Here is a 56,072-nt window from a genome sequence, read left to right as displayed (position 1 = left end):
CGATTAAGAGCGGCTGCCGATCGAGGCGGTGGCGATCGGGGCGTTGCGATCCGAAGCGCCGACCAGCAATGCCGCGGCCTGCCGCAGGGTGAAGCTGTTCGAGCTGACGAAGATCCGGTAGTCAGCCCCACCACCGGCGTCGTACGTGAGATAGATCAACGGCTCGTCACTCGCCGGATGGGCTGCGATGCCGACCAGACGGGTCTCCGGCGTCAGCGCGCAGGCGCCGGAGTCAGTGTTGCCGGCGTCGTCCGTGACGGCGAAATCAGCGGCGTCGGGACTGTCGACAATCTGGACCCGGATCGTGGCCCGCGCCGGATCCTCGGTAAAACCGACACGGAGGTGCGCCAGCCAGGATGCGGGTGCGATCTGCACCGCGTGGTCGCCCACGGCGATGCAGGGTTGCGGGCCCGCGATCAATTCGCTGCGCGCGAACAACCCCATGGCCAACAGCGGAAGGGTCGAGGCCAGAACTCGAAAACGCAACATTACGTCTACCCGCTACGCCAACCCCGATACGCAGGGCTATGGTTGGCAGAGGGTAAATAAAAGTCGTTACCAGAAGGTTGATGACGGCAACATCCTACTCCCCGCTACGCGGCGCGTTTGATGTCCTCGCCGAGCGCGCGATAGGACAGCGCTTCCGCGAGATGCAGCCGGCCGATGATCTCGGCACCGTCGAGATCGGCGAGGGTGCGCGCGACGCGGAGGACGCGGTGATAGCCGCGCGCCGACAGCCGCATGGTTTCGGCAGCGTCGCGCAGCAATTTGAGCCCGGCGGAGTCCGGCTGCGCGGTGGCCTCCAGCGCTGAAGCCGGCGCCTCCGCATTGGTGCGGATCTGCGGCAGGCCGATCGCGGCGTAGCGCTCGCGCTGGAGATCGCGCGCGGCGGCGACGCGGGCCGCGACCTCGGCTGACCCTTCCGCCGCCGGCGGCAGGATCAGGTCGGCGGCGGTCACCGCGGGCACCTCGATTCGCAAATCGATCCGGTCCATCAGCGGCCCCGAAATCCGCGATTGATAGTCCGCGCTGCAGCGATCGACTTGGCCGCGTTTGCAGGCGTAGCCCGGCTCGTAAGCCCGGCCGCAGCGGCACGGATTCATCGCCGCGACCAGCATCACGCGGGCCGGATAGGTGACGCGGTGATTGGCGCGCGACACCGCCACCTCGCCGATCTCGAGCGGCTGGCGCAGCGAATCCAGCACGCGCGGATCGAACTCCGGCAGCTCGTCGAGAAACAGCACGCCTTGATGCGCGAGCGAAATCTCGCCCGGTCGCGCCTTGACGCCGCCGCCGGTCAGCGCCGCCATACTGGCGGAGTGATGCGGCGCGCGGAACGGCCGCCGCGCGGTCAGCGCGCCGTCGCGGATCTCCCCCGCGACAGAGGCGATCATCGACACTTCCAGCAGTTCGCCCGGCGACAAGGGCGGCAGGATCGACGGCAGCCGCGCCGCCAGCATCGACTTGCCGGCGCCGGGCGAGCCGACCATCAACAGATGATGGCCGCCCGCGGCGGCGATTTCCAATGCGCGCTTGGCGCTCTCCTGGCCCTTGATGTCGCGCAGGTCGAGCGTCGAACTCTCGGTCTCATGGACCCGCGGCTGCGGCCGACTCAGAAGTTGCGTCCCTTTGAAATGATTGGCGATCTGGATCAGCGAGCGCGCCGCGATGATCTGGATGTCGGGACTGGCCCAGGCCGCCTCCGAGCCGCAGGCCGCCGGGCAGATCAGGCCCTCGTCGCGGGCGTTGGCTGCGATCGCGGCCGGCAGCACGCCGGCCACCGGCGCGATCGATCCGTCGAGGCCGAGTTCGCCGAGCACGGTGAAGCCGGCCAGCGCATCGGCGGGGATCGCCCCGATTGCCGCCATCAGCCCGAGCGCGATCGGCAGATCGTAGTGGCTGCCTTCCTTGGGCAGATCGGCCGGCGCGAGGTTGACGGTGATGCGCCGCGCCGGCAGCGCCAATCCCGAGGCGATCAGCGCCGAACGGACCCGCTCGCGTGCTTCCGACACCGCCTTGTCCGCGAGGCCGACGACCGCAAAGGCCGGCAGGCCCGGCGACACCTGGACCTGGACATCGACAGCGCGCGCCTCGATGCCTTCGAAAGCCACGGTGGACACGTGCTGAACCATGACGCCCCCTCTGCGAGCCCGACGCTATCGCGGCCCCGGGAACCGCGCAAGAACATTAAGAGAACATAACTCCGTCCCTCCCGCCACCGTTTGCGGCACGAGGCGTGGCTGGCTTAAGCGACGATGGCTGGCTCAAGCGGACTTCTTCAATTTGGTTTCAAGGGCGATCTCGGTCAGGTCGACTTCCAGCCGCGCCATCATCAGCAATTGTGCCGCCGACGGGATGCCGAGCTCCTCGGCCTGCTCGATGGCGCGGTTGATCGTCGTCGCCAGCGTCTCGATCGACACCGATTTCGCACGACCGCTGGTCCCGGGCGGAACGGTTTGGCCGAGGCTCGTATTTTCTTGAGTGGTCATGCCAGCTCCATGGGGTTGGGAAGTGGATTCCGATTGACGCTTTCGAGGCCCAGCCAATGCAGTGCAGGTCCGGGGACTGATCGACGGGCGCAGATTTCGAGCCAAGCCTCGTCGTCGACGTCGACCAGCACCGCGGTGGTCGACATGCCGTCGATGTCTTGGGGCAGTCCAAGCGGCCGCGCCCGCCAGCCCTGATCGAGCAGCCGCGGCAGCCACCACGTCTCCAGCACGATGGTGAAAGCGGACAGGCCGATCGACAGGCCGTATTCCATGGCGGCGGCCTGAATGACCGCTTCGGCGCGCGGACCGGCGTGCTCGCCGCGCTTGTTCGGAACGACATAGATCCGGGACAGCTCGTAGACGTCGGGCCGCCGGACCGGACGGTCCAGCGACAGCTGAGGAAAGATGTCGCTCAGCAGCGTCGGCGAGCTGGTCGGCACCATCCGCATGCCGGCGACGATCTCACCGTTCTGCATGCCGATCAGGTACACCGTCTCGTCGGTGTCGAACTGATCGATCTCCCTGCCGTCCGCTCGGTCGAGCTCGGTCCATTTCCGCTCGACGACATAGATCTGGTGTCTGATGCGAAACTGACGTTCGATCAGATCCGCGTAGGCTTCGCGGTTCTCGCGGCGCACGACATGAACTTCCATCGACCTCTCCCCGCTTAGGAATGCAGCGGGAAGACTGAAGGCTCGGTCGGTTGCGGCCTACTGTCCGATCGGACAGGTCAGAGCTTGATCAGGCCGAGCGCGAGCGCCTTGGCGACAGCCGCGGTACGGTTCACCGCGTTGAGCTTCTTGGAAGCCTCGATCAGATGAAATTTGACGGTGCGCTCGGCGATGTGGAGGATGATCGAGATCTCCCATGCCGTCTTGCCGTGCGCGGCCCACAGTAGAATTTCGCATTCGCGCGAGGTCAGAAGCCGCCGTTGCGGCTTCGGCCGGTGCAATGAGCGAATCCGGTTATGCGCATAGACGCCGATCAGCTGCATTGCGCCCTTGGCGACCGGATCGAGGTCCGGCTGGTCGCCGGCCATGCTGATCACTGCGCCGCCCTCATCGTAATGCAGCGGAATGCAGTAACCGCGAACCAGGCCGAATTCGGTGGCGTGGGTCATCACCTTGTGGGCGGCGCGATTCTGCTTGCGATCGTAGGGCGCTTCCGACCATTCGAACGGCTGCACCGTCGTTGCGCCGTGGCGCGGCACCGGATCGACGGCGATGTAGTTCTCGCGGACGTAGAGTTCGAACCAACCGCGGGGCCAGCCATTGGCGAGGGTCAGGTCGGCGAGCCCGGCTCCGGGCGAAGGCAGGCCGGCCATGATGTAGGCGCTGAAGCCGCCGCTGGCGATATGGGTTTCGAACTGGCGAATCAGCGAGGGACCGTCGAGCCGATCCGCGGCGTCGACGAATTCCAGCGCCCGCCGTCCCCATTGATTGCCTTCGTCGGCCGACATCGCTCGATGCTCCGCTCGCACCCGGTTACTTCTGGGACGGTCTCAGCAAACTGGCAAGAGGATGTTGGATAACGGTATTTAAATGCCGTTATCCAACGCTGACTTATGATCTTTTTTGCTCGATGACGTCCCAGACCCGCGCCGCGATATCCGGACCACCGAGCCGCGCCACGGCGCGGATACCTGTCGGCGAGGTGACGTTGATTTCAGTCAAGTAACCGTCGATCACGTCGATCCCGACCAGTAACAGCCCGCGCTCCCGCAGTTTCGGGGCGAGCGTCGCGCAGATCGTGCGCTCGCGCTCGGACAGATCGGTCGCCGCCGCGGCGCCGCCGCGCACCATGTTGGAGCGCAGATCGTCGGCCGCCGGAACGCGGTTGACGGCGCCAGCGAATTCGCCGTCGACCAGGATGATGCGTTTGTCGCCGTGCTTCACTTCGGGGAGGAACCGCTGAATCACCCAGGGCTCGCGGAACGTCACCGCGAACATGTCGTAGAGCGAGCCGAAATTGATGTCCTGCGGCAGCACGCGGAACACCGCGGCGCCGCCGTGGCCGTGCAACGGCTTCATCACCACCGCGCCATGTTCGGCGCGAAACGAATTGATCTCGTCGAGGTCGCGGCTGATCAGCGTCGGCGGCATCAGCTCGGCGAAGTCCATCACGAACAACTTCTCCGGCGCGTTGCGGACGCTGGTCGGATCGTTCACCACCAGCGTGTGCGGATGAATCCGCTCCAAGAGGTGCGTGCTCGTGATGTAAGCGAGGTCGAACGGCGGGTCCTGGCGCAGCAGCACCACGTCGAAGCTGCGCATGTCGACTCGCGTCGGCTCGCCGAGCGTGAAGTGATCGCCTTCCTGATCGCGCACGCTCAGGCGTTGCACCGAGGCCACGACGTCGGTGCCGCGCAGCGAGAGCTTGTCAGGGGTGTAGTACGAGATCGCGTGACCGCGCTTCTGCGCCTCGAGCAACATGGCGAATGTCGAATCGCCGCGAATATTGATCCGCGCGATCGGATCCATCTGGACGGCGACCTTCAATGTCATGCGTAGCTTCCAAGGTTGCAAACAACAGGGCTATCGGCCGATCGGGTGCGACGGTCAAGGACTTGACCGTCAAGGGCTGGCCGTCAAGGGCTCGCGTCGAACGCGGCGGGCAGGTGCTGCGGCAGCCGCTTCGGCGCCACCAGCATCGCGTCGAAGCGCAGCTCGTATGTGGCGTGGTTGGGATTTGCCACCAGCCAGGCTTCGGCGGCGGCGATGATGCGTTGCTGCTGCCGTGGCGTCAGCGCATAGGCCGCGTCGTCGAGCCGGGCCCGCGCCTTGACCTCGACGAAGGCGATCAGCTTGCGCCGCTGCGCCACGATGTCGATCTCGCCAAAGGGCGTCTTGAACCGCCGCGCCAGGATCCGGTAGCCCTTCGCCATCAGAAAAGCCGCCGCGCGCGTCTCGGCGGAGATCCCGGTCTGAAACGCCGCGACGCGTTCCGGCGCGGGCGGCGTCGAGGGGCTCCTAGTCTTGGCCATCGTCGGCCTCGCGCTGCCGCGCCAGTTCGAGCGCGCGGGCGTAGATTTCGCGGCGTGGACGCCCGGAGATGTCGACCGCCTGCGCCACCGCGTCCTTGACGCTGTCGCGCTGCAGCGCGTCGCGCAGCCAGGTATCGAGCGCATCCTGCGTCATCATCCGCGCGCCGGGATCGGGCGGACCGATCACCACAACGAACTCGCCGCGGGTTTCGAGCGTTTCGGCGGTCTCCGCCAACGTCGTCAGCGGGGCGCGGCGCACCTCCTGATGCAGCTTGGTGAGTTCGCGGCAGATCGCGGCTTCGCGCTCGCCGAGAACCTCGGCGAGATCGCGCAGGCTGTTATGAATCCGGCTTCCCGCCTCGAACAACACCAGCGTCGCGTCGATCGCGGCGAGTTCGCTCAACCGGCTACGGCGTGCCCCCTGTTTGGCCGGCAGAAAGCCGTCGAAGAAAAAGCGGTCGGTCGGCAGTGCGGCCAGCGCCAGCGCGGCCAGCACAGCGGAAGCGCCGGGCAGCGCGACGACATCGTGTCCGGCGTCGTAGGCTTCGCGCACCAGCTTGTAGCCGGGGTCGGAAATCAGCGGCGTGCCCGCGTCCGAGACAAGCGCGACCGAGCCGCCTTGCGCGAGCTTCTCGAGGATCTTCGGCCGCGCCTGCGCGGCGTTGTGTTCGTGATAGGGTTTGAGCTGCGCCGAAATGCCGTATCGTTCGGTCAGCCGATGGGTGATTCGTGTGTCTTCGCAGGCGATCACATCGACGCCGGCCAGTGTTTCCAGCGCACGCAAGGTGATGTCGCCGAGATTGCCGATCGGCGTCGCCACCAGATGCAGCCCGGGAGCGGCGCGCGGCGCGATCAGCTTCTGACCGGCGACCAGAAAGGCCCGCGCTTCAGGCTCCGATTCGGCCGTTGACGGTATGGTGGGAGCAGCTTTGGCGCGCATGGTCACAATCTTGGAAAGCCACAATTGAGGAGAAAAGGCGGAGTATCGGACAGCACATTCGTACGACGCCGGCGGCCAGCATAAACCTTTTGTTTTGGTTAATCATTCGCCGACATTATGATGAAGTGCGTCGCCGACATCGGCGCATCGGACGAGAGAATTTGGGCTGGCGTCGCTGGCCCTCTGCAAGAGATGACATGGCGGGACTGCGCGATCCAAACACGAAGTCGTTGCGAACGACACGCCGAACGGCGATCGGCCTGATCCTCGGCACGCCGTTGCTCGGCGCCTGCTCGGGTGTGCAGCAGACCCTCAACAACCAGTTCGGCCAGCCGCCGCCGCCGGATGCGGCGCAGCAGCAGTCGCAATCGGTTGGCACCGGTCGGGTCAAGGTCGGCCTGGTGCTGCCGCTGTCGGCGGCGGGCAATGCCGGCGTCGCCGCGCAATCGATGAAGAGCGCCGCCGAGATGGCGCTTGCCGAATTCAACAATCCCGACGTTCAGTTGCTGGTGAAGGACGACGCCGGCAATCCGCAGGGCGCGCAGTCGGCGACACAGCAGGCGCTCGACGAAGGCGCCGAGATCATTCTCGGCCCGCTGTTCGCGCAATCGGTGCCCGCCGCAGCCCAGCTGACCCGCGCCCGCGGCATCTCGATGATCGCGTTTTCGACCGATTCGAGCGTCGCCGGCCGCGGCGTGTATCTGCTGAGCTTCCTGCCGGAGTCGGACGTCAATCGGATCATCGGCTATGCGGCGAGCGTCGGCAAACGCTCCTATGCGGCGCTGCTGCCCGACAACGCCTATGGCGGCGTGGTCGAAGCCGCCTTCAAACAGGTGGTCGGCACCAAGGGCGGCCGGATCGCCGCGTTCGAGAAATACGGCTCCGATCGCGCGGCCGCAGCGCGGACGATCGCGCAGGCGCTGGCGGGCGCCGATTCGCTGCTGCTGGCCGATGACGGCGATGCGTTGGCCGGGGTCAGCGACGCCCTGACGGCGGCGGGGGTCGATCTGCGCCGCCTGCAACTGCTCGGCACCGGATTGTGGGACAATCCGCGGGTCTTCGCGACGCCGGCGCTACAGGGCGGGCTCTATGCCGCGCCCGATCCGTCCGGCTTCCGCAGTTTCTCCGGCCGCTATCGCGCCCGCTTCGGCCAGGACCCGGTCCGCACCGCGACGCTCGCTTACGACGCGGTGGCGCTGGTCGCCGCGCTGGCGCGCACGCAAGCGACGCGACGGTTTTCCTCCGACGTGCTGACCAACCCGTCGGGCTTCGCCGGTATCGACGGCCTGTTCCGCTTCCGCGCCGACGGCAGCAATGAACGCGGCCTCGCCGTGATGCGCGTCGCCACCGGCGGCGCGCAGGCGGTGGCCGGCTCACCGAAGAGCTTCGGGGCTTAACCCGGCCGGTGATTCCGGGGCGCCGCGCAATGGCGAACCCGGAATCCCGATAGGCTGGAAAAAAGAGATTCCGGGTTCGCGCCTTCCGGCGCGCCCCGGAATGACAAACTCAAGCCGCCAGATCCGCCACCACGGCGTCGAGCACCGGGAAGCCGGCTTGGGTCACGCGCAGACGACCATCAGCGTCGACCGCGATGGCGCCTTCCGCGCACAATAGCGCGATCCGCGACGGGTCGAGCGAGCGGCCCGCCAGCGCCTGATAGCGCCGCGGGTCGATGCCCTCGGCGAGCCGCAGCCCCATCAGCAGGAATTCGTCCGCGCGCTCTTCGCTGTTCAGGCGGTCGTCGGTAATCACGCCGGTGCCGGTGGCTTCGACCCGCATCATCCAGCTCTCCGGCCGTTTTTCGGTGGCGATCGCGTAGCGCGTGCCGCCGATGTCGAGCCGGCCATGCGCGCCGGGTCCGATCCCGGCATATTCCTGGCCGCGCCAGTAGACGAGGTTGTGCTTGCACTCGGCACCCGGGCGGGCGTGATTGGAAATCTCGTAGGCAGGGAGTCCGAGCTCTGCGCAGACCGATTGCGTGACGTCGTAGAGCGCGCGCGACGCGGATTCGTCCGGTGTCTGCAGTTTGCCCGCCCGATGCAGCGCAAAGAACGGCGTCTCGGCTTCGATGGTGAGCTGATAGAGCGACAGATGTTCGGCCGCCTCGCCGATCGCCCGGCGCAGCTCGGCCTCCCACATCGCCGGCGTTTGTCCAGGACGTGCATAGATCAGGTCGAACGAATAACGATCGAAAGCCGAGCGCGCGATCGCCACCGCGTCCATCGCCTCCTGCGCGGTGTGCAGCCGGCCGAGCGTCTTCAGCGAGGCGTCGTCGAGCGCCTGCACGCCGAGCGAGACGCGGTTGACGCCGGCGGCGCGATAGCCGCGAAACCGCGTCGCCTCGACGCTGGTCGGATTGGCTTCGAGTGATACTTCGGCATCGGGCGTGACGCGCCAATGTTTGCCGATCGCGTCGAGGATCGCGCCGACGGTCGAGGGCTGCATCAGCGACGGCGTGCCGCCGCCGAGAAAGATCGAGCTGACATCACGCGGACCGATCCGCGCCGCAGTGGCTGCAATCTCGCGGGCGAAGGCGCGGGCGAATCGCGCCTCGTCGATCGCGGCGTGGCGGACGTGGCTGTTGAAGTCGCAATACGGGCACTTCGACAGGCAGAACGGCCAGTGCACGTAGACGCCGAACGCCTTGTCGGGATCAGCGCCCAAGGCAGATCTCCGCCAGTTTGACGAAGGCGCGGGCGCGATGCGACAGGCCGAGCCCGAGTGGCGGCAGGCCGTGCTTCTCGATACTGGTCATCTCGCCGAATGTGCGGTCATGGCCATCGGGCAGAAACATCGGGTCATACCCGAAGCCGGCGTCGCCGCGCGGGGGCCAGACCAGCGTGCCGTCCGCCCGCGCCTCGACTTCCTCGATATGGCCGTCGGGCCAGGCGACGCACAAGGCCGAGACGAAGTGCGCGCCGCGCTGCGCCGGCGCGGTGGCGCCGCGCTCCCGCAGCAGCCGCTCGATCTGGGCCATCGCGGCGTTGAAGTCCTTGCCCTCGCCGGCCCAGCGTGCCGAAAAAATCCCCGGCGCGCCGTCGAGCGCATCCACGGACAGGCCTGAATCGTCGGCAAAAGCCGGCAGCTTTGCCGCCTGCGCCGCGGCTTCGGCCTTGATCCGCGCATTGGCGCGAAAGCTGTCGCCGGTCTCGTCAGGCTCGCCGAGGCCCAGCTCGCCGGCCGACACCGCCTCGATCCCGTAAGGGGCCAGCAGTTCCCGCATCTCGGCAAGCTTGCCGGGATTATGGGTCGCGATCACAAGCTTGCCGCTGATTCGACGATGCATGGCGGTGCTCAGCGTAGCTCAGGAGCGGCCGCAAATGCGTGGCAAGAATGACTCACGCCACCGCCATTTTCTGCAGATCGACCAGCCGCGTCACGCCCTTCTGCGCGAGCGCCATCAGCGCCAGGAACTCGTCCTGCGAGAACGGCGTCTTTTCGGCAGTGCCTTGCACTTCGATGATCCGGCCGTCGCCGGTCATCACGAAATTGGCGTCGGTCTCGGCTTCGGAATCCTCGGCATAGTCGAGGTCGAGTACCGGGATACCGTTGTAGATGCCGCAGGAGATCGCGGCCACGTTATCGCGCAGCACGGTGCCCTTGATCATGTTGCGGGTCTTCATCCAGCCAAGGCAGTCGGCCAGCGCCACCCAGGCGCCGGTAATCGAGGCGGTCCTTGTGCCGCCATCGGCCTGCAGCACGTCGCAATCGACCGTGATCTGGCGCTCGCCGAGCGCCTGCAGATCGACGATGGCGCGCAGCGAGCGCCCGATCAGGCGCTGGATCTCGACGGTGCGGCCGTTCTGCTTGCCTGCGGCGGCCTCGCGGCGGGTGCGTTCCAGCGTGGCGCGGGGCAACATGCCGTATTCGGCGGTGACCCAGCCGCGTCCCTGGCCCTTCAGCCATGGCGGAAGCCGCTCTTCCAGGGTTGCCGTCACCAGCACATGGGTGTCGCCGAATTTAACCAGGCAGGAGCCCTCAGCATACTTCACGACGCCTCGCTCCAGCGAAACAGCGCGCAATTCGTCGGGCGCACGGCGGCTTGGCCGCATGGGAAATCCTCCGTCAAATTCGGGAAATGGCGATCCGGGCTGCTTTTAGGGGCGGAGCGCCGCAGCGGCAAGGGCGGTGGCCGGTTAGATCACCTGCCCGCTTGTAACCGGACGTCGGCAACGACAGATTAGAGGGGTCACGGAGGACAAGTTGGCTCATCATGATCCGATCGGCTTGATCGCGCCCAATACCGGACTGGCCCAGCTCAACGAGCGCTCGCGGGATATCTTTCGCCAGATCGTCGAAAGCTACCTGGCGACCGGGGAGCCGGTCGGCTCGCGCAACATCTCGCGGCTGATCTCGATGCCGTTGTCGCCGGCCTCGGTGCGCAATGTGATGGCCGATCTCGAACATCTCGGCCTGATCTACGCGCCGCACACCTCGGCCGGCCGGCTGCCGACCGAACTCGGCCTGCGTTTCTTCGTCGATGCGCTGATGCAGGTCGGCGACCTCACCGAGCCGGAACGGCAGTCGATCCAGGCGCAGCTGTCGTCAGTGGGGCAGGCGCAGACGGTCGAGGCGGCGCTCGGCGAAGCGTTGACCCGGTTGTCGGGCCTGACCCGGGCCGCCGCGGTGGTGTTGACGGCGAAATCCAATGTGCGGCTCAAGCATCTCGAATTCGTACGCCTCGAGCCGGAGCGCGCGCTGGTGATCCTGGTGGCCGAGGACGGCCAGGTCGAGAACCGGGTGCTGGCGCTACCCCCCGGTGTGCCGTCGTCGGCGCTGGTCGAGGCGTCGAACTTCCTCAACGCGCGGATTCGCAACCGAACGCTGGCCGAAGCGCGGCTCGAACTCGAAACCCTGCTGTCGCAGGACCGCACCGAACTCGATCAACTCACCCAGAAAGTCATTTCGGCGGGGATCGCGAGCTGGTCCGGCGGCGACGGCGAGGACCGTCAGCTGATCGTGCGCGGCCACGCCAATCTGCTCGAGGATCTGCACGCGCTCGAGGACCTCGAGCGGGTGCGGCTGCTGTTCGACGAACTCGAGACAAAGCGAGGCGTGGTCGATCTGCTCGGCCGCGCCGAGCGCGCCGAGGGCGTGCGGATCTTCATCGGCTCGGAGAACAAGCTGTTCTCGCTGTCGGGCTCGTCCACCATCATCGCGCCCTACAGCGACGGCGCCGGTCACATCGTCGGCGTGCTCGGCGTGATCGGCCCGACGCGGCTGAACTACGCGCGGGTGATCCCGATGGTGGACTATACGGCGCGCATCGTCAGCCAGATGCTCGGCGGCTGACGCCGCCAGCCAAGCTTGATTTTCGCAGCATAAACCACGATATCCCGGGCAGCCCAACTCCCGACCGATCCAGACGTTTTTATCAAAGAAGGTAGCGTGATGACCGATTCCAACGGACAAAAGGACAACAACCAGGATCAGGCGCAGCCAGCCGATCCGGTGGTTTCCAAGCCGTACATCATGCCGGACGACCCGGAAGAAGGCGCGAACGAGGCGCTGGTGCGGGAAGCCGCTGAAGCGCGCGACAAGATGCTGCGCACGCTGGCGGAAATGGAAAACCTGCGCCGCCGGACCGCCAAGGAGGTCGCCGATGCGCGGACTTACGGCGTCAGCGCCTTCGCGCGTGACGTGCTCGAGATCGCCGACAATCTGCAGCGCGCGCTCGACGCCGTTCCGGCCGAAGCCCGCGCCAATGCCGACGCCGGTCTCAAGGGCTTGATCGAGGGCGTCGAGCTCACCGAGCGTTCGCTGATCAACGCGCTGGAGAAGAACGGCGTCAAGAAGTTCGATCCGCAGGGCGAGAAGTTCGACCCCAATTTCCAGCAGGCGATGTACGAAGTGCCGGATCCGTCGGTCCCCGCGGGCACCGTGGTTCAGGTGGTTCAGGCCGGCTTCATGATCGGCGAGCGCGTGCTGCGCCCGGCGCTGGTCGGCGTGTCCAAGGGCGGCGCCAAGCCGGCGCCTGCGGCTGCCAACGGCAATGAAGGCGGCGTCTCTTGAAGCAGTTTCGGTTCTGACGGAGTCAGAACCGAGCGGCTCTCCGGCGTCGAGGCGTTGTCTTCACGCGAACCGGCATCCACTTCGCTCGAAAACGCTTTAGCCCGCAAACGCCCTGATCAGCGTCCCTTCAGTCCGTCGCGGACCTTGCGGAAGCGCGGAAACGCTTCCGACCACTGATCGCGCGGCGAGCTGCCGATCACCCGCATCGCCACGCTGGCGCTGCCGAAACGCAGCCACTGCACGACGGTGACGGGGGTGACGGGGGTGTTGTCCTTGCCGCTGACGGCCTCGATCCGGGTCTCGAAGCCCGCCGAGCCGTCGATCCGCATCGGCTCGGACGTGGTGATCCTCGCCTCGCGCAGTCCGGGAATCGTTGCGGCCGCCTGCTGGGCGAAGCGGGCGCGGGCGTCGGTCTGGTCCGGCACCGAGCCGATCAGGCCAAGCACCATGAACGGCGCGCCTTCGACGCCGGTTTCCTCGTTGCCGTCGGCGAACAGCAGGGCCGCGCCCGGCGCCAGCGTTCGCACCGTCTTGAAACCGGCGGTTTCGCGGATGCTGAACGGCATCTGCGCGATCTGCTCCTCGATCGGCACCTGCTGGCGCACCGAGACCGAGGTCAGCATCTTCTTCACGGCCTCGTCCGAATAGGTCTGTGCCTCGCTGTCGGCGACCTGCACTGCGATGTAGCCGGAGAACATCTTGCTGCCCGGCACGATCAGCGAGTAGCGTCGGACCTTGTCGGTTCCGACCACGGCGTCTTCGGCGGTGTAGTAGGCCTTGCCGGCGGCGGTCTCGATGCTCTCCGGCTTCACCTTGCCCATCGCGCCTTCCGGCACAGCCTTGAAGGCGGCTTCGACTTCGCCGAACGCCGGGCCCGGCAATTCCGCCAGCAGAACCTTGACGCCGTGACCGGCGGATTCGAAGCCGAGGAATGCCTGCGATTCGGTCAGCCCCGGCATCGGCGTGACGCCGACGCGGATGCCGCGCGGATAGACGGTGTCGGCGGCGACTGCCGGGGTCGCGGCGGCAAACACCAGGGCAATCGCAAAGAGGCGCGCTATCTGTCTCATGGAGGGCTCTACTGAAGACGCATTGAGGCCGTTCGATGGTCGCGCCCCGCGGCCCGCCGGGCGATCGCAGCGCCACCGACGCTTCGTTCGAGCGCCAAACAGATCACGTCCTGCTGCCCCGTCAAGGCGCAACAGCGCGCTGGGACGATGGGGCGCAAGCCGGCGCCTTCCGTGCTGCAAAACGGCGGCGGCCGGCCGGTCGTCGACGCCGATAAGGATTCATCAAAGCCCGGGTTTTCGTGAGCCAAGCCGCATGCCAGTCCTTGCGGCCACCACCCCCCCTCCTATATGAGGCTCACCGCCGCACAATCGCGAGCATTTGATATTTGGGGGTTTGGATTGGTGCGCCGTCAGGGCCCGCCCAACTCGCCGCAAAAAGAAGGATATGAGCACTATGGGAAAGGTCATCGGGATCGATCTCGGCACCACCAATTCGTGCGTCGCCGTGATGGACGGCAAGAATTCGAAGGTCATTGAAAACGCCGAGGGCGTGCGTACGACCCCCTCGATCGTCGCCATCAGCGACGACGGAGAGCGGCTGGTCGGTCAGCCGGCGAAGCGCCAGGCGGTGACCAATCCCGAGCGCACCTTCTTTGCGGTCAAGCGCCTGGTCGGCCGCCGCTACGACGACCCGATGGTCGAGAAGGACAAGAAGCTCGTCCCCTACAAGATCGTCAAAGCCTCCAACGGCGACGCCTGGGTCGAGGCCGACGGTCAGACCTATTCGCCCTCGCAGGTCTCGGCCTTCATCCTGCAGAAGATGAAGGAGACCGCGGAAGCGCATCTCGGCCAGAAGGTCGATCAGGCGGTGATCACCGTTCCCGCTTACTTCAACGACGCCCAGCGTCAGGCCACCAAGGACGCCGGCAAGATCGCCGGCCTCGAAGTGCTTCGCATCATCAACGAGCCGACCGCGGCCGCTCTGGCTTACGGTCTCGACAAGACGAAGACCGGCACCATCGCGGTGTACGACCTCGGCGGCGGCACCTTCGACGTCTCGATCCTGGAGATCGGCGACGGCGTGTTCGAGGTGAAGTCCACCAATGGCGACACCTTCCTCGGCGGTGAAGACTTCGACATGCGTCTGGTCAACTACCTCGCCGACGAATTCCAGAAGGAGCAGGGCATCAACCTGCGCAACGACAAGCTGGCGCTGCAGCGGCTGAAGGAAGCCGCCGAGAAGGCGAAGATCGAGCTGTCGTCGACCACCCAGACCGAGATCAACCTGCCGTTCATCACCGCGGACCAGTCGGGTCCGAAGCATCTGACCATGAAGCTGACCCGCGCCAAGTTCGAAGCGCTGGTCGACGATCTGGTGCAGAAGACCATCGAGCCGTGCCGCAAGGCGCTGAAGGATGCCGGCCTCACCGCCGGCGAGATCGGCGAAGTGGTGCTGGTCGGAGGCATGACCCGTATGCCGAAGGTCCAGGAAGTGGTGAAGCAGCTGTTCGGCAAGGAGCCGCACAAGGGCGTCAACCCGGACGAAGTCGTCGCGATCGGTGCGGCGATCCAGGCCGGCGTGCTGCAGGGCGACGTCAAGGACGTGCTGCTGCTCGACGTGACGCCGCTGTCGCTGGGCATCGAGACGCTGGGCGGCGTGTTCACCCGGATCATCGAGCGCAACACCACGATCCCGACCAAGAAGAGCCAGGTGTTCTCGACCGCGGAAGACAATCAGAACGCGGTCACCATCCGGGTCTTCCAGGGCGAGCGCGAAATGGCCGCCGACAACAAGATCCTCGGTCAGTTCGACCTGATGGGGATTCCGCCGTCGCCGCGCGGCATGCCGCAGATCGAGGTCACGTTCGACATCGACGCCAACGGCATCGTCAACGTTTCGGCCAAGGACAAGGCGACCAGCAAGGAGCAGCAGATCCGCATCCAGGCTTCGGGCGGTCTGTCTGACGCCGACATCGACAAGATGGTCAAGGACGCCGAGGCCAACGCCTCCGAAGACAAGCGCCGCCGCGAAGCGGTGGACGCCAAGAACCATGCCGACGCGCTGGTGCATTCCACCGAGAAGGCGCTGGCCGAGCACGGCTCGAAGGTCGAGGACAGCGAGCGCCGCGCCATCGAGGACGCGCTGAGCGATCTGCGCGAATCGCTCAAGAGCGACGACGCCGAGGCGATCAAGACCAAGACCAACACGCTGGCGCAGGCTTCGATGAAGCTCGGCGAGGCGATGTACAAGCAGCAGGCCGAAAGCGATGCGGCCAAGCACGCCGCCAAGGACGATATCGTCGATGCCGACTTCACCGAAGTCGACGACGACAAGAACAACAAGAAGTCGGCCTGATCGGCGGTCGTCTTGTGATGCGTCCTGATCGCAGCGATATCGTCACCCCCGGGCTTGACCCGGGGGTCCATCGTTCGAACATGATGGATGGCCGGGTCGATCCCGGCCATGACAATTGAGAGCGTCGCCATGTCCACGACCAAGCGCTGTTACTACGAAACCCTTGAAGTCGAGCGCAGCGCAGACGAATCGACGCTCAAGAGCGCGTTTCGCAAGCTTGCGATGAAATGGCACCCGGACCGAAATCCGGGCGACGCCTCGAGCGAAGTCAAATTCAAGGAAATCAACGAAGCCTATGAGGTCCTGAAGGACGGCGACAAGCGCGCCGCCTACGACCGCTACGGCCACGCCGCGTTCGAGCAGGGCATGGGCGGCGGCGCCGGCTTCGGCGCCGGTTTTGCGTCGTCGTTCTCCGACATTTTCGAGGACCTGTTCGGCATGGCCGGGCAGCGTGGTGGCCGCGGCACCGGCCGCGAGCGCGGCGCCGACCTGCGCTACAACATGGAAATCTCGCTCGAGGACGCCTTCAAGGGCAAGACCGCGCAGATCGAAATCCCGGTCTCGGTCACCTGCGAATCCTGCTCCGGGATCGGCGCCAAGGCCGGCACCAAGCCGAAGACCTGCTCGACCTGCGGCGGCGCGGGCCGCGTCCGCCAGGCCCAGGGGTTCTTCACGCTGGAGCGCACCTGCCCGAGCTGCCAGGGTCGCGGCCAGATCATCGAGGACCCGTGCCCGTCCTGCACCGGCTCCGGCCGGGTGACCCGCGAGCGCACGCTGTCGGTCAACATTCCGCAGGGCGTCGAGGACGGCACCCGCATCCGCCTCGCCGGCGAGGGCGAGGCCGGAGTCCGCGGCGGACCGCCCGGCGACCTCTATATTTTCTTGTCGCTTGCCTCGCACGCCATCTTCCAGCGCGATGGCGCGGACTTGCACTGCCGCGTGCCGATCTCGATGGTCACCGCGGCGTTGGGCGGCGAATTCGAGGTGCCGACCATCGAGCGCGGCAAGACCAAGGTGAAAGTCCCGTCCGGCACCCAGACCGGGCGACGATTCCGCATCACGGGAAAAGGCATGCCGGTGCTGCGATCCCGTCAGGTCGGCGACATGTATGTTCAGGTTGCCGTCGAAACGCCGCAGAATTTGACCAAGAAGCAGCAAGAGCTGCTCGCGGAGTTCGAAAAATTGTCGTCGGGTGCAACTCAACCCGAGGCGGCGGGTTTCTTCACCAAGGTCAAGGACTTCTTTGGCTCGCGCGCAAACACTCCCTAACGGTCTAACTTGACCCGCAAGGGAGCGCCCTATACTTGTCCTGTAACAATAATTTGACACTGGGCCAAAATTACCTCCCGGTTTGGTAGCGGAATGGCTTTGCAGTCCACGGTTCGCGCGTTGAAGAAGCAGCCCCGTCTTGATGACGAGGTTCGCTTCCTTCGTTCCTGGATCGAAAAGCCGCTGCACATGGGCGCAGTGATGCCGTCGGGCAAGTTGCTGGCCCGCACCATGGCGCAATATGTCGACATCGATTCGACCGGGCCGGTCATCGAACTTGGCCCCGGGACCGGCGCGATCACCAGCGCGCTGGTCGAGCACGGCGTCGAGCAAAAACGACTAGTTCTTGTCGAATACAATCCGAGCTTCTGCGCGCTGCTTCGCGAGCGCTATCCGCAGGCCACCGTGGTGCAGGGCGACGCCTACCGGCTGCGTGACTCGTTGTGGGATGTGCTGCCGGAGCCCGCGACCGCAGTGGTGTCGGGGCTTCCGCTGGTGACGAAGCCGATGTTGACCCGGATGAAGCTGATCCGCGATTCCTTCAATCTGCTCGAACCCGGCGCGCCATTCGTCCAGTTCACCTATTCGGTGGCGCCGCCGATCCCGAAATCGCTCCCGGGCGTTTCGACCGAGGCTTCGGAGCGGATCTGGATGAACATCCCTCCGGCCCGGGTCTGGGTCTATCGCAAGGGTTGAGCATCGCGCTGCTGCTGGCGATCGCTCCGCTCTCATTTGTTACCCCAGCCGTAGTCGACCGGAAAAATTCCGGTGTTCCTTCGCCGTCCAACTTCGCTAAACAGGGCGCGGCCATGGTCGCGCGTGTCGGCGGCAGGAGATCGGCGTCATGTCAGTGGTGAAAATCCTCGTCATTCCCGGATCGCTGCGCACCGGCTCGCATAATGTGCGGCTGGCGGCCGCCGCGGCGCATGAATTCGCCTGCGCCGACGTCGACGTCACCCGGCTGTCGCTCGCCGATTATCCTCTCCCGATCTATGACGGTGACTTCGGGGCGAAGTCCGGCGTGCCGATCAATGCCATCAACCTGAAGCGGATGATCGGCGCGCATCACGGCGTGCTGATCGTCAGCCCGGAATACAATTCCGCGCCGCCGGCGCTGTTGAAGAATGCGATCGACTGGGTGTCGCGCGTCGAGGATTCGCACGAGACACAGGGCCAGGTGTTTCGCGAGCGGGCCTTCGCGCTCGCCGCGGCCTCCGAAGGCAAGCTCGGCGGTGCCCGCTGCCTCGCGGCGCTTCGACTGATCCTGTCCGGCTGCCGCGCACCGGTGATTCCCAATCAGCTCGCGCTGTCCTTCGCGCATCAGGCCTATGACGAGACCGACCGCCTGAAGCTTCCCGCCGACATCGCCGCCCTGCAGGCGATGGTGCGGCAACTGATCGATTTTGCCCAACACTTGATGAGGTAACTGGTCATGGCGCAAGCCGACCCTGCCGATCGCGACCGGCTGATCGTCGCGCTGGACGTCCCCAGCGTCGCCGCCGCGAATGCGATGATCGAAAAGCTCGGCGACAGCGTCGGCTTCTACAAGATCGGCTATCAGCTCGCTTATGCGGGCGGCCTGCCGCTGGTCGAAAAGCTCGCCCGCGCCGGCAAGAAGGTGTTCGTCGACCTCAAGCTGCACGACATCGGCAACACCGTGGCGCGCGGCGTCGAGAGTCTGAATTCGCTCGGCGCGACCTTCCTCACCGTGCACGCCTACCCGCAGACCATGAAGGCCGCGGTCGCGGCGCGTGGTGATTCGGGGCTGAAGATTCTCGCTGTGACCGTGCTGACGTCCTACGACGACAGCGATCTCGCCGACGCCGGCTATCGGTTCGGGGTGCGTGACCTCGTCGAGGCGCGGGCGCGGCAGGCGCTGGCGATCGGCGTCGATGGCCTGGTGTGCTCGCCCGAAGAGGCGGCCAATCTGCGCGGCATCGTCGGCCCGGACATGGCGTTGGTGACGCCGGGAATTCGGCCCGCCGGGGCGGCCGCCGGCGATCAGAAGCGGATCATGACCCCGGCGCGCGCGATCACGGCTGGCGCCAGTCATCTGGTGGTCGGTCGCCCGGTGATGGAAGCGGCGGATCCGAAGCAGGCGGCCGAGGCGATCGTCGCCGAGATCGCGCAGGCGAAGTAGTCGACAAAGGAGGAGAGCGATGGCCAAGGGCTACTGGGTTGCACGGATGGATGTGCACGATCTCGACGGCTACAAGCGCGATTATGTTGCCCACAACGGCACCGTGTTCGCGAAATACGGCGCCCGGTTCCTGACCCGCGGCGGAACCTACGAGGCGCATGAAGGGCCGGCGCGGTCACGCAATGTCGTCATCGAGTTCAAGGACTACGCGACAGCGCTCGCCTGCTACCACTCACCGGAGTACCAGGCGCTGATCAAGGCCAGGTCGCCTTTTGCGCAGGGCGAGATCGTCATCGTCGAGGGCTATGACGGCCCGCAGCCGCAGGGCTGAGGCGTATTGCGTAATCCAAGCCTGCCTTTCGATCAGTTGCCGGGCCCGGTTCGCCCGGCTATACCGCGAGCCTGCAAAAGGATCTCAAGCCGATGTCCGATATGCGCCTGATTGTTGCCGGAGCTGGCGGCCGGATGGGCCGTGCGCTGACGCGCGCCATTTCCGAGACCAAGGGCGTTGTGCTCACCGGTGCGCTGGAAGCGCCGGGGTCGGAGCTGCTCGGCCAGGACGCCGGCGTGCTCGCCGGCCTGCCCGCCAACGGCGTCAAGCTGTCGGCCGATCTGTGGACGCTGTCGGCCGGCGCCGACGGCATTCTGGATTTCACCGTTCCGGCCGCGACCATCGCCAATGTGGCGATCGCGGCGCAGCGCGGCATCGTCCATGTGATCGGAACCACCGGGCTGTCGTCCTCCGACAACGCGGTGATCAAGAGCGTCACCGACCAGGCCATCGTGGTGAAGTCCGGCAATATGAGCCTCGGCGTCAATCTGCTGGCGGCGCTGACCAGGCGGGTGGCGCAGTCGCTCGACGCCGGCTTCGATATCGAGATCGTCGAGATGCACCACCGCGCCAAGATCGACGCGCCGTCCGGCACCGCGCTGCTGCTCGGCGAGGCCGCCGCCGCCGGCCGCAAGGTCGATCTCGATGATCATTCGGCGCGTGGCCGCGACGGCGTCACCGGCGCGCGCAAGACCGGCGACATCGGCTTCGCGAGCTTGCGCGGCGGCACCGTCACCGGCGATCACAGCGTGATCTTCGCCGGGCCCTACGAGCGGATCGAGCTCGCCCACAAGGCCGAGGACCGGATGATCTTCGCCCATGGCGCGCTGAAGGCCGCGCAATGGGCGCATGGTAAGTCGCCCGGCCTGTATTCGATGATGGATGTGCTCGGGCTCGCCGAGTTCTAGAATCGCGTATGGCCGCGCGGCGATGTCGCCGCGCGTGCTGCTAACCGATCAGCGATTGGCCCGTCATCTCCGCCGGCTGCGGCAGATCCATAAGCTTCAGCAGCGTCGGCGCGAGGTCGGACAGCTGGCCGTCGGCCAGCGGACCCTCATGGCCCACCAGCAGAACCGGCACCGGATTGGTGGTGTGCGCGGTGTGCGGGCCGCCGGTGACTGGGTCGCGCAACATCTCGCAATTGCCGTGATCGGCGGTGACCAGCAGTGCGCCGCCTGCCTGGCGGATCGCGGCGACGATGCGGCCGAGCTGGGTGTCGACGGTCTCCACCGCCTTGATCGCCGCCGGCAGGCTGCCGGTGTGGCCGACCATGTCGGGATTGGCGAAGTTGAGAATGATCATGTCGTATTTGCCGGATTCGATCGCCTGCACGGCCTTGTCGCCGAGTTCGGGCGCAGACATTTCCGGCTGCAGATCATAGGTCGCCACCTTGGGCGACGGCACCATGATGCGGTCTTCGCCCGGATAGGGGACTTCCTCGCCGCCATTGAGGAAGTAGGTGACGTGAGGGTATTTCTCGGTCTCCGCCATCCGCAGTTGGTGCCGGCCGGTGGCGGCGACCACTTGGCCTAAGCCGTTCACCAAGCTCTGCGGCGGAAAGATCGTGCGCATCAAGGCATCCAGCGCGGTGCTGTACTGCGTCATCCCGGCGGCAGCGGCGATCTTCAGCACGCGCTTGCGCGGAAAACCGGTGAAGGTGGGATCGAGCAGTGTCGCGAGGATTTCGCGCACCCGGTCGGCGCGGAAGTTGAAGCACAGCACGCCGTCGCCATCGCGCATCCCCTGATAGTCGCCGACCACGGCAGGAACGATGAACTCGTCGTTCACCCCGGAGGCGTAGCCGGCCGCAACCACCGCATCGGCATCCGCAAAACGCGGGCCGTCGGCGTCGGCGATCACCCCATAGGCTTTGCTGACGCGCTCCCAGCGATTGTCGCGGTCCATCGCATAATAGCGGCCGCTGACGGTGGCGATCGGCACATTCGGCGGCAGCTCGGCGCGGACCCGGGCGATGTCGTCGACCGCGGATTTCGGCGGCGTATCGCGGCCGTCGGTGAAGGCATGCAGCACCGTCGGTACGCCGGCCTTGGCGAGGATCTTGGCCAGCGCACAGGCATGATCCTGCAGCGAATGCACGCCGCCGGGCGACACCAGGCCCATCAGATGGCAGGTTCCGCCGCTGGCGCGCAATGTCTCGATGAAGGCGAGCAGTTCCGGCGCCTGACCGATCTCGCCGCTGGCGATGGCGTCACTGATCCGCGGCAGATCCTGCATCACCACACGGCCTGCGCCGATATTGAGATGGCCGACCTCGGAATTGCCCATCTGGCCGTTCGGCAGCCCGACCGATTTGCCGGAGGTGCGCAGGAAGGCATGCGGGCCGTTGGTCCAAAGCCCGTCGAAGGTCGGGGTGTTGGCCTGCAGCACGGCATTGTCTGCCGGGTCCTCGCGCCATCCCCAGCCATCGAGGATTACGAGCATCACGGGGCGACGGGACTGCATGGCAAGGACTTTCCTGAGTGCGGGGGCGCGCTTGGGCGCTCCCCACACCTATGATCGCGGCCCGCCTGCGTCAATCGGTCCGCCGGAGAGTCAGCCCGCCCCGAGCCGGCCCGCTTCCCAGCCGATCATCGCCTGCTTGCGGGTCAGACCCCAGTGATAGCCGGTCAGCGCGCCGCCTTTGCCGAGGGCGCGATGGCACGGCACCACGAAGGAGATCGGGTTCTTGCCGACCGCCGCGCCCACCGCCCGCGAGGCCTTCGGCGCGGCGATCTTGTTGGCGATGTCCGAGTAGCAGACCGCGCGGCCGAGCGGGATCTTCAGCAGCGTCTCCCACACCCGCACCTCGAAATCGGTGCCGATCAGCACCACGCGCAGCGGCTGCTCGGAGCGCCATTGCACCGGGTCGAACACTCGCTGTGCGAACGGCGCGGTGAACTCCTGATCGGCGATGCAGGTCGCGCGCGGCCAACGCTGTTGCAGGTCGACGAAAGCGGCCTGCTCCTCGCCGGGATCGGCGAAGGCCAGACCAGCCAGGCCACGTTCCGAGGCGATCACCACCGCGGCGCCGAACGGCGACGGATGAAAGCCGTAGCGCAGCGTGAGGCCGGCGCCGCCGCTCTTCCATTCCCCCGGCGACATCGCCTCGTGGGTGACGAACAGATCGTGCAGGCGGCCGGGGCCGGACAGGCCGGACTCGAGCGCGGCGTCGAGCACGCTGGCGGAATCGCGCAGCAGGTTCTTGGCGTGGTCGAGCGTCAGTGCCTGCATGAAGGCCTTCGGCGTCAGCCCGGCCCAGCGCCGGAACAGATGGTGGAGTTCGTCGGGCGTGAGCCCGGACGCGTCGGCGATCGCTTCGACGGTCGGCTGCGCTTTCCATTTCTGCGAGATGAAAGCGATCGCGCGCCGCACCGAATCATAGTCGGCGAGCGCGGCGTCGCGGGGGCCGGGCTTGGCGAGGCGCTGGTCGGCTGCGGCGAGATTCATCATGCTCCCGATGTAGGTCGCGCGCCTCGCCGCGACCACCCGATTTCCCCGGGCCTCAATGCCGAACCAGCGGGCCGCGCCGCGCGGCCTCCAAGGCGGCGGTCAAGGCGTTGGCGAAGCTTGCTTTTTCCTCCGCTCCGAGAAAACTCGCGACGCTGACGCGGCGGCCGCGCGAGACCAGATAAAGCTGCTCGATGCCGAACTCGGCGTGGACGATTTTCTCCAGCCGGACCCAGAGCGGATTCAGCACCCACTCCGCCACGTGACCGCGATGCGAAATGCGACGGACCCGTAACTCGCTGATCGTGATCGAGATTTCCTCGCTGGCGCGGCCACGGGCGAAGCTGATCCTGAAGGCGATATAGATCGCCAGCAGGTCGAGGCCGAAGAAACCGAACACCGGCCACGCGCCCATCGTCCAGAAGCCTACGCCGGCGGCGAAGCTGATCGTGCCGAGGACTCCCATCAGCACCAGAAAAGCCTTGTGACTCAATGCGCGATGCGGCTTCAGCAGCGCCGAAAACAGTTTCGGCTGCGCCAATTCCGGATCAAGATCGGTGTCTAACGCCATCGCGGAATATTATACCTCACCCATGCAGAAAATCACCCGCCGCGCGCCCGCGCCAGCTGTCGCCAAATCCGCCAAAATTCCCGCGTCCAGCGTTGCGGCGAAGCCGAGGCAGCAAAGGCAAAAATCAGGCAAGGCTGCAAACAGGCCAAAACGCCTCCGCCGCTGGAGCGCGGACGAGGTCCGCGAGGCCTTCACCCGCTTCGCCAAGGCCAATCCGGAGCCGAAGGGCGAGCTTGAACATCTCAACCCGTTCACGCTGCTGGTCGCGGTGGTGCTATCGGCGCAGGCGACCGATGCCGGCGTCAACAAAGCGACGCGTCCTCTGTTCGCGGTCGCCGATACGCCGCAGAAAATGCTGGCGCTCGGCGAGGAGCGGGTGCGGGACTACATCAAGACTATCGGCCTGTTTCGCACCAAGGCGAAGAACGTGATTGCGTTATCGCAAAAACTGATCACCGACTTTGGTGGCGAAGTACCAAGCACGCGCGCCGAGCTGGAGACTCTGCCGGGCGCGGGGCGCAAGACCGCCAATGTCGTGCTCAACATGGCGTTCGGTCAGCCGACCATGGCGGTCGATACGCATGTGTTTCGCGTCGGCAACCGCACCGGCCTCGCGCCGGGCGATACGCCGCTGGCGGTCGAACTCGCCCTCGAGCGGATGATCCCGCCGGAGTTCATGCAGCACGCGCATCATTGGCTGATTCTGCACGGCCGCTACACTTGCCTCGCCCGCAAGCCGCGCTGCGAGGTCTGCCCGATCAACGATCTGTGCCGCTGGTCGGAGAAGACGGTGGCGTAGGCGCTATCGATGACGACTCAGCGTTGGTTGCGAGCGAGCACAGGATCACGGCTCTGTGCTTGGAGCGACTACTTCATCATCGCGCCGACCTCGCCGCGCAGCGCTTTTCTTGCGTCGTCGCGGGCGTAGGTCATGTGGCCGCCGGGCCAGGTGACGAGCTTGATCCGCTTCGATGCGAATGGCGGCAGCTGATCGATCGCGATCTGGCTGGCGAAATACGGCGTGGCGAGATCGAACAGCCCGTGCGTCACCAGCACCTGCAGTTTCGGATCGATCGCGAGGATTTCGCGGAGCTGGGTCAGCGATTCCACCGGGTTGCGGCCGCGCCCAAAATCCCATTGCTGCGCGACCGAACTGTTGAGCAGGTGATACGAGCCGTCCGGGCGCCATTTCAGCGGATTGCGCGTGAGCTCGGCGGCGGCGCTGGTCAGCGGCGCGATCAGCGAGTCCGCTGACGGGTCGCTGAACTGCGCGTCGCTGGAGTCCGGAAACGGATCGAAGCCGAGCACCGAGGCGTCGAAGCGACCGGTCACCTTGCCATTGGCACGATCGAACTCGCGCTGGAACTCGCTGGTATCAAGCCGGCCGGCGAGGCGGCGGCTCACCGCCGGGTCGATCCCGGTCAGCGTCGCGACGCGGTCGGCGAGGCGATTGGTCGCCGCCTGGTCGGCTTCGCCCTTGATCAGATCGGCGAGGAATTCGCCGCGCGCATAGGCTTCGACGTCGGTCAGATCGGCGCGGGTGACAGGCCCCTTCTGTTGCCGCGCTGCAGCCGCCATGCTTGGCAGCCGCGCGACATATTGCAGAAGGCTCGAGCCGGAGTATTCGCGGAAGTCGAGCAGCGGCGACACCAGGATCAGCCCTTTGACGCCGACGCCCTGGCGGGTCTGCAGATTGCGGACCACACGCGGGCCGCGAATGCCGCCATAGCTCTCGCCGCCGACGTATTTCGGCGACAGCAGCCGGTCGTGCTTCTCGAGCCAACGCCGGATCGTCAGCGCGATCGCGTCGACGTCGCCGTCGACCGAATAAAACTGCTTGCGCACGTCGTCGCCGCTGGCGACGAGGCGGCTGTAGCCGGTGCCGACCGGATCGATGAAGACGAGGTCGGTGAAGTCGAGCCAGGTCTCGGCGTTGGGCTGCAGCGCCGGCGTCGCCGAGGCGACCGCGGCCTCGCCGAAGATCGGCAATCGCCACGGCCCCGCCGCGCCGAGCTGCAGCCAGGCCGAGGAGGCGCCGGGGCCGCCGTTGAACAGGAAGGTCACCGGCCGCGTCCGCGCCTCGGCATTGTCGAGCTGATAGGCGGTGTAAGCGATGTCGGCCTGCGGCTCGGCCTTGTCGTTGAACAGCCGGATCGAGCCGGCGGTGGCGGCGAAGGACAGGCTGCGGCCCGGCAGCGCCAGCGTGTGCCGGGTGACCGAGTCGGCCGGCAAGCGGTGCTGTTCGGCGTCCGACGACGCTGCGGCGGCCTTGCCGCGCGACCCACCGGTTTCGGATTTGCCGCCCTGCGCAGCGGCCGGTTGCTGCGACGCCGGCGCGGCGTCCTGCGCCCGCGCGGATGCGAGCGTCGCCGTTGTGACGAGCATCAACGCCATCGCGGCGCGGCAAAAGGCCCAGGGCGACAGCGCCATCAATGTCTCCTTCAGAACGAACGGCGGCGCATGCGGCCGGCACGGTCGACGGGTTGATTGTTCAGGGAAGAGAGCTGAGCGCAGAACTGCGTCGGTTTGGCGACAATCGTGAGCTTGCGCCACACCCTCACGGTCATCCCGCGAGAGCGCGAATCCCATGCGCCAGAGCGCTGGGGTTCATCACGAAAGCTCTGGGATACTGGGTCGCCCGGTCGAGCCGGGCGATGACGACTGTTTTGAGCAAACTCTTTTCGCAAAGACGATGCTGCTGGCGACCCACATACTCCGCCGATGGGAATCACCGCTGCGCAGCATTCCGTGCTTACTCCGCGGCGGCGAATATCCGCGGCAACAGGCCGGCGTTGCGGGCGAGTTCGATCATCATGCCGGCGACGTCGTGAGGCCGCTCTTCATGGGCGAGATGGCCGAGGCCCTGCATGATCTCGACCCGCGCGCCCGGCACCATGCTGTGGACCCGCGCGGAATCTTGGCTCGCGATGGTCTTGTCGTTGCTGCCGGCGATCAGCAGCAGGCGGGTCGCAAGCCCCGGCAGCTGCTGCGCCAGCCGGTCGAGCCGCCAGCTCGCCATCATCCGGATCGCCGCGGCGACATGGCCGGGGCTGCCGACCAGCCGCCGATAGTAATCGATGCCGGCCGGTTCGACCGACGATCCGGTGTCGGCGATCATCCGTTCGACCATGCCCTTATTGCGGGCGAACCGCGCGATCAGCCGCGGCACCATCGCGCTGCTCGCAAGCACCCGCGCGAGCGGCAGCATCAAGCGTGTCGCCGCGCCGCCGATCGGCAGCAGCGCGCCGTTGAGCGCGACGAGGCCGGCCGGCGCGATGCTGCCGTCGAGGCACATCCGCGCCAGCACGGCGGCGCCCGCGGAATGGCCCGCGACCAGCACCGGCTGGTGACCAAGCCCGCGCAGCAGCGTCGCGATATCCTGGGCCATCGCATCGAGCGTCATGCGCGCCGGCGGCGGCGTCTCGGTGAAGCCGTGGCCGGGCAGATCGGGCGCCACGACGGTGAAGTGCTCCGCAAGCAGCGGCGCCAGCATCCGCCACGAATGGGTCGCCGCGCCGGTGCCGTGGATCAGCAGCAGCACCGGACCGCGACCCATCTGCTGCACGTGCCAACGCAGGCCCGCGGCGTGAACGAACTGGCTGGCATCCCGATTGGGCCAGTCACGGCCTTCGTGATCCCAGCGCGGATTGGTATGAGATGCGGTGCGCGGCGTGCGAGGCGGAAGGTTGTTGTCGTTGAGCGCGCGCATCATGCAGCCGTCTCGTTATGCGCTCATGGCACCATCGCCGGCGCATTCTGTCAAACGCCAGAGTGACGCCCGGTTCCACGCGCTACCTAAAAAACTGCTGCGTGGTCATCGACGATGATGCTCATTCGATGATAGCGAGCCGCTGATCATTCGCGGCTGATCATGCCCACGCCCGTCAGCGTATTTGATTGACAGATGGTGTCAGCGGTACGCGACACATCCGGCGCGCGCGCCCTTCATTCTGATCAGTCGGCTTGACGAAATCTGTCAGCGCGTCGCGACAAGCGTGAAATCGTCGGCGGTTCTGCGCATTTCTGTTCTCGGCGCGGAGAATCGCTCCATATTTGGTTGAAGAGGAGAGCCCGGCTGCAACTAACAACTGCGGGGTGAGCTGAATGGAACGGTCGTCGCGCGAATTGCGGCCGGCTCGCCACGAAAGGGAGTGATCCGATGAAAATATCCCATTTCGCGAATTTCCTGCTGATGATCGTCGGCGGCGCGGCGCAGGAAGTCGCCCAGGCGGTCAGGCGCCGTTGGCGACGCCACGATCGCACGGAGTGACAGCCTCCGGATTGCCGGACTTGATCCGGCAATCCGTCGACGTCGCGAAGAAAATGGATGCCCGGATCAGGTCCGGGCTTGATGGCGAGGATGCGGCGCGCCCGACGTCGTCAGCGAGCGTCGATGCGGTCGCGCCGATCCGGTGCGATCCGTTCGGGGCGCGAGCCGGACAGCCGTTTGTGCAGATGCACCATGAAGGCCATGCCGAACAACGGCGTCGCCAGATTGACGATCGGGATCGACACGAAGGCGGCGATGATCAGCCCGCCGATGAACACCGTGGTGGCGTTGTCGCGCCGCATCGCCTTGGCGTCGGCGGCGGGACGGAAGCGCATCGCGGCCAGTTCGAAATACTCCCGGCCGAGCAGCCAGCCGGTGGCGACGAAGAACACGATGACGCCGGCGCCGGCGAAGAACAGGAAGGGCAGCGCGACCAGATAAACCAGGATGGTCAGCAGCGCGGTCTTGACGGTTTCGATCATCGCGATGCCGACCGGCAGCGCGACGCCGGACTGGTCGCTCGGATAATATTCGCGCTCGACGTGCTCGGCCGCCTCGTCGACGAAGATGCCCGCGACCAGCGAGGTGACCGCCGGCATCAGGAATACCGCGCCGACCACGATGCCGAGACCGGCGGCGATCGAGAACACCCAGGACAGGATATTGAGCGGGGTCTGGAAGCCGCCGAGCGCCGCTTCGGCCCAGAGTTCGCTGGAGTTGGCGAGCCAGCTCAGCAGCCGTTGCAGACCGATCGCGGCCACCGCGATCAGCGCCAGCGCAAAGCCGATCGAGCGCCACAGGATGGAGCGCATCGGCGGCGACAGAATTTGGGTCAGCGCCTTGATGGCGGCGTCGAGCATGGCGGCGTCCTCAGAAAAACCTTCCGACAGGTAGAGACGATGGCCGCGTTCGGCAAGGGCAGGCCGCCGAGCCGGCAGCGAATGCGAGCGCGTCGCTCGCGCGCTGGCGTGGCCTCGCGCGGGATCGGCCGAAGGCACGCGTCGCCCATCCTTCGAGGCGCAAGGGCGCGCACCTCCGGATGACGCTTCGAAGCGTGGGAGCGGGCGCATCGCGGGACGACGCTTCCTGCCGCGCTATCGTCGCAGTCGGCGCGACGTCGGGTAGTTCATCACTTTCGGCACTTTGCCGGCGCGCAGCGCGTGCTGCATGCCCTCCCAATAGTCCGGCTGCATCAGCTCGGGATGGGCGTCGCGGAAGGCACGGCGCAGGCCGGGATCGTCGATCCGCAGCCCCTCCAGCATCTGCGCCGGGCGGAACACCACGCCGTCCTCATCCTCCGCGCGCGGCATCGGCGGGGTGCTGCGGACCTTGACCTCGGTCAGCTGCTCGACCGCGTCGTAGTCGAACAGATACACTTTGCGGATCCGGCTGACGCCGTAGTTACGGCCGTCGAGGTCCTTGTTGAAGATGTCGGCGGCGGCGTTGTTCTTGATGCAGTCGCCGAGATTGATCACCGCGGCGCGGGCGTCGGCGGCCGCAGCCGTGGTGAGATAAAGCGGCAGCGGAGTCAACTTGATCTGCACGATCAGATGCCGGAACACCAGCGCGTCGCGCTCCAGCGTCACGGTGCCGATGCCGGCCTCGAGCAACTCGTCGAGCAGATCTGGCGCGAACATCGTGCGGGCCAGCTTGACGTTGGAATAGATGATGTTGTCGAGCATCGAGCCGGCGCGGTCGATCTCGTGCACCAGATTGTACTTGCGCAGCACCGCGTCCAGCCCGTCGAAATAATCGAACTTGTAGTCGTCGGTCGGATGGTCGCGGATGATCTTCAGCACATAGGCGGAGCACGGCATCGTGAACGCGATCGCGACCGTGCCCTTGAAGCCCGGCGCGGTGGCGAGCTTTTCCTTGCTCCTGCGATGCTCGGTGAGGATCTCGTTCATCACCGCGACCTTGCCGAGGTGATGGAAGCCGATGCAGGAATATTGCGTGCCGAGCGGCCGCTTCGGCATCAGCTCGTGCAGCAGCCGCGCCAGCTCGTGATAGCGCGGATTGGTGGCGTGATAATTCGCCAGTGTCGATGAGAACGCGAATTGCAGCTCGTCGCTGTCGCACAGCACAGCGTCGACGACGAGGCCGTCGTCCTCGTTGAGCAGCGCGACCAGCAACGGGATGTTGCGCGGCGGCATGTCGCCGCGGTCGCGCAGCCTGATCCGCCCGACCAGGCAGGCGCCGCGATTGCGGAAGAAGCCGGACTCGGCGATCTCGATCTTCGCGGTTTCGCCCGCACGCGGGCTGAGCGGCTCCAGCGCCGCCTCGATCGCGGCGGCGGCCAGCGCTGCGTCGCCGTCGAGATCACGCCACGGGCCGGTGAAGCCCGCGGCGTCGAGCACATTGCGGATCACCTCCGGCTGGATCGGCAGCGTGGCGGCGATGGTCCTGACCACCGCGGCGATCGCGGCCGGCGGTCGCGCCGCCGGGCCGGTATCATAGGACACCGGCCGCCACTCGTCGCTGACCAGCTTGCGGCGCAGCGACTGCCAGAAGGCGAAGGCGAAATCGGCCTCGTAGCGGCCGGCGATCGCCGCCAGCAACTCGGCCTCGGCGCGCACCCAGACCTTCTCGTCATTGGCGAGTTCCGGCAGCCCGGCTTTCAGCAGCGGCACCAGCTGATCGATGCAGGCGGTGTAGAGCCCGATCCGGATCTTCGACAGCCGCACCGTCGCCGGCCAGTCGCGCGCATAGAACGCCGCCTTGGCGAGCGCCGGAATCCGCCGCGACACCGCGTAGTAATTGTCGAACGCCGACAGTGCCACGCGCGCCAGCGTGTGGGCCTGATCGTCCGGATCGTCGGTGCGGATCAGCGCGTCGAGCAGCTCGAAATCCGGCTCGGCGATCCGGGTGGCGGCTTCGAGGTCGGAGGCGCTGAGAGGCTGGTGGGGCGTGGTCATGCTGTCGATCGTCGCCGGCGTGCGGGCGCACCGGCCGGGCTCGTCCATGGTTGATCGTCGATTGTGCAGCCGATCGCGCCCGCAAGGCGTGATCTGACGCAAACACTCCAAGCGTTTACAGCGGCAATTCGGCGCGGCGGGGCGGGAGCGGCCCGGCGCAAGCGGGGACCCGAGCCGTGAAGTCGTTCGGCAGTGGGGACCTGCACGCGGGGGATGGGTCGTTGCCGGGCTGGGAGCGGGAGAGCGGAACCGCAATTCCGCGAGCGCGCGGTGACTCGATGGGGCTCCAGCGGGCCGGCCCGAGCAACAGTGCCAGGGCAGCGGCGGGGTGCGTCTGAACTCCGGGAGATCGGACACCATCGGGCACGCCGGGATCAACGTCTTGGTGTCGCCGAGCTTCTCGGGCACAAAGATGATGGCGGGCGGCGGCTTGAGGATGCCTTCTGGCTACGCAGCGTCCACGAGAAGCTCGGCGGACAATTGCGCCCGGGCGTCGAGTAGTTCGATGCCGACGATGCGACCATCGGCATCGTAATCGAACACCACGTTCGGTGCGACCTCGGCGCTTTCAAGAATGTCGCCTCCCGACAGTCGGATATAGGCGGCGTTGTCGGCGGCCTGATACTTAACGATCGGGCTCATGTCGGGCCTCGTGCATCTCGATCGAAGAATACCGTCAAGATACGAATTTCATCGGCGTTTTCCAAGCACGCAACGCGAAGAATGCGTCCGCCGAATTCCGGAATGGCGCGAAATCGGCGCTCGACACCGGTTCGCACCGGATCGGGATGGGACCAGTCCGGCTCGCGAACCGTCCTGTCGATCCAGCCGAGTTCGAGCTTCCGCTCAAGGATGGCATCTTGAGCATGTTTCGTGAAGGTCAGAGGCTTGGTCGCGGCCATGCTGATCTCCGCGGGAAAACCTCAGTCAGGCGCCCCCTCAGCTATCCACCTTCAGCGCCGCAATGAACGCCTCTTGCGGAATATCCACCTTGCCGAACTGGCGCATCTTTTTCTTGCCCTCCTTCTGCTTTTCCAGAAGTTTGCGCTTACGGGTGATGTCGCCGCCGTAGCATTTGGCGGTGACGTCCTTGCGCAGCGCGCGGACGGTTTCGCGGGCGATGATCTTGCCGCCGATCGCCGCCTGGATCGGAATGACGAACATGTGCGGCGGGATCAGCTCTTTCATCTTCTCGACCATGGCGCGGCCGCGGCCTTCGGCACGGGTGCGGTGCACCAGCATCGACAGCGCGTCGACCGGCTCGGCATTGACCAGGATCTGCATCTTCACCAGATCGGCCGGCTTGTAGTCGGTGAGGTGATAGTCGAACGAGGCGTAGCCCTTCGAGACGCTCTTGAGGCGGTCGTAGAAATCGAACACCACCTCGTTGAGCGGCAGGTCGTATTTCACCATCGCGCGGGCGCCGACGTAAGTGAGCTCTTTCTGATTGCCGCGGCGGTCCTGGCACAGTTTCAGCACCGAGCCGAGATATTCGTCGGGCGTCAGAATCGTCGCCTCGATCCACGGCTCCTCGATCTCGGCGATCTTGACCACATCCGGCATGTCGACCGGATTGTGGATCTCGATCTCGCTGCCGTCGTTGAGCTTCATCTTGTAGATCACCGAGGGCGCGGTCGCGATCAGATTGAGATCGAACTCGCGGCTCAGGCGCTCCTGGATGATCTCCAGATGCAGCAGGCCGAGGAAGCCGCAGCGGAAGCCGAAGCCGAGCGCGGCGGAGGTTTCCATTTCGAACGAGAAACTGGCGTCGTTGAGCCGCAGCTTGCCCATCGCGGCGCGCAGCGTCTCGAAATCGTCGGCGTCGACCGGGAACAGGCCGCAGAACACCACCGGGATCGCCGGCTTGAAGCCCGGCAGCATCTCGGTGATCGGCTTCCTGTCGTCGGTGATGGTGTCGCCGACGCGGGTGTCGGCGACTTCCTTGATCGCCGCGGTGATGAAGCCGATTTCGCCGGGGCCGAGTTCGTCGACCGCGGTCATTTTCGGGGTGAAGAAGCCGACCCGCTCGACGTCATAGGCGGCGCCGGTGCCCATCATCCGGATGCGCTGGCCCTTCTTCATCACGCCGTCGACCACCCGCACCAGCACGACGACGCCGAGATAGACGTCGTACCAGCTGTCGACCAGCAGCGCCTTCAGCGTGGCGCCGCGGTCGCCCTTCGGCGGCGGCAGTCGGGTCACGATCGCCTCCAGCACGTCGGGCACGCCGAGGCCGGTTTTGGCGGAGATCATCACCGCGTCGGAGGCGTCGAGCCCGATCACGTCCTCGATCTGCTGCTTGACCTTGTCGGGCTCGGCGGCGGGCAGATCGACCTTGTTGAGCACCGGCACGATCTCGTGGCCGGCGTCGAGCGCGTGATAGACGTTGGCGAGGGTCTGCGCCTCGACGCCCTGCGAGGCGTCGACCACCAGCAGCGAGCCCTCGCAGGCGGCCAGCGACCGCGACACTTCGTAGGCGAAGTCGACGTGGCCGGGCGTGTCCATCAGGTTGAAGATGTAGTCCTTGCCGTCCTTGGCGCGGTAATTCAGGCGCACGGTCTGCGCCTTGATGGTGATGCCGCGCTCGCGCTCGATGTCCATCGAATCGAGCACCTGCTCCTTGCCGGCCATTTCACGGTCGGACATGCCGCCGGTGATCTGGATCAGCCGGTCGGCGAGCGTCGACTTGCCATGGTCGATATGGGCGACGATGGAGAAGTTGCGGATGTTGTCGATGGGAACGGTGGTCATGGTCGCGGGATAGCATCGGCGGTTGCGCCCGGCAAGGCGATCAGCGGCCACAACCGCCCGAAAAACCGCCGCTTTTGGCATGCTTGACGGGGCCGGCCGAACCGGTAGATGTCCGCCGGGTACGTCTCGAACCCAGGGTCCGGATGACTTCGATCGCCACTTCCCGCACCCGCCTGTCGCTGATCGAGCGCTGGATCGACGCATTGCTCGATCCCAAGCGGCAGGAGCGTACCGTCGTCCTGTCGCTGGCGGCCTATGCGGCGATCTGGACCGCCTACCGGACCATCGCCACCTGGCCGCGCGACCTGCACGCCGACGTCACCGAGCTGTACGGCTGGTCGCGGAATCTGGCGTTCGGCTACGACAAGCACCCGCCGTTCTCGGCCTTCGTCACCCGCGCCTGGTTCAGCGTGGTCCCGGTCTCGGACCTGACGTTCCATTTGCTGGCGACCGTCAACATCGCGGTCACGCTGTATATCGCCTGGCGGACGATGCGGCGTTATATCGTGGCCGAGAAGGCGCTGTTCGGGCTGGCGTTGCTGACGCTGATCCCGTTCTTCAATTTCATCGCGCTGAAATACAACGCCAACGCGGTGCTGCTGCCGCTGTGGGCGCTGACCATCCATTGTTTCCTGCGCGCCTTCGAACAGCGCAGCCTGCTGTGGCCGGCGCTGGCCGGGGTGTTCGCCGGCTGTTCGATGCTCGGCAAATACTGGTCGGCGGTGCTGATCGGCGCGCTCGGGCTCGGCGCGCTGCTCGACCCGCGGCGCGCGCGGTTCTTCGGCTCACCGGCGCCGTGGATGATGATCGTGGCCGGCGCGCTGGTGCTGGCGCCGCATCTGGTTTGGCTGGTCGATCACCACTTCCCGACCTTCGCCTACGCCGCCGCGCGGGAATCGGACGGTTCCGCGAACAATGCGCTCGACACGCTGCGCTATCTCGCCGGCTGCCTCGGCTATGCGGCGCTGGCGCTGGTCGCGACCTGGGCGCTGCTGCGGCCGTCGCGGGCGGCGCTGATCGACAGCGCCTGGCCGGCCGATCCGCAGCGCCGGCTGATCGTCACGATCCAGTTTCTGATGATCGTGGCGCCCGCGCCGGTGGCGCTGGCCAGCGGCATCCGCATCGTGCCGCTGTGGACGATGCCGGCGTGGACGCTGCTGCCGATCGTGCTGCTGTCGTCGCCGCTGATCGAGGTCGGCCGCGCGGCGCTGCGGCGGATGCTGATCGGCGCGGCGGCGCTGGCGCTGGCGATCCTTGCCGCGGCGCCCGGCGTGGCGGTGGCGATCCACACCACCAGCGCGCCCGAGCCGTTCGAATACGCGTCATTGCTGGCCGACGATATCGCGCGGACCTGGCAGCGGCACAGCGACAAGCCGATCGCGCTGGTCGCGGGCGAAATGGTGCTGGCGGAGAACACCGCCTATTATCTGCGCACCGACACGCGCGCGTTCGAGACGGCCGATCTGGCGGTGCTGAAGGCGGAAGCCACCGCGCGCGGCGCGGTGCTGGTGTGCTCGGCGACGGATCAGACGTGTCTGGCGACCGCCGAGCAGATCGTCGCGGGTCAGCCGCAGATCCTGCGCAGCAAGGTGTGGCTCAGCCGGCCGCTGTTCGGGATCGCGGGCGGCACGGTGCGGGACGTGTTTCTGCTGGTGCCGCCGCCGGCGACGGGCGCCGCAAAGTAGGCGTCATCGCGAGGCGCGGAACGCGACCTTGCCTGAGTGATATTGACGCCTGAGGGTTATTCTTCTTCGCCGAACTTGCTGCCCATCAGCTCGGTCAGCGCGTCGAGCGCCTCCCTGGCCTCCGGTCCGCTCGCCGAGACGGTGACGGTGGTGCCGATACCGGCGGCCAGCATCATCAGGCCCATGATCGAGGTGCCGCCGACGGTTTCGCCGTTCCGCGTCACCGTGACCTCGGCGTGGAACTTCTCCGCCATCTGCACGAATTTTGCGGAGGCTCGCGCATGCAGGCCGCGCTTGTTGATGACCGGTATCTCGCGGGAAATCTTCCCGGAGGCGCCGGAAGCGGTGTCGGGCTGTCCGCCCGGTGCGGTCTGGGATGCGTCTGCGGTCATTTTCCGGCCAACACCCGGCTGGCGATGGTGACGTATTTGCGCCCGGCCTCCTGGGCCAGAGCGATCGCATCGGGCAAAGCGCGTTCCTCACGGACCTTGGCGAGCTTCACCAGCATCGGCAGGTTGATGCCGGCGAGCACTTCGACCTTCGGTCGGCTCATGCAGGAGATCGCGAGGTTCGACGGCGTTCCGCCGAACATGTCCGTCAGAATTGCCACACCATCGCCGCTGTCGACGCGATTCACCGCCTCGATGATGTCGCTACGACACAAGTCGGCGTCATCCTCGGCGCCGATCGTGACGGCTTCGATTTGCTTTTGTGGGCCCATCACGTGTTCCAGCGCTGCCTTGAACTCGTCGGCAAGGCGCCCGTGGGTCACAAGTACCAGACCAATCATCGGAAACTCCTCGCGGGCGCTTCTTGGTGCGCCGCGCGAACGGGTCACTTTGACCATCCAGAGCCCCTACGCAAGGGGGTCCTCACGATTCTTCCTCAATGACGAGGTCAAATCGGGAACCGAGGCGGGTCTATTCAGTGACGATAGTGTGGCTCATATGGTTACCAAATTCCTTCCGACAATCGTCCAACTGTGGCTACGCGCCAACTGCGTCAATTGTGGTCAGCGCCGCTACCACCAAAGGTAGCGGATCGAACTCCGCTGCAACCGGCACCCGCGGCAATTCGACACCCTCGATCCGAATCTGCATCGCGGCCGCTTCCGGAAGCCGTGAGGCATCGTCCGCAGCGAGGTCGACGATCAAGCCGATGACGGCCTCCGGCGCGTTCGGACAGCGGCGAATCCCCAGTCCGCGGACTTCGATCATCCCCGCCAGCTCCGGCGCCGGGCGAACCCAGAGCCGGCCGTCGCGTCGTTCGAGAAAGACACGATCGTCGCCAATCAGTTCCGCGTCTGGGATCTGGCCGGTACGGCCTGCGACGATCAGCCCGAAAGCGAGGCGGGATTTGCCGGAGCCGCTGGGGCCGCGGATCAGAACGGCGTGATCCCCGACCCTGACGGCGGAGGCGTGAACGCTCGAGGACCCCGCCGCGCTCATGTCGACGGCAGCCGGACCACGAAGCGCGCGCCCGCGCTGGTCGGCTCGCCATCGGCGTCGCGCGGGCCGGGCCGGTTCTCGGCGCGGATCTTGCCGCCATGAGCCTCGACGATCTGCTTGGAGATCGACAAGCCGAGGCCGGAATTCTGGCCGAAGCCCTGATGCGGCCGGTCTGTATAGAAGCGCTCGAAGATCTTCTCGAACGCGTCGTCGCGGATTCCCGGGCCGTCGTCGTCGACGACGATCTCGATCTCGGTCTTGCGACGGCGGCAGACGATCTGGACCTTGCCGCCGGGGTGCGAGAACGACTGGGCGTTCGACAGCAGGTTGGAGATCACCTGGCCGAGCCGCGAATCATGGCCGGGCACCGAGAACGGATCGCTCGCCGGTCCCTCGAAACGGACCTCGACCACGGCGTTGTTGCCGAGCCGGGTCTCGTTGGCGACCAGCGTCAGCGTCGTCAGCAGCCGGCGCAGATCGACCGGGGCCGCGTCCTGGCGCTGCAATTCGGCGTCGAGACGGCTGGCGTCGGAGATGTCCGAGATCAGCCGGTCGAGCCGCTTGACGTCGTGCTCGATCACCGCGAGCAGCCGCGCGCGGCTCTTGTCGTTCTTCGCCAGCGGCAGCGTCTCCACCGCCGAGCGCAGCGAGGTCAGCGGGTTCTTCAATTCGTGCGAGACGTCGGCGGCGAAGCGCTCGATCGCCTCGATGCGGTTGTACAGCGAATCCGTCATCTCGCGCAGCGCGCCCGACAGATGCCCGATCTCGTCGCGGCGGGTGGTGAAATCCGGAATCTCGACGCGGGCGCGGATGCGGCGGCGGACCCGCTCGGCGGCGTCGGCGAGCCTTCGCACCGGACCCGCGATGGTCGAGGCCAGCAGCACCGACAGCACGAACATCACCACCGCGGCGAGGCCGAAGATCTTCAGGATCGCGAGCCGCTCGGCGGTGACCATCTGGTCGATGTCGTCGCCCTGGGTCGACAGCATCAGCGCGCCGTGGATGGCGCGGAAACGCTGCACCGGCACCGCCACCGAGACGATCACTTCGCCGCGGTCGTTGATCCGCACCACGCTGTTCTTCTGGCCCTTCAGCGAGTCGGCGACTTCCTGATAGCCGTTGCCGTTCTCCGGCCCGAGTTCGCGATACAGCGGCAGGTCGCCGCGGTTCAGCCAGGTGCGGACCGCGATCGTCGCACGCTCGATCAGTCCGGGCTTCTCCGTGGTCGGCGGCGGCAAGTCGAAGCGCATCACATCGCCGCGGCCGTACAGGCTGCGACTGTCGAGGATCAACACGCCGTCGCGGTCGTAGATCCGCGCCCGCGTTTTGGTCGGCGAGATCAGCCGTCGCAGCACCGGCGCGACGCGCTCGGGATTGATCGGAAAATCCAGCACCGCGAATTCGTCCGGCGGCCCGTAGGTTTCGCCGGGCTTGAGATCGAGCAGCCGGTCCGGATCGACCGTGATGGTGTTGGTTTCGACCGTGGCGGAGGCGGCGATCGCGCCGGCGATGATTTCCGCCTGCACCAACAGGCTTTGCGCGCGCGCGTCGATCAGTCCGGCGCGGAACTGCGACAGATACAGAATGCTCGCCGACAGCGCCATCAGGCCGGCGAGGTTGAGCGACAGGATCCGCCGCGTCAGGCTGGAGAAGCTCAGCGTAAAGAAGAACTGCCCGGCGCGTCGCACCCATGCGAGCGGCCGCGGCCACTGCCGGGCCTGCGTCCCGGCGTTGTCCTGCGCGGGGGCGTCGTCCCCGGCGTCTTGATCAGGCGCGGTGCGATCCAGCAATGGCCAAGCCTGCCCGAATGTTGGCGATGAGCGACGACGGCATCCTATCGCGCTGCGGCTCCGCTGTCAGGAACCGACGCACGCCCACGGCGCGCTGCCGCCGATCAGGTTTCCTTGAAGCGATAGCCGACGCCGTAGAGCGTCTCGATCATCTCGAAATCGTCGTCGACCACCTTGAACTTCTTGCGCAGCCGCTTGATGTGGCTGTCGATGGTGCGATCGTCGACATAGACCTGATCGTCATAGGCCGCATCCATCAGCGCGTTGCGGCTTTTGACCACGCCGGGCCGGGTCGCAAGCGCCTGCAGGATGAGGAATTCGGTGACCGTCAGCGTCACCGGCTCGTTCTTCCAGGTGCAGGTATGGCGCTCGGGGTCCATCCGCAGCAGGCCGCGATCGAGCGCCTTGGCGTCGGTCTCCTTCGGCGCAGCGGCCGGATCCTTCGGCGCCGAGCGCCGCAGCACCGCCTTGACGCGCTCGACCAGCAGACGCTGCGAGAACGGCTTCCGGATGAAATCGTCGGCGCCCATCTTGAGGCCGAACAATTCGTCGATCTCCTCGTCCTTGGAGGTGAGGAAAATCACCGGCAGATCCGACTTCTGCCGCAACCGCCGCAGTGTTTCCATGCCGTCCATCCGCGGCATCTTGATATCGAGGATGGCGAGGTCGGGCGGCGAAGTGCGGAATCCATCGAGCGCCGAAGCGCCATCCGTGTAGGTCATGATCCGGTAGCCCTCGGCTTCCAGAGCGATCGAGACGGATGTCAGGATATTGCGGTCGTCGTCGACCAGGGCGATTGTTGGCATGAAGCTCTTTCCGAAACGGCGTGGCTAGACCGCGAAGCGATTCGACGATCCGCGGTTGAGGTTGCCCAAAAAGCACAGTCAACGAGCAATGCAAGCTGGGCTGAAATGTGGCCGGTTCCCAAATCCCGCGCGCGGAGGCGGGCCGGCATTGATATAAGTCGGCTTTCTGGGCATCAAAGCCCCTCCCGGCAATGAATTGGCAGAATCGTACCAATGCAGCCTACCGCCGACTTTAATCCCGCCAGGGTCGCCAAATCGCTGCTGCGTCGACGGCGGGAGGGCGCGCTCGCGACCCTGCTGCGGGGCAGCGGTGGTCCGTTTTGCTCGCTGGTCAACCTCGCGACGGCTCCGGACGGCGCGCCGATACTTCTGATCTCGCGTCTGGCGGTGCACACCAAGAACCTGCTGGCCGACCCGCGGATGTCGCTGATGCTCGACGAGCGCGCCGAGGGCGACCCGCTGGAGGGCGCCCGGATCATGCTGCTCGGAACCGCCCTCGAAGCCCGGCCCGCCGACATTCCGCTGCTGCGCAGGCGGTATCTGGCTGCCCATCCGGGAGCCGAGGCCTATATCGATTTCACCGATTTCTCGCTGTTCACGATCGAGACCAGCGCCGCCCATCTGGTCGCGGGCTTCGGCCGCATCGTCGATCTGGCGCCGACCGACTTTCTCACCGACCTCGCCGGCGCTGCGGGGCTGCTGGATGCCGAGCCGTCCGCCGTCGACCATATGAACGTCGATCATCTGGACACGCTGAATCTTTATGCGACAAAACTGATCGGGGCGGGCGCCGCCGATTGGCGCTGCACCGGGGTCGATCCCGAGGGGCTCGACCTTCAGGCTGGCCGAACGACGCTGCGCCTGGACTTTCCGGAACGGGTCACCACGGCGGCGGAGCTGCGCGACATGCTGAAACGCATGGCAGACATCGCGCGCAGCGCCGCATGACTTGCGCCAGCGCAATGTCGCGCGGCGGTAAACCAAATACTGCGGCCCGGGTTGGCAAAGCCCTCGTTCGCCACTATTCAGTCGCCCCACTGGACCCTAGGCGGTATATATTGACGTTTACCGCGGGCTGAAGCGCATTGGCGGCAATCGCGCGATCGGGACAACGCGGACCTCGAGGAGGATTCATTCGTGCAAGAGACGGGCGTGCATAACGGTGCTCATGGCGCCGACAAATTCGGGCTTAAAAACCTGAAGGGCATCTACTGGAATTTCGGCGCGCCGCAGCTCTACGAGCATGCGTTGCGCAACGGAGAAGCGGTGTTGTCCGCCGATGGCGCGCTGGTCGCGGATACCGGCGTGTTCACCGGCCGCAGCCCCAAGGACAAGTTCACGGTTCGCGACGCCACCACCGAGACCACGATGTGGTGGGGCGGCAATCAGTCGATCACCGCCGAACAGTTCGAGACGCTGTATCAGGACTTCATCAAACACGCCGAAGGCATGACGCTGTTCGCGCAGGATCTGTATGGCGGCGCTGATCCGTCGTTCCAGATCAAGACCCGCGTGTTCACCGAGCTCGCCTGGCACTCGTTGTTCATCCGCACGCTGCTGCGCCGTCCTGATCGCGCCGATCTCGCGGCCTTCGTGCCAGAGCTGACGCTGATCGATCTGCCGAGCTTCCGCGCCGATCCCAAGCGCCACGGCTGCCGCTCCGAAAACGTCGTCGCGATCGACTTCGCCCGCAAGATCGTGCTGATCGGCGGCACGCAGTATGCCGGCGAAATGAAGAAGAGCGTGTTCACCACGCTGAACTACTATCTGCCCGAGCGCGGCGTGCTGCCGATGCACTGCTCGGCCAATGTCGGCCCGGCCGGCGACACCGCGATCTTCTTCGGCCTGTCCGGAACCGGCAAGACCACGCTGTCGGCCGACCCGAACCGCACGCTGATCGGCGATGACGAGCACGGCTGGGGCAAGGACGGCGTGTTCAATTTCGAAGGCGGCTGCTACGCCAAGTGCATCAAGCTGTCGCCGGAAGCCGAGCCCGAAATCTTCGCCGCCAGCTCGCGGTTCGGTGCGGTGCTCGAAAACGTCGTGCTCGACGAAATCACCCGCAAGCCCGACTTCGACAACGGCTCCAAGACCGAGAACACCCGCTCGGCCTATCCGCTGGAATCGATCCCGAACGCCTCGCCGACCGGCCGCGCCGGCCAGCCGAAGAACGTGGTGATGCTCGCCGCCGACGCCTTCGGCGTGATGCCGCCGATCGCCAAGCTGACGCCGGCCCAGGCGATGTATCACTTCCTGTCCGGCTACACCGCCAAGGTTGCCGGCACCGAGCGCGGCGTCACCGAGCCGACTCCGGAATTTTCCACCTGCTTCGGCTCGCCGTTCCTGCCGCGCGACCCTTCGGTCTACGGCAACATGCTGCGTGACCTGATCCACAACCACAATGTCGACTGCTGGCTGGTCAACACCGGCTGGACCGGCGGCAAATACGGCACCGGCCACCGGATGCCGATCAAGGTGACCCGCGCGCTGCTGACCGCGGCGCTCGACGGCAGTCTGCGCAACGCCGAATTCCGCACCGACCCGTATTTCGGCTTCGCGGTTCCGACCGCGCTGCCGGGCGTGCCGAGCGATATCCTCGAGCCTGCGAAGACCTGGGCCGACAAGGCCGAGTTCGACAAGACCGCGCGCGCGCTGGTCGGCATGTTCCAGAAGAACTTCGCCAAGTTCGAAGCGCAGGTCGACGCCGACGTCCGCGCCGCCGCGCCCGACGTCAAGATCGCGGCCGAATAAGCGCTCGTCGATCGGCGCGAAGATACCAAGGGCGGCCGCAAGGCCGCCCTTTTTGATTCGTCAGAGGCTCATCGGGTGTTGCGCCACCAGAAAATAGGCCACGCCGCGGTAGCAGACATACAGCCCGACCACGACCACGACCGCCGAGAACACCGCGCGCAGCACTTTGTCGTGTGCGCCGATCAGCTTGCCGGCGCCGATGCCGATCAGTCCGCCGATGAGACCGCCGCTGATGAACAGGCCGGCGAGCCGCCAGTCGATCAGCCCGGACAGCGCGTAGCTCGCCGCAGTCGATGCGCCGAACGCGAACACCGCCACCAGCGAACTGCCGATCGCGGAAGTGAGCGGCATCCCGGTGGCGAGGATCAGGCCCGGCACGATCAGGAAGCCGCCGCCGATGCCGAAGAAGCCGGCGAGCACGCCGACGCCGAAGCCGGTGCCGATCAGTTTCGGCAGCATGGTCTTTGCCGTCGCGATCGTCAGGCGGATGGTCGGATCGCCGCCGCCACTTTGCCGGCGTGACATCAGCACGCCGATCACGACCATCAGCATGCCGAACAGCAGCAGCAATTGCTGGCCGTCGATCTGCTTGGCGATGAACGAGCCGGCGAATGCGCCGCCGATCCCGGCCGCCGAGAACACCAGCGCGCAGTTCCAGCGGACATTCCCCGCGGCCCAGTGACCGAGCAAATTGGCGAGCGCCGAGATCGCGACGGCGATCGAGCTGGTGCCGATCGCGACATGCGGCGAGCGGATTCCGACCACATAGACCAGCAGCGGCACCGCGAGCACCGAGCCGCCGCCGCCGATCAGCGCGAGGATGAATCCGACCAGCCCGCCGCTCGCGACGGTGATCAGGTCGGCCGGGGTGATTGCCATGATGGACGGGGGTTCCTTCAGCGCTGGAGCGCGACCGCGTTACGGCAGAACAGGCGATGCAGTTCAGCGATCAGTTGCTCGATGCGGGGCTCCGCGATCCGATACCACACGCTCTGACTGTCTCGCCGATACGTGACGATGCCGTCGTCGCGCATCCGCGCCAGATGCTGCGACAGCGCCGACTGGCTGAGGCCGATCGTGTCCGCCAGAGCGCCGACGGTCATCTCGCCGGTCTCGATCAGTCGGCACAAGATCATCAGCCGGCGGGTGTTGCCGAGCGCGCGCAGCACGGTCGCAACCCGCGCGGCATTGGCGGCAAAGTCATCGGCTTCGAAGGTGGGGCTCAGCGACATCGCATTCTCGTGACAGCATCTTGTGTTTATTTAGAGGATGCTAATATGGGTCAACAGCGATCGGTTGCCAGTTCGATCACAACATCCTCATCAACCAGGGAGTTCCGCCTTGACCAGCTCTGCCAGGCCGGAGATCCGCGCATTCTTCGACGAGCCCACCAATACGATCAGCTATCTGGTGTCCGACCCCGCGACCCGCCGCGCCGCGGTGATCGATCCGGTGCTCGACTACGATCATAGCGACGGCTCCGTCGACATTCGCTCGGCCGACGCGATCCTGAAGGCCGCGAACGACGGCGGGCTGACGATCGAATGGGTGCTGGAAACCCACGCCCATGCCGATCATCTGTCCGGCGCGCCCTATATCAAGCGCAACACCGGCGCGCGGATCGGCATCGGCGAGCACATCAAGGACGTGCAGCGGATCTTCCGGCCGATGTTCAACGCCGACGATCTGCGCACCGACGGCAGCGACTTCGATCATCTGTTCAAGGACGGCGAGCGCTTTGCGATCGGCGATCTCGCGGTCGAAGTGATGCACACGCCGGGCCACACCCCCGCCGACATCGCCTATCGCATCGGCGACGATGCGGTGTTCGTCGGCGACACGCTGTTCATGCCGGACTACGGCACGGCGAGGGCGGATTTCCCCGGCGGCGACGCGCATCAACTCTATCGGTCGATTCAGAAATTGCTGGCGTTGCCGCCCCGGACGCGGCTGTTCATGTGCCACGACTACAAGGCGCCCGGCCGCGACGAATATGCGTGGGAGACCACGGTGCAGGCGCAGCGCGAGGGCAACGTGCATCTGCGCGGCGGCGTCAGCGAGGATGAATTCGTCGACATGCGCAATGCGCGCGACGCGACATTGAAGGCGCCGACATTGTTGCTGCCGTCGATCCAGGTCAACATCCGCGCCGGCCGCTTTCCCAAGGCGCAGCACAACGGCGTGCACTATTTGTTGCTGCCGGTGCGCGCCCGACCCGGCGCCGAGGCGGGCGTGAGCTGAGGGCGACGGAGTCCGGGCGCCGAGGTCATCGCGCGGCTCGACCGGGTGGCCGGCCGCCCAAACCTTAACGCCGTATTAACCCGAGCGGGTGTGGAGTAACCAGCGAAACTGCGCAACACGGAGCGGCGCGATGGGTGACATCATGGGCGTTCTGGCGTCGGGCTATACCTCTGCTGCGCTGCAGAATCCGTCGCGGACGCCGTACAAGAATGTCGACGAGAAGCTGTACGAAGGCACCTGGAGCGGGACCTATTCGAACACCAAGAAATTCTCGATCACGGTGTCGGATGTGCAGGGCTTTCGCGCGCAGGTCCGGTACCAAAGCGAAGGCTCGATCAAGTTTCAGTCCGTGCTGATCAAGGACGGTTCGTTCCGGGTCGGCGACACCAAGTTCACGCTCGGCAGCAACGGCAGCGCCTCGATCCGCACCGCGGTCAGCGATCCGGTCACAGGCCAGGTCAATCTCGTCAAAGGCACCGCAAAGCTCGGCTGAGCCGCGTCGACGCGAGCCACCGGCCAGCCATCCCGCAGATCCCGAATACTCCGTAGATCACTGTCACAACGAAAAACCCCGCCGGGTTCCGGCGGGGCATCATCGCTTGTCAGTCGGCTTTCGGCCTCACCGTCAGTGGGCGGCCTCGAGAGCCGCCTGCTCCTGACGCGCGATGGTGCCCTTCACCGCGCTCTGCACCTTTTCGAAGGCGCGCACCTCGATCTGACGCACCCGCTCGCGCGAGACGCCGAACTCGGCGGCGAGATCTTCCAGTGTCATCGGCTCGTCGGCGAGGCGGCGCGCCTCGAAGATGCGCCGTTCGCGCGGGTTGAGCACGCCGATCGCGCCATTCAGCGCGGCGCGGCGATGATCGAGCTCTTCGTGCTCGGCCATCACGGCTTCCTGGCTCGGCGACTGGTCGACCAGCCAGTCCTGCCATTCGCCGGGCTCGCCGTCGTCCCGGATCGGAGCATTGAGCGACGCGTCGCCGCCGAGGCGGCGGTTCATGTCGATCACGTCCTGCTCGGTGACGCCGAGGCGGGTGGCGATCAGCTTGACCTGGTCGGGGTGCATATCACCCTCGTCCAGCGCCGAGATCTTGCTCTTGGCCTTGCGCAGATTGAAGAACAGCTTCTTCTGGTTCGCGGTGGTGCCCATCTTCACGAGCGACCACGAACGCAGAATGTACTCTTGAATCGACGCCTTGATCCACCACATCGCGTAGGTGGCGAGGCGGAAGCCCTTGTCGGGCTCGAACCGCTTCACCGCCTGCATCAGACCGACATTGCCTTCCGAGACAACTTCGGAAATCGGCAGACCATAGCCGCGATAGCCCATGGCGATCTTGGCCACGAGCCGCAGATGGCTGGTGACGAGATGATGCGCGGCGTCGCGATCGTCGTGTTCGCGCCAGCGCTTGGCGAACATGTATTCCTGCTGGGGCTCGAGCATCGGGAACTTGCGGATTTCCGCGAGGTACCGAGCGAGTCCGGATTCACCGTTGAGAACGGGTAGCGTAGCTGCACGGGCCATTCAGCGCCCTCCAGTGGGTTCAAGCCCCCGACATCGGGCGGCCTGGCAGACAGGTCGCTCTGCTAAAGCCGACCGGGCTGCGATGTTCCGCGTTGGCTCATCCAACGCAGCTGCAATATACACGAGATTAGTCGTGCGAGTTTAGTTACGGTCTCGTCACGTCGCCGTGACGCCGAAACAACGCGCTGAAATGATTTATGTTTTCTGAATAAACTGCGTCATTCCGTCGCCGTCAGGGCGGCTTTGAGACGGCTCAGATCGGCCGGCAGGCCGGATTCCCACGCGACGACTTCCCCGGTGGAGGGGTGCTCGAGCACCAGCAGATAGGCATGTAGCGCCTGCCGGCCCAGATCCGTCAGCGCGGCGCGGGCGTCCGGGCGGAGCTGGCTGGCCTTGGTTTTGAAATGCGGGCCATAGACGTCGTCGCCGAGCAGCGGGTGGCCGATATGAGCGAGATGCACCCGGATCTGGTGGGTGCGGCCGGTCTCGAGCTGGCAGGCGATCAGCGACACGATCTCGCCGCCGCTGCGGCCGGTGAAGGTCTCCAGCACCTCCCAATGGGTGATCGCCTCGCGTCCGCCGTCACGCACCGCCATCTTCTCGCGGGCATGGGGATGCCGGTCGATCGGCGCGTCGATGGTGCCGCGGATGCGGTTCGGCGCCCCCCAGACAAAGGCGTAATAGCCGCGGCGCAGCTCTCCGGTGCGGCCATGGTCGGCGAATTGCGCGCTCAAGGATTGGTGCGCTCGATCATTCTTTGCCGCGACCATCAGCCCGGTGGTGTCCTTGTCGAGCCGGTGGACGATCCCCGGCCGCCGCACCCCGCCGATCCCGGACAGCGATTCGCCGCAATGCGCGATCAAGGCGTTGACTAGGGTGCCGGTCTCGTGGCCGGCGGCGGGATGCACCACGAGGCCGCGCGGCTTATCGATGACGATGATGTCGTCGTCCTCGTGGACGATCTCGAGCGCGATCGCCTCGCCGGCCGGCTCCGGCGCCACCGGCGGCGGCACGTCGATTGTGATCGTCTCCCCCGAGGCGGCGTGATAAGCGGGGTCGCGGACCGGGGCGCCGCGAATCGCGACGCGACCGTCGAGGATCAGGGCCTTCAGCCGCGACCGCGACAGAGCCGGGCACCGCGTCGCCAGTACCCGGTCGAGCCGCGGCGACCCCTCGTCGCCGGCAACGACCACTTCCAGCAGATGTCCCGACGAATCGTTCACGATCGAGCCTTCCAAAAAAACCGAGCCAAAACCGAGCATTGCATGACCGAAACCGCCCTGCCCGAACCGACCCCCGAACAGGCCGCGCTGTTTGCGCGGGTGCGGCGGATGATGATGATCGCGGGCCTGACCACGGCGCTGGCGCTCGCGGCGGTTCTCATCGCCATCGGCTATAAGCTTTTCCGCTCCGAGGGAAGCGTTCCGGTCGCCGCCGAGACCACGCTGCGGCTGCCGAAGGGCGCGCGCGTCGTCTCCACCGCCACCGCCGGCGACCATGTCGTGGTCACCCTCGAGATCGGCGGCGCCACCGAAATCCGCACCTTCGACGCCAAAACCATGAAGCCGGCCGGCCGGCTGACATTCGCGAACGAGCCGTAGCGGGCGGGTTGGAGCCTTTCAGCCGCCGTCACCCGAGCGGCGCGCTCTTGCGCGCGTCGAATTCCCGCCTCCGCGACCTTGCGGCGGCGACATTTCGAGGCTATTCCTCACGCCATTCACGCTCCCTTCGTCTAGCGGTTAGGACGCGGCCCTCTCAAGGCTGAAACAGGGGTTCGATTCCCCTAGGGAGCGCCAATCTGCCTCACCCCGAATCAAACCGCGAGCGCGGTGACTGCCCAGATGCTGCGGGCGGCGGAGAGCGGTTGGCCAGAATGAGCGCTGCTTAAGCCGACTTCGCAAAGCCGTCGCTGTCTCACGGCGGCAGGCCAGACCGGTCGCGCCGGCAGTCAGCGCTGCCTTCGACATCCTGCTCTGGCTAATTGGTTGAGCAGATTCTTTTCCGAAGCCGGCGCCCACTCTTCGAGATCATACCCCCGTGGATCGCTTCCGGTTTCCAGGCCGCGAGCCGCTTATTGGCCGCGGGCGTGACGCGGCTTCGGTGTGCCCGGGCCTGTGGTGGGTCGCATCCGGACGATCGAAGCCTAACGTCGGTCGTTGAAGAGCCCGAGGGTCAAGAGCTTTTCGTAGATATCAGCCATTGCTTCTATCGAGAGCGCGGAACGCTCGACGTAATTGTGCTGATAGAGCATGGTCATATAGCTTCGAATGCCCATCAACATGAACACCACGGGCGGCAGTTCTTCACGGTCGTAACCCGTGATCTCATGCTTGGCGGCGCTGCGCTCCAGCGCGTGAAGATAGCCTTCATACATCGCCACGACGTGCTGTCGGTAAGCGGTCGCGGCGAACACCTCCGCTTCATTCAAGACACGAAGAAATGCGGGATTCTTACGACAGAAATCGAAATAGGCGACGAAACGTGCGCGGTCACGCGCGACGCCCGTTAGGGACTCGTCCACCTGCGCCTTGATATGTGCGGTCAACCGGTCGCCCAAAAAGGGCAGGAGCTGATCGAAAATACTCTGCTGACTATCGAAGTAGTTATAGAAGGTGCCGTTCGCCACTTTGGCCCGGCTGGTGATCTTGCCGACAGTCGCCGCCGCATATCCCTCATCGCCCACAATATCGATTGCGGCTTGCAGGAGCGCGCGCCGCGTTCGTTCCTGTTTGTCCGCGCGTGAGGATCTAACCTGAACAAGCCCGCGAGGACGCGCGCTGTCGGCCGAGTTCTTCGTCATTGCGATCAAGCTTACATCGATTCGGGCGGACACATTACTGCGGTTTCTGGCCGGCGGCTCGGGCATTGGGCGAGCACAAACAGAAAACACCCGCCGCGCCGCCTGTGTCTCATCAAAATGAACGTATGTCCATTATTATTGACCAAGGAAGGTCGAGTCGGAGGCGCCTGTTGCGGTCGACGCGTCCGCAATCGACTTCTAGTCCTGCTGGAAACAGGCGATTTCGTGCAGGAAAATCTGCGCACGAGACATCCCGATCCTCCTCGACTGAGTGGCGAAATTACAAATATGACTGTACAGCCATTTTTTAGTTGACGCTTCTGGCGAGCCGGGCCATGATGAAGGCGTCCTGAAATCAACAAGACGTCAATAGCTCAACCTCAAGAGCGCATCGGGACGCGCTTCATTGTCCAATCCCGAAACCGACGCGTCGGACTCGGAATGTCGATCGAGGGTTGCGCAGAAAAGAAGTCCGCATGGCGCTCTCATAGGCGCACTTGGGCGGGGGAGGAGGATCAATGAAGTTCTACGGCGTGACATCGTTGTCGGGCGCGGTGAGGCTTGCCTTTTTTGCTTCCGCGGTATGCGGCCCGGGCGCATTCAATGGCGCGGCGGCTCAGGAGCCCGTGCGGATCGGTGTGATCACCGATATGACCGGGCCGTATTCTTCACTCTCCGGGCCGGGCGTCGTTGTCGGCATGAAAATGGCGGTCGATGAGTTTGGCGGAAAAGTCCTCGGGCAGCCGATCGAGGTGCTCAGCGCCGACAGCGGGCTGAAGGCCGATATCGCGCTCTCTCGCGCGCGCGAATGGTACGATCGCCAGAATGTCCATATGATCGTCGAATCGTCGGATTCCGGGTCGGCTGTCGCCCTTCAAAAGCTCGGCGCCGACAAAAAGAAGATCACGATGTTCCACTCGGGCACCACGGCGCTCACGAATCTCGAGTGCTCGCCTTACGGGGTGCATTATGCGTGGGATACCTATTCCATGGCGAGCGGGGCCGCCCGGGCAGCCGTCCAGGCGGGTGGGAATTCCTGGTACTTCATCACCGCGGACTACGTCTTCGGGAAATCCCTCGAGGCCGACGCATCCAAGATCATACGCCAGCTCGGCGGCGACATCATTGGCGGCGTTCGACACCCGCTGAATGTGCCCGACTTCGCGTCGTTTCTGCTGTCCGCTCAACAGTCCAAAGCCAAGGTTGTCGGACTGGCTAATGCCGGGAGCGACACTCAGAATGCCGTCAAGCAGGCCGCAGAGTTTGGGTTGGGCGGCGGACAGAAGGTCGTTCCGCTGCTGATGTTCGACACCGATGTGAAGGGGCTTGGACTAAAAGTCGCGCAAGGGATGGAATTCGCGACGGCGTTCTATTGGGACTACGACGATAAATCGCGCGAATTCGCCAATAAGTTCTTCGCAATCCATAAAAGCATGCCGACGATGAACCATGCAGGGTCCTATTCGGCAACCCTGCAGTATCTGAAGGCTGTCCAGGCGACCGGCTCGCTGGATGCCGACAAGGTGATGAAGTACCTCAAATCCGTAAAAATCGAAGACGCTTTCGCCCGCAACGGCCGAATCCGCGTTGATGGACGGATGGTTCACGACATCTATCAGGTGCGGGTCAAGACGCCGGAAGAATCCACGGGCCCGTCAGATATCCTGAAGGTCATTCTGACCATCAAGGGTGATGATGCCTTCATGCCCCTTGCGGATAGCACATGTCCGCTCGTCAAGAAGTAGTTCCGAACCGCCACTGACGGATCGACGAATGCGACGGCGGCGGCAGCGACGACGAACGATCATCGCTGCCGCCTGGAGAGCGATCCCGAAACGACGACTGCCGAGCTGCCAGATTGGCAGTTTGGGCTGGCGGGCGCGCGAACACAACCAATCGAATTGACTGAACGATCGGAACTGACGAGATGATCGAGCTGGCGTCTTTTGATTTTGACCTCGACGAACCAACGCGGATGCTGCGCGATACGGTCAGAAGCTTCGTGCAGGCGGAGCTTGCGCCTCGCGCCTATGCAATCGAACAGGCCAATGACTTTCCGGCAGATATCTGGCGCAAATTCGGCTCGATGGGGCTGCTCGGTATTACCGTCGACGAAGCCTATGGTGGTTCGGGCCTGGGCTACTTCGCCCATATCATCGCGATGGAAGAAATCTCGCGAGCCTCAGCCGCCGTCGGAATGTCTTATGGGGCGCATTCGAATCTCTGCGTCAACCAGATCCACAGGAACGGAACAGAGGCTCAGAAGCAGCGCTATCTTCCGAAGCTGGTCTCTGGTGAGAATGTCGGCGCTCTTGCGATGTCGGAGGCGGGCGCGGGTTCCGACGTCGTTTCGATGAAGTTGCGTGCCGACAAGGTTGGCAGCAACTTCGTGCTGAACGGCACCAAGATGTGGATTACCAACGGCCCGAACGCAGACACCCTTGTCGTCTACGCGAAGACCGACCCGGCCGCGAAATCGAAGGGCATCACGGCATTCATTGTCGAGCGCGACTTCAAGGGCTTCTCGACCTCGCCCAAGCTCGACAAACTGGGGATGCGCGGTTCGAATACGTGCGAACTCGTATTCGACAATTGCGAGGTGCCCGAGGCGAATGTTCTCGGCGAAGTCGGGCAGGGTGTGCGGGTCCTGATGTCGGGATTGGATTATGAGCGTGCCGTGATGGCCGCGGGTCCGGTCGGCATCATGGCCGCCTGCCTGGATCTGGTTGTGCCCTATGCGCGCGATCGCAAGCAGTTTGGCCAGCCGATCGGAGAATTCCAGTTTATCCAGGGCAAGCTGGCCGACATGTATACGGCCCAGATGACCGCTCGCGCTTATCTTTACGGAGTCGCGCGGGCCATCGACGGCAAAGTGCTGCAAGGTCAAGCGGCCCGCAAGGACTGCGCCGCCGTCATCCTGTACGCTGCCGAGCAGGCCACCAAGGTCGCAGCCGAGGCCATTCAGATCATGGGTGGCAACGGTTACGTTAACGAATGCCCGGCCGGCCGTTACTGGCGGGACGCGAAGATATTCGAGATTGGCGCCGGCACGTCGGAAATCCGGCGCATGCTGATCGGACGGGAAATCGTCAGGTCATCAGCATGACGTTGGTCTCTGCGGCGACAGAGCAGACGCGAGGTTGCGTCACAGGCGGGGACGCGCGCGTGGTCCTCGTCACCGGCGGGGCTTCCGGAATCGGACGAGCCGCAGCCCTTGCCTGGGCGCGCCAGGGTTGCAGTGTCCTGGTTGCCGATATCGACGATCGAGGCGGCGCCGAAACTGTCGAGGCCATCGAAAGGCTGGGCTCTCGCGCTCGCTACCAACACAACGATGTTACAGATGAGCGCGAATGCGCGAGTCTCGTCGAACAAGCCGTCCTGCATTTCGGTCGGCTGGATGTCGCCTTCAATAACGCCGGGATTACAGGGCCGTCTGCGTACATCGCGAACTATCCAGGCGCCGACTGGCGTCACGTCATCAACGTCAATCTCCTGGGCATCTTCAACAGCATGCAGCCGCAGCTGCGACTTTTCGAGTCGCAGGGCGCGGGAGTCATTGTCAACACGGCGTCGGTGATTGGTTTGAGGGGCGTCGCGGGCGGAAGCGCCTACGCGGCGGCGAAACATGGCGTCATCGGTTTGACGAAGTGCGCGGCCCTCGAATACGGCCGCTCGGGGATCCGCATCAACGCTGTCTGTCCCGGGTACATCGAGACGCCGCTGGTTGCCGCTGTTCCAGACCGGATACTCACCGAAAAAATCAACCGAACCGGCGCGCGACGATTGGGCCGCCCGGATGAAGTCGCTGCGCTGGTGCTGTGGCTCGCATCACCTGCAGCCTCCTACGTGAACGGCGCCGCCGTGGCTGTTGACGGCGGGTTCCTGGCGTCGTGAAGGCCAGCCGAAATCGATCGGAGAAAGCGCAGATGACCGACTGGAAGACCAAATACAAGCTGATCACCTTTGATAATGACAAAGGGGTGCTCACCGTGTCCTTCAGCCGGGAAGCGAAGCTGAACGCGGTTGATGCACGAATGCACACCGAAATGTCGTGGCTGTGGGGCGATGTCGCGCGCGACGAGGCAACGCGCGCAGTCGTTCTCACCGGCGCCGGCGCGGCTTTCTCCGCTGGAGGCGATCTCGACTGGTTCAAGACGATGACGCCGGATGCGCTGGACAGGCTGTTCATCGAGGCGCGGCGCATCATTGTGGACATGCTGGAGGTGCCGCAACCCATCATCGCGGCCGTCAACGGCGCTGCGACCGGGCTGGGAGCGACGCTGGCGCTCATGAGCGACATCATCTACGCATCCGAGAAGGCGACGATCGCCGATACCCATGTTCTGGCCGGCATTGGCGCGGGAGATGGAGGTGTGGTGATCTGGCCGTGGCTTTGCGGTATGGCACGAGCGAAAGAGTATCTGATGACAGGTCAGAAACTCAACGCACGGGAAGCTCACAGCATCGGGCTGGTCAATCACGTCGTCGCCCATGACGAGTTGTTGGACACGGCCACCAGGATGGCACGCAGACTCGCCGACGGACCGCAATTGGCCATTCGCGGAACGAAATTCTCACTGAACAAGATACTTCGTGAAGCGGTCAATCTCACGCTCGATACCTCGCTCTCGCTGGAGAAGGAGTGTTTTCATTCCGCCGACCATCGCGAATGCATCGACGCATTCCTGGAAAAGCGAAAGCCCCAATTCAATCGTTAATGTGCGCATGGCGAGTTTCGGGAAGGGCGAGAGTCACATGTCGGACGCAGAGGATATCAAGCTCGCGACCATCTCCGATCAGGCGACCAATCTCGCGCGGCGGGTGAATGTCGGTGACATCACAAGACGAGGTGCGCGCCGTCATCGCGACAAGATCGCCGTTATCATGGGCGAGACCCGTCTCACATACGGCGAACTGGACGCTCGGGCGAACCGCATCGCGCATGGATTGCTGGCGATGGGCTTGGGCAACGGGGCCCGCATCGGCGGCCTCGCCCGAAACTCAATCGACTTCCTGACATTGTACTTTGCAGCAGCAAAGGCTGGCGCGATCTTCTGCCCGTCCAATCCAGCAATTCCTGACGCGGATCTCGTTCATATCCTTGGTCATGCCGAGGTTTCGGCAATCTTCATCGATCCTGACCGGCACCAGCAATTTACCGCTGTCGCATCCCAGGTGCCTTCCATCAGAAAGATATTCTCCGTCGGCGGCAACGGGCAGGCAGATTCGCAGCTCGACTCGCTGGCGGTGATCGCCGAAGGGCAACCTGCAATCGATCCGGAGACCGTGACAGGCGATCGTGATGTCGCCATGATCATGTACACCAGCGGAACGACCTCCGCCCCCAAGGGAGCGATGTTGTCGCACATCAACGTGACAACTGGCGCCGTGCACAATGCGTTCGCGGGCGAGGTCGACGAGAACACCATCGCAACCGCCATACTACCCTTGTTTCATTGCGGTCAGCTATCAATCAGCAGCGGAACGTTGATGCGTGGAGGCACCGTCGTCGTTTTCGACGGGTTCGAACCCGCAGCCCTCCTGGACGCGATCGCGCGCGAACGCATCACCTGGCTATTCGCTCTTCCCGCGATGTATCGCGCCCTCCTGGCGCATAAGGATCTCGACAACACGGACGTGTCGAGTCTCGCATTCTGTTTGTATGCGATGGCTCCGATGGATCCTTCGACGCTGCGCGAAGCGTCGCGCAGGCTCAAGGCTCGCTTCGCACTCACCAGCGGACAGACGGAAGCCTATCCGCCGACGGTTGTATTCGCTCCGGAATTTCAGTTGACCAAGCACGGCGCCTTTTGGGGGCGCGCCATGCCCTTGGTCGATTTGGCAATCATGGACGACGATGGGCGCCTGGTCGAGGACGGATCCGTCGGCGAAATCGTCTATCGAGGTCCGATGGTCATGGAAGGGTATCTGAAAGATCCGGAAGCCACAGCTCGGGCGTTCGAGGGCGGTTGGTTCCACTCCGGCGATCTCGGGCGCTTCGACGAAGACTCGCTGCTCCTCTTCGTCGACCGCAAGAAGGATATCATCAAGTCGGGCGGAGAAAACGTCTCATCCGTCAAGGTGGAGAGCTGTCTCCTTGCCCACCCGGCGGTGCGGGCTGCGGCGATTGTCGGCGTGCCTCACAGCCGTTGGAGCGAGGCCGTTGTCGCTGCTGTTTGCCTGCTTCCGGGTTCAGTGGAAGACGAAGGGCAATTGATCGCCCATTGTAAACAGACACTCGCACCCTTCGAAGTCCCGAAGAAGATTGTCTTCTACCGTGAGCTTCCCCAGACAGCGACCGGAAAGCTCCAGAAATATCAGATCCGGGGCGAGCTCGAAAACCTGTTTCGCGACCAGACGAACTGAAAGTTGGAAGCATCGATCGACGAGCTGATGCCGTCGCCGTACACCGAGTGACAGAGGGAGGCTGAGGTGAAATCGATACCAGACGGGTCGCCACCCCAGGAGCAGGGCGCCGCGTCTCCGAAATGGACGAACGCTTCAGGTCTGCGTTCTTGTCGCGCGAGCAACGACAGGTCAAACCGAGGTCCTCGAGAGTGAGCCGTCAGACGAAATGAGTGCCCCAGTCGTCGTTATCACGGGCGCAGCCCGAGGAATCGGATCGGCCGCGGCGTCCACCTTCCTGGACCATGGCTGGCAGGTTCATGGCCTCGACCGACGCGCGCCATTGATCAAGGGAGCTATCGGCCACGAATGCGACGTGACCAGCGAAGAGCAGCTCCTTTCCGTGGCGGAACGAATCGGCCCTATCGACGCGTTGGTGCCTGGCGCCGGCATCAATCTGCGTCCGCATGACAATGCTGCGGAAAAGCTGACTTTGGAGGCCTGGAATCGCACCATTGCCGTGAACCTCACGGGCGTGATGCTGACGGTCCGCGCGTTTCGACCCAGGATACGTGCCGACGGCGCGATCGTTCTCATCAGCAGCGTCGCAGCATTGCGTGCGATGCCCCACTCGGATGCCTATACGGCCAGCAAAGGCGCGATTGTCGCGCTCACCAGAAGCTGGGCCGTCGATTACAGCCGGGATGGTATACGGGTGAACTGTGTGGCGCCGGGGCCTACCGATACCGAGATGATGTCCGGGCTCCGCGATGGATACGCTGTCGAGCGACAGGTGCAGCTTCCTCAACAACGCATGGCGACTGCAGGCGAAGTTGCGCAAGTCATCCGTTTCCTTGCATCCGACCAGGCTTCCTACGTGTCCGGCGCCATCGTCCCTGTCGATGGCGGCGCCGTCGCGCATAGCGCGGGCGTTCCATTTCCGCGGAGACGTCCCAAACCATAGCGGCGATCAATTCATGTGGTCTGCGCGACCGCATCGCCGCGAGCGATGTTCGACGCGCGCCACGGCAATGCGGGTGAATGAGGGTTCGAGTGGGTATGATGAAATCTGCGTCTGAGATCAGACCGATAGTTCCCGACGTCGCGCGCAATGCCGAGACGATGCGCGCGCTGGTCGGAGAGCTGAAGGACAAGCTCGACAACGTCGCCGGAGCCGGCGGCGAGGCCTCTCGCGCC

The 56,072-nt window shown here is 65.2% G+C and carries 55 protein-coding genes and 1 tRNA gene; 24 read left to right on the top strand and 32 right to left on the bottom strand.

Features of this window, described 5'->3' with window-relative positions; all coding sequences use genetic code 11:
- Positions 1-3 precede the first annotated feature (3 nt).
- From BMY71_RS22795 to rsmI, 8 genes are all read right to left on the bottom strand, one after another.
- Positions 4-489 (bottom strand): hypothetical protein, encoded by a 486-nt coding sequence (locus tag BMY71_RS22795; protein WP_011500832.1) that lies wholly within the window; start codon positions 487-489, stop codon positions 4-6.
- 104 nt (positions 490-593) lie between these two features.
- Positions 594-2,132 (bottom strand): YifB family Mg chelatase-like AAA ATPase, encoded by a 1,539-nt coding sequence (locus BMY71_RS22790; RefSeq protein WP_092686216.1) that lies wholly within the window; start codon positions 2,130-2,132, stop codon positions 594-596.
- Between the two features lie 132 nt (positions 2,133-2,264).
- Positions 2,265-2,489 carry a hypothetical protein gene (locus BMY71_RS22785; RefSeq protein WP_011500830.1) on the bottom strand — a complete coding sequence of 75 codons (225 nt, stop codon included), beginning with the start codon at positions 2,487-2,489 and terminating at the stop codon, positions 2,265-2,267.
- Positions 2,486-3,142, bottom strand: coding sequence for an acyl-homoserine-lactone synthase (locus tag BMY71_RS22780; RefSeq protein ID WP_092686215.1), 657 nt, complete (start codon positions 3,140-3,142; stop codon positions 2,486-2,488). The genes BMY71_RS22785 and BMY71_RS22780 overlap by 4 nt, the downstream gene beginning before the upstream one ends.
- Positions 3,143-3,219: 77 nt before the next feature.
- Positions 3,220-3,948 (bottom strand): helix-turn-helix transcriptional regulator, encoded by a 729-nt coding sequence (locus BMY71_RS22775; RefSeq protein WP_092686214.1) that lies wholly within the window; start codon positions 3,946-3,948, stop codon positions 3,220-3,222.
- A 103-nt stretch (positions 3,949-4,051) separates the two neighbouring features.
- Positions 4,052-4,993 (bottom strand): glutathione synthase, encoded by a 942-nt coding sequence (gshB, locus tag BMY71_RS22770; protein ID WP_092686213.1) that lies wholly within the window; start codon positions 4,991-4,993, stop codon positions 4,052-4,054.
- Between the two features lie 83 nt (positions 4,994-5,076).
- On the bottom strand, positions 5,077-5,472 hold the full coding sequence (locus BMY71_RS22765) for a YraN family protein (RefSeq protein WP_092686212.1): 396 nt from the start codon (positions 5,470-5,472) through the stop codon (positions 5,077-5,079).
- Positions 5,459-6,412 (bottom strand): 16S rRNA (cytidine(1402)-2'-O)-methyltransferase, encoded by a 954-nt coding sequence (gene rsmI, locus BMY71_RS22760; protein ID WP_092686234.1) that lies wholly within the window; start codon positions 6,410-6,412, stop codon positions 5,459-5,461. Before rsmI ends, BMY71_RS22765 begins: the two co-directional genes overlap by 14 nt.
- Positions 6,413-6,609: 197 nt before the next feature.
- Between rsmI and BMY71_RS22755 the strand changes: the two genes are divergently transcribed.
- Entirely contained in the window at positions 6,610-7,809 is a 1,200-nt protein-coding gene (locus tag BMY71_RS22755) for a penicillin-binding protein activator (RefSeq protein WP_092686211.1), read from the top strand.
- A gap of 109 nt (positions 7,810-7,918) precedes the next feature.
- Here BMY71_RS22755 and hemW read toward each other — a convergent pair whose 3' ends face one another.
- The 3 genes from hemW to rph are packed head-to-tail and all read right to left on the bottom strand — an operon-like array spanning position 7,919 to position 10,464.
- A complete protein-coding gene (hemW, locus tag BMY71_RS22750) occupies positions 7,919-9,076 on the bottom strand; it encodes a radical SAM family heme chaperone HemW (RefSeq protein WP_092686210.1) in 1,158 nt (385 codons plus the stop codon).
- A complete protein-coding gene (rdgB, locus tag BMY71_RS22745; RefSeq protein ID WP_092686209.1) occupies positions 9,066-9,698 on the bottom strand; it encodes an RdgB/HAM1 family non-canonical purine NTP pyrophosphatase in 633 nt (210 codons plus the stop codon). Before rdgB ends, hemW begins: the two co-directional genes overlap by 11 nt.
- A gap of 52 nt (positions 9,699-9,750) precedes the next feature.
- Positions 9,751-10,464 carry a ribonuclease PH gene (gene rph / locus BMY71_RS22740; RefSeq protein WP_092686208.1) on the bottom strand — a complete coding sequence of 238 codons (714 nt, stop codon included), beginning with the start codon at positions 10,462-10,464 and terminating at the stop codon, positions 9,751-9,753.
- A gap of 151 nt (positions 10,465-10,615) precedes the next feature.
- On the opposite strand from rph, the gene hrcA reads away from it, so the two are divergent.
- Together hrcA and grpE are read left to right on the top strand one after the other, a co-directional pair.
- A complete protein-coding gene (hrcA, locus tag BMY71_RS22735; RefSeq protein WP_011500820.1) occupies positions 10,616-11,704 on the top strand; it encodes a heat-inducible transcriptional repressor HrcA in 1,089 nt (362 codons plus the stop codon).
- 99 nt (positions 11,705-11,803) lie between these two features.
- Positions 11,804-12,424: a nucleotide exchange factor GrpE gene (grpE, locus tag BMY71_RS22730; protein WP_092686207.1), complete on the top strand. Its 621-nt coding sequence runs from the start codon at positions 11,804-11,806 to the stop codon at positions 12,422-12,424.
- A gap of 116 nt (positions 12,425-12,540) precedes the next feature.
- On the opposite strand, the gene BMY71_RS22725 is transcribed toward grpE, so the two are convergent.
- Positions 12,541-13,494 carry a hypothetical protein gene (locus BMY71_RS22725; RefSeq protein ID WP_092686206.1) on the bottom strand — a complete coding sequence of 318 codons (954 nt, stop codon included), beginning with the start codon at positions 13,492-13,494 and terminating at the stop codon, positions 12,541-12,543.
- A gap of 394 nt (positions 13,495-13,888) precedes the next feature.
- Between BMY71_RS22725 and dnaK the strand changes: the two genes are divergently transcribed.
- The 7 genes from dnaK to dapB all read left to right on the top strand — a co-directional run bounded on the left by dnaK (position 13,889) and on the right by dapB (position 20,438).
- On the top strand, positions 13,889-15,790 hold the full coding sequence (gene dnaK / locus BMY71_RS22720) for a molecular chaperone DnaK (RefSeq protein ID WP_092686205.1): 1,902 nt from the start codon (positions 13,889-13,891) through the stop codon (positions 15,788-15,790).
- 129 nt (positions 15,791-15,919) lie between these two features.
- The gene (gene dnaJ / locus BMY71_RS22715) at positions 15,920-17,059 is read left to right on the top strand and encodes a molecular chaperone DnaJ (RefSeq protein WP_041805582.1); all 1,140 of its coding nucleotides are present in this window, start codon (positions 15,920-15,922) and stop codon (positions 17,057-17,059) included.
- Positions 17,060-17,152: 93 nt separating this feature from the next.
- Entirely contained in the window at positions 17,153-17,755 is a 603-nt protein-coding gene (locus BMY71_RS22710; protein ID WP_011500815.1) for a class I SAM-dependent methyltransferase, read from the top strand.
- A 148-nt stretch (positions 17,756-17,903) separates the two neighbouring features.
- Positions 17,904-18,485 (top strand): NADPH-dependent FMN reductase, encoded by a 582-nt coding sequence (locus BMY71_RS22705; RefSeq protein ID WP_092686204.1) that lies wholly within the window; start codon positions 17,904-17,906, stop codon positions 18,483-18,485.
- A gap of 6 nt (positions 18,486-18,491) precedes the next feature.
- Positions 18,492-19,199 carry an orotidine-5'-phosphate decarboxylase gene (gene pyrF / locus BMY71_RS22700; RefSeq protein ID WP_092686203.1) on the top strand — a complete coding sequence of 236 codons (708 nt, stop codon included), beginning with the start codon at positions 18,492-18,494 and terminating at the stop codon, positions 19,197-19,199.
- Between the two features lie 19 nt (positions 19,200-19,218).
- Positions 19,219-19,530 carry a DUF1330 domain-containing protein gene (locus BMY71_RS22695; protein WP_011500812.1) on the top strand — a complete coding sequence of 104 codons (312 nt, stop codon included), beginning with the start codon at positions 19,219-19,221 and terminating at the stop codon, positions 19,528-19,530.
- Between the two features lie 92 nt (positions 19,531-19,622).
- Positions 19,623-20,438: a 4-hydroxy-tetrahydrodipicolinate reductase gene (gene dapB, locus BMY71_RS22690; protein WP_011500811.1), complete on the top strand. Its 816-nt coding sequence runs from the start codon at positions 19,623-19,625 to the stop codon at positions 20,436-20,438.
- Positions 20,439-20,478: 40 nt separating this feature from the next.
- Here dapB and gpmI read toward each other — a convergent pair whose 3' ends face one another.
- From gpmI to BMY71_RS22675, 3 genes are all read right to left on the bottom strand, one after another.
- A complete protein-coding gene (gene gpmI, locus BMY71_RS22685; protein ID WP_092686202.1) occupies positions 20,479-21,993 on the bottom strand; it encodes a 2,3-bisphosphoglycerate-independent phosphoglycerate mutase in 1,515 nt (504 codons plus the stop codon).
- A 90-nt stretch (positions 21,994-22,083) separates the two neighbouring features.
- On the bottom strand, positions 22,084-22,980 hold the full coding sequence (locus BMY71_RS22680) for a methylated-DNA--[protein]-cysteine S-methyltransferase (protein WP_092686233.1): 897 nt from the start codon (positions 22,978-22,980) through the stop codon (positions 22,084-22,086).
- Positions 22,981-23,032: 52 nt separating this feature from the next.
- Positions 23,033-23,548: a DUF2244 domain-containing protein gene (locus BMY71_RS22675; protein WP_092686201.1), complete on the bottom strand. Its 516-nt coding sequence runs from the start codon at positions 23,546-23,548 to the stop codon at positions 23,033-23,035.
- Positions 23,549-23,570: 22 nt separating this feature from the next.
- Between BMY71_RS22675 and nth the strand changes: the two genes are divergently transcribed.
- The gene (nth, locus tag BMY71_RS22670; RefSeq protein WP_092686200.1) at positions 23,571-24,347 is read left to right on the top strand and encodes an endonuclease III; all 777 of its coding nucleotides are present in this window, start codon (positions 23,571-23,573) and stop codon (positions 24,345-24,347) included.
- 68 nt (positions 24,348-24,415) lie between these two features.
- On the opposite strand, the gene BMY71_RS22665 is transcribed toward nth, so the two are convergent.
- The 7 genes from BMY71_RS22665 to lepA form a co-directional block, all read right to left on the bottom strand.
- Positions 24,416-25,978 carry a S10 family peptidase gene (locus BMY71_RS22665; RefSeq protein WP_175557763.1) on the bottom strand — a complete coding sequence of 521 codons (1,563 nt, stop codon included), beginning with the start codon at positions 25,976-25,978 and terminating at the stop codon, positions 24,416-24,418.
- A 322-nt stretch (positions 25,979-26,300) separates the two neighbouring features.
- Entirely contained in the window at positions 26,301-27,257 is a 957-nt protein-coding gene (gene bchO, locus BMY71_RS22660; RefSeq protein ID WP_175557765.1) for an alpha/beta fold hydrolase BchO, read from the bottom strand.
- Between the two features lie 671 nt (positions 27,258-27,928).
- Entirely contained in the window at positions 27,929-28,678 is a 750-nt protein-coding gene (locus BMY71_RS22655; RefSeq protein WP_092686197.1) for a sulfate transporter family protein, read from the bottom strand.
- A 234-nt stretch (positions 28,679-28,912) separates the two neighbouring features.
- Positions 28,913-30,733, bottom strand: a complete 1,821-nt coding sequence (gene aceK / locus BMY71_RS22650) for a bifunctional isocitrate dehydrogenase kinase/phosphatase (RefSeq protein ID WP_092686232.1) — start codon at positions 30,731-30,733, stop codon at positions 28,913-28,915.
- 447 nt (positions 30,734-31,180) lie between these two features.
- A complete protein-coding gene (locus BMY71_RS22645; RefSeq protein ID WP_092686196.1) occupies positions 31,181-31,375 on the bottom strand; it encodes a DUF2283 domain-containing protein in 195 nt (64 codons plus the stop codon).
- On the bottom strand, positions 31,372-31,635 hold the full coding sequence (locus tag BMY71_RS22640) for a DUF4258 domain-containing protein (protein ID WP_092686195.1): 264 nt from the start codon (positions 31,633-31,635) through the stop codon (positions 31,372-31,374). Before BMY71_RS22640 ends, BMY71_RS22645 begins: the two co-directional genes overlap by 4 nt.
- A gap of 37 nt (positions 31,636-31,672) precedes the next feature.
- Positions 31,673-33,484 carry a translation elongation factor 4 gene (gene lepA / locus BMY71_RS22635; protein ID WP_041805577.1) on the bottom strand — a complete coding sequence of 604 codons (1,812 nt, stop codon included), beginning with the start codon at positions 33,482-33,484 and terminating at the stop codon, positions 31,673-31,675.
- Between the two features lie 143 nt (positions 33,485-33,627).
- On the opposite strand from lepA, the gene BMY71_RS22630 reads away from it, so the two are divergent.
- A complete protein-coding gene (locus BMY71_RS22630) occupies positions 33,628-35,169 on the top strand; it encodes a glycosyltransferase family 39 protein (RefSeq protein ID WP_092686194.1) in 1,542 nt (513 codons plus the stop codon).
- 56 nt (positions 35,170-35,225) lie between these two features.
- On the opposite strand, the gene BMY71_RS22625 is transcribed toward BMY71_RS22630, so the two are convergent.
- The 5 genes from BMY71_RS22625 to BMY71_RS22605 form a co-directional block, all read right to left on the bottom strand.
- The gene (locus tag BMY71_RS22625; protein ID WP_092686193.1) at positions 35,226-35,561 is read right to left on the bottom strand and encodes an HPr family phosphocarrier protein; all 336 of its coding nucleotides are present in this window, start codon (positions 35,559-35,561) and stop codon (positions 35,226-35,228) included.
- Positions 35,558-35,959, bottom strand: a complete 402-nt coding sequence (locus BMY71_RS22620) for a PTS sugar transporter subunit IIA (RefSeq protein WP_011439367.1) — start codon at positions 35,957-35,959, stop codon at positions 35,558-35,560. The genes BMY71_RS22625 and BMY71_RS22620 overlap by 4 nt, the downstream gene beginning before the upstream one ends.
- A gap of 196 nt (positions 35,960-36,155) precedes the next feature.
- Positions 36,156-36,617, bottom strand: a complete 462-nt coding sequence (locus BMY71_RS22615; protein WP_092686192.1) for an HPr kinase/phosphorylase — start codon at positions 36,615-36,617, stop codon at positions 36,156-36,158.
- The gene (locus tag BMY71_RS22610; protein ID WP_092686231.1) at positions 36,614-38,305 is read right to left on the bottom strand and encodes a sensor histidine kinase; all 1,692 of its coding nucleotides are present in this window, start codon (positions 38,303-38,305) and stop codon (positions 36,614-36,616) included. The genes BMY71_RS22615 and BMY71_RS22610 overlap by 4 nt, the downstream gene beginning before the upstream one ends.
- A gap of 206 nt (positions 38,306-38,511) precedes the next feature.
- Complete coding sequence (locus BMY71_RS22605; RefSeq protein ID WP_011439364.1) at positions 38,512-39,213, bottom strand: response regulator transcription factor; 702 nt, start codon at positions 39,211-39,213, stop codon at positions 38,512-38,514.
- A gap of 213 nt (positions 39,214-39,426) precedes the next feature.
- Here BMY71_RS22605 and BMY71_RS22600 point away from each other — a divergent pair, with 213 nt between their 5' ends.
- Together BMY71_RS22600 and BMY71_RS22595 are read left to right on the top strand one after the other, a co-directional pair.
- Complete coding sequence (locus BMY71_RS22600) at positions 39,427-40,161, top strand: HugZ family pyridoxamine 5'-phosphate oxidase (protein WP_092686191.1); 735 nt, start codon at positions 39,427-39,429, stop codon at positions 40,159-40,161.
- A gap of 189 nt (positions 40,162-40,350) precedes the next feature.
- Positions 40,351-41,964, top strand: a complete 1,614-nt coding sequence (locus tag BMY71_RS22595; protein WP_011500792.1) for a phosphoenolpyruvate carboxykinase — start codon at positions 40,351-40,353, stop codon at positions 41,962-41,964.
- 60 nt (positions 41,965-42,024) lie between these two features.
- Here the strand turns inward: BMY71_RS22595 and BMY71_RS22590 are convergent, their stop codons facing one another.
- Positions 42,025-42,843: a sulfite exporter TauE/SafE family protein gene (locus BMY71_RS22590; RefSeq protein WP_092686190.1), complete on the bottom strand. Its 819-nt coding sequence runs from the start codon at positions 42,841-42,843 to the stop codon at positions 42,025-42,027.
- 17 nt (positions 42,844-42,860) lie between these two features.
- Entirely contained in the window at positions 42,861-43,196 is a 336-nt protein-coding gene (locus BMY71_RS22585) for an ArsR/SmtB family transcription factor (RefSeq protein ID WP_092686189.1), read from the bottom strand.
- Positions 43,197-43,305: 109 nt separating this feature from the next.
- Here BMY71_RS22585 and BMY71_RS22580 point away from each other — a divergent pair, with 109 nt between their 5' ends.
- Positions 43,306-44,205: an MBL fold metallo-hydrolase gene (locus tag BMY71_RS22580; protein WP_092686188.1), complete on the top strand. Its 900-nt coding sequence runs from the start codon at positions 43,306-43,308 to the stop codon at positions 44,203-44,205.
- Between the two features lie 130 nt (positions 44,206-44,335).
- Positions 44,336-44,698 (top strand): hypothetical protein, encoded by a 363-nt coding sequence (locus tag BMY71_RS22575; protein WP_092686187.1) that lies wholly within the window; start codon positions 44,336-44,338, stop codon positions 44,696-44,698.
- Between the two features lie 132 nt (positions 44,699-44,830).
- Here BMY71_RS22575 and rpoH read toward each other — a convergent pair whose 3' ends face one another.
- On the bottom strand, positions 44,831-45,730 hold the full coding sequence (rpoH, locus tag BMY71_RS22570; protein ID WP_011500787.1) for an RNA polymerase sigma factor RpoH: 900 nt from the start codon (positions 45,728-45,730) through the stop codon (positions 44,831-44,833).
- A 218-nt stretch (positions 45,731-45,948) separates the two neighbouring features.
- The gene (locus BMY71_RS22565) at positions 45,949-46,929 is read right to left on the bottom strand and encodes an RluA family pseudouridine synthase (protein WP_092686230.1); all 981 of its coding nucleotides are present in this window, start codon (positions 46,927-46,929) and stop codon (positions 45,949-45,951) included.
- Between the two features lie 66 nt (positions 46,930-46,995).
- Between BMY71_RS22565 and BMY71_RS22560 the strand changes: the two genes are divergently transcribed.
- Together BMY71_RS22560 and BMY71_RS22555 are read left to right on the top strand one after the other, a co-directional pair.
- Positions 46,996-47,331, top strand: a complete 336-nt coding sequence (locus tag BMY71_RS22560) for a hypothetical protein (RefSeq protein ID WP_092686186.1) — start codon at positions 46,996-46,998, stop codon at positions 47,329-47,331.
- Positions 47,332-47,451: 120 nt separating this feature from the next.
- Positions 47,452-47,526, top strand: a tRNA-Glu gene (locus tag BMY71_RS22555).
- A gap of 347 nt (positions 47,527-47,873) precedes the next feature.
- On the opposite strand, the gene BMY71_RS22550 is transcribed toward BMY71_RS22555, so the two are convergent.
- A complete protein-coding gene (locus tag BMY71_RS22550; protein ID WP_041805084.1) occupies positions 47,874-48,530 on the bottom strand; it encodes a TetR/AcrR family transcriptional regulator in 657 nt (218 codons plus the stop codon).
- A gap of 518 nt (positions 48,531-49,048) precedes the next feature.
- On the opposite strand from BMY71_RS22550, the gene BMY71_RS22545 reads away from it, so the two are divergent.
- From BMY71_RS22545 to BMY71_RS22520, 6 genes are all read left to right on the top strand, one after another.
- Positions 49,049-50,275, top strand: a complete 1,227-nt coding sequence (locus BMY71_RS22545; RefSeq protein WP_092686185.1) for an ABC transporter substrate-binding protein — start codon at positions 49,049-49,051, stop codon at positions 50,273-50,275.
- Positions 50,276-50,457: 182 nt separating this feature from the next.
- On the top strand, positions 50,458-51,636 hold the full coding sequence (locus tag BMY71_RS22540) for an isovaleryl-CoA dehydrogenase (RefSeq protein WP_011500783.1): 1,179 nt from the start codon (positions 50,458-50,460) through the stop codon (positions 51,634-51,636).
- 59 nt (positions 51,637-51,695) lie between these two features.
- Entirely contained in the window at positions 51,696-52,424 is a 729-nt protein-coding gene (locus BMY71_RS22535) for an SDR family NAD(P)-dependent oxidoreductase (protein ID WP_244526142.1), read from the top strand.
- A gap of 32 nt (positions 52,425-52,456) precedes the next feature.
- A complete protein-coding gene (locus BMY71_RS22530; RefSeq protein WP_092686183.1) occupies positions 52,457-53,248 on the top strand; it encodes an enoyl-CoA hydratase-related protein in 792 nt (263 codons plus the stop codon).
- 37 nt (positions 53,249-53,285) lie between these two features.
- Positions 53,286-54,896 (top strand): AMP-binding protein, encoded by a 1,611-nt coding sequence (locus BMY71_RS22525; protein WP_175557760.1) that lies wholly within the window; start codon positions 53,286-53,288, stop codon positions 54,894-54,896.
- Between the two features lie 208 nt (positions 54,897-55,104).
- Positions 55,105-55,839: an SDR family NAD(P)-dependent oxidoreductase gene (locus BMY71_RS22520; RefSeq protein WP_092686181.1), complete on the top strand. Its 735-nt coding sequence runs from the start codon at positions 55,105-55,107 to the stop codon at positions 55,837-55,839.
- Positions 55,840-56,072: the final 233 nt, after the last annotated feature.

Source organism: Rhodopseudomonas pseudopalustris (genome assembly GCF_900110435.1).
In the GTDB taxonomy this organism is placed as follows: domain Bacteria; phylum Pseudomonadota; class Alphaproteobacteria; order Rhizobiales; family Xanthobacteraceae; genus Rhodopseudomonas; species Rhodopseudomonas pseudopalustris.
The sequence above is the reverse complement of the archived record's forward strand: the minus strand, read 5'-3'. Positions and strand labels throughout refer to the sequence as shown.

Excerpts from the sequence above, each read along its gene's own strand:
- BMY71_RS22605 (WP_011439364.1), bottom strand. The coding sequence starts at position 39,213 with ATGCCAACAATCGCCCTGGTCGACGACGACCGCAATATCCTGACATCC.
- dnaJ (WP_041805582.1), top strand. The coding sequence starts at position 15,920 with ATGTCCACGACCAAGCGCTGTTACTACGAAACCCTTGAAGTCGAGCGC.
- BMY71_RS22695 (WP_011500812.1), top strand. The coding sequence starts at position 19,219 with ATGGCCAAGGGCTACTGGGTTGCACGGATGGATGTGCACGATCTCGAC.
- nth (WP_092686200.1), top strand. The coding sequence starts at position 23,571 with ATGCAGAAAATCACCCGCCGCGCGCCCGCGCCAGCTGTCGCCAAATCC.
- BMY71_RS22590 (WP_092686190.1), bottom strand. The coding sequence starts at position 42,843 with ATGGCAATCACCCCGGCCGACCTGATCACCGTCGCGAGCGGCGGGCTG.
- BMY71_RS22615 (WP_092686192.1), bottom strand. The coding sequence starts at position 36,617 with ATGAGCGCGGCGGGGTCCTCGAGCGTTCACGCCTCCGCCGTCAGGGTC.
- BMY71_RS22545 (WP_092686185.1), top strand. The coding sequence starts at position 49,049 with ATGAAGTTCTACGGCGTGACATCGTTGTCGGGCGCGGTGAGGCTTGCC.
- BMY71_RS22765 (WP_092686212.1), bottom strand. The coding sequence starts at position 5,472 with ATGGCCAAGACTAGGAGCCCCTCGACGCCGCCCGCGCCGGAACGCGTC.
- pyrF (WP_092686203.1), top strand. The coding sequence starts at position 18,492 with ATGGCGCAAGCCGACCCTGCCGATCGCGACCGGCTGATCGTCGCGCTG.
- BMY71_RS22645 (WP_092686196.1), bottom strand. The coding sequence starts at position 31,375 with ATGAGCCCGATCGTTAAGTATCAGGCCGCCGACAACGCCGCCTATATC.
- BMY71_RS22630 (WP_092686194.1), top strand. The coding sequence starts at position 33,628 with ATGACTTCGATCGCCACTTCCCGCACCCGCCTGTCGCTGATCGAGCGC.
- dapB (WP_011500811.1), top strand. The coding sequence starts at position 19,623 with ATGTCCGATATGCGCCTGATTGTTGCCGGAGCTGGCGGCCGGATGGGC.
- BMY71_RS22725 (WP_092686206.1), bottom strand. The coding sequence starts at position 13,494 with ATGAGACAGATAGCGCGCCTCTTTGCGATTGCCCTGGTGTTTGCCGCC.
- BMY71_RS22710 (WP_011500815.1), top strand. The coding sequence starts at position 17,153 with ATGGCTTTGCAGTCCACGGTTCGCGCGTTGAAGAAGCAGCCCCGTCTT.
- gpmI (WP_092686202.1), bottom strand. The coding sequence starts at position 21,993 with ATGCAGTCCCGTCGCCCCGTGATGCTCGTAATCCTCGATGGCTGGGGA.
- bchO (WP_175557765.1), bottom strand. The coding sequence starts at position 27,257 with ATGCGCGCGCTCAACGACAACAACCTTCCGCCTCGCACGCCGCGCACC.
- BMY71_RS22655 (WP_092686197.1), bottom strand. The coding sequence starts at position 28,678 with ATGCTCGACGCCGCCATCAAGGCGCTGACCCAAATTCTGTCGCCGCCG.
- BMY71_RS22575 (WP_092686187.1), top strand. The coding sequence starts at position 44,336 with ATGGGTGACATCATGGGCGTTCTGGCGTCGGGCTATACCTCTGCTGCG.
- rsmI (WP_092686234.1), bottom strand. The coding sequence starts at position 6,412 with ATGCGCGCCAAAGCTGCTCCCACCATACCGTCAACGGCCGAATCGGAG.
- BMY71_RS22795 (WP_011500832.1), bottom strand. The coding sequence starts at position 489 with ATGTTGCGTTTTCGAGTTCTGGCCTCGACCCTTCCGCTGTTGGCCATG.
- BMY71_RS22680 (WP_092686233.1), bottom strand. The coding sequence starts at position 22,980 with ATGATGAATCTCGCCGCAGCCGACCAGCGCCTCGCCAAGCCCGGCCCC.
- gshB (WP_092686213.1), bottom strand. The coding sequence starts at position 4,993 with ATGACATTGAAGGTCGCCGTCCAGATGGATCCGATCGCGCGGATCAAT.
- BMY71_RS22525 (WP_175557760.1), top strand. The coding sequence starts at position 53,286 with ATGTCGGACGCAGAGGATATCAAGCTCGCGACCATCTCCGATCAGGCG.
- BMY71_RS22785 (WP_011500830.1), bottom strand. The coding sequence starts at position 2,489 with ATGACCACTCAAGAAAATACGAGCCTCGGCCAAACCGTTCCGCCCGGG.
- BMY71_RS22620 (WP_011439367.1), bottom strand. The coding sequence starts at position 35,959 with ATGATTGGTCTGGTACTTGTGACCCACGGGCGCCTTGCCGACGAGTTC.
- BMY71_RS22755 (WP_092686211.1), top strand. The coding sequence starts at position 6,610 with ATGGCGGGACTGCGCGATCCAAACACGAAGTCGTTGCGAACGACACGC.
- BMY71_RS22560 (WP_092686186.1), top strand. The coding sequence starts at position 46,996 with ATGACCGAAACCGCCCTGCCCGAACCGACCCCCGAACAGGCCGCGCTG.
- BMY71_RS22775 (WP_092686214.1), bottom strand. The coding sequence starts at position 3,948 with ATGTCGGCCGACGAAGGCAATCAATGGGGACGGCGGGCGCTGGAATTC.
- grpE (WP_092686207.1), top strand. The coding sequence starts at position 11,804 with ATGACCGATTCCAACGGACAAAAGGACAACAACCAGGATCAGGCGCAG.
- BMY71_RS22780 (WP_092686215.1), bottom strand. The coding sequence starts at position 3,142 with ATGGAAGTTCATGTCGTGCGCCGCGAGAACCGCGAAGCCTACGCGGAT.
- BMY71_RS22625 (WP_092686193.1), bottom strand. The coding sequence starts at position 35,561 with ATGACCGCAGACGCATCCCAGACCGCACCGGGCGGACAGCCCGACACC.
- dnaK (WP_092686205.1), top strand. The coding sequence starts at position 13,889 with ATGGGAAAGGTCATCGGGATCGATCTCGGCACCACCAATTCGTGCGTC.
- BMY71_RS22585 (WP_092686189.1), bottom strand. The coding sequence starts at position 43,196 with ATGTCGCTGAGCCCCACCTTCGAAGCCGATGACTTTGCCGCCAATGCC.
- rpoH (WP_011500787.1), bottom strand. The coding sequence starts at position 45,730 with ATGGCCCGTGCAGCTACGCTACCCGTTCTCAACGGTGAATCCGGACTC.
- rdgB (WP_092686209.1), bottom strand. The coding sequence starts at position 9,698 with ATGCATCGTCGAATCAGCGGCAAGCTTGTGATCGCGACCCATAATCCC.
- BMY71_RS22790 (WP_092686216.1), bottom strand. The coding sequence starts at position 2,132 with ATGGTTCAGCACGTGTCCACCGTGGCTTTCGAAGGCATCGAGGCGCGC.
- BMY71_RS22665 (WP_175557763.1), bottom strand. The coding sequence starts at position 25,978 with ATGGCGCTGTCGCCCTGGGCCTTTTGCCGCGCCGCGATGGCGTTGATG.
- aceK (WP_092686232.1), bottom strand. The coding sequence starts at position 30,733 with ATGACCACGCCCCACCAGCCTCTCAGCGCCTCCGACCTCGAAGCCGCC.
- BMY71_RS22705 (WP_092686204.1), top strand. The coding sequence starts at position 17,904 with ATGTCAGTGGTGAAAATCCTCGTCATTCCCGGATCGCTGCGCACCGGC.
- lepA (WP_041805577.1), bottom strand. The coding sequence starts at position 33,484 with ATGACCACCGTTCCCATCGACAACATCCGCAACTTCTCCATCGTCGCC.
- BMY71_RS22520 (WP_092686181.1), top strand. The coding sequence starts at position 55,105 with ATGAGTGCCCCAGTCGTCGTTATCACGGGCGCAGCCCGAGGAATCGGA.
- BMY71_RS22640 (WP_092686195.1), bottom strand. The coding sequence starts at position 31,635 with ATGGCCGCGACCAAGCCTCTGACCTTCACGAAACATGCTCAAGATGCC.
- BMY71_RS22600 (WP_092686191.1), top strand. The coding sequence starts at position 39,427 with ATGCAGCCTACCGCCGACTTTAATCCCGCCAGGGTCGCCAAATCGCTG.
- BMY71_RS22540 (WP_011500783.1), top strand. The coding sequence starts at position 50,458 with ATGATCGAGCTGGCGTCTTTTGATTTTGACCTCGACGAACCAACGCGG.
- BMY71_RS22530 (WP_092686183.1), top strand. The coding sequence starts at position 52,457 with ATGACCGACTGGAAGACCAAATACAAGCTGATCACCTTTGATAATGAC.
- rph (WP_092686208.1), bottom strand. The coding sequence starts at position 10,464 with ATGCGGCCAAGCCGCCGTGCGCCCGACGAATTGCGCGCTGTTTCGCTG.
- BMY71_RS22675 (WP_092686201.1), bottom strand. The coding sequence starts at position 23,548 with ATGGCGTTAGACACCGATCTTGATCCGGAATTGGCGCAGCCGAAACTG.
- BMY71_RS22550 (WP_041805084.1), bottom strand. The coding sequence starts at position 48,530 with ATGACGAAGAACTCGGCCGACAGCGCGCGTCCTCGCGGGCTTGTTCAG.